A 57,671-nucleotide genomic window follows, 5' to 3' on the forward strand; every position below is an offset into this window, starting at 1 on the left:
CCGAGAATATTGACTGTCTCTTGATTAAAAAAACTCTCAACAACCTCTACTCCTAAACCTCTTGCATGCTCGCACGCCTGCGCTGACGGCTCGATTCCCAATGCAGTCCATCCATGCCGTCGACCATAATTAACAAAATGCCCTGGGCCAGATCCCACGTCCAAAATACGTCGTGATGTATCCGTTAAGAAATACTCTAATGTTTCATAACGATCAGCATAAACCTGATCCCACCAAGAATTATCCTCACCACTTTCCTTAATAAACATAGGCTTATTCGTAGTGTAATATTCGTGCCTATATATGTTTTCAAGTTCATCTAGAGTAGGAAGAGGGTGCACGTGCTTGAAACCGCAACTTTGACATTCAATCACTTGGAAACCATTAACATCATCGACAAGATGTCCGATGTGTTGTTCAGAAGTCTTTTGATGCATCTCTATTCCTCAAATGGACGGCGTCACTAATTTGGCTTTTCCAAGAATCAGCAAATTTCAAGCCAATTAATATGAAGTTGTAACAAACTCCCTGTAGCTGCTAAGATTTTAGCATCTGATTACTCACTAGCGGTACATATATTGCTTCTGAAATTTTTTAAACTCAATTATCATTATTAGCTAAATAATTAAAGGGTAAGTGAAAAAATGCCAAAGGATCAATCCATTGCCCTGTATACGGTTTTCCACTTAAACCTTGCCTTCTCATCCATTGAAAATGAGAAGCATGGCGAGGTAGTTAAACGTTGTTACTGGCCCTTACTGGAATTAGCCCAAGATGACGTAGCCCTTGGCTTAGAAATGACAGCAAATACCCTCGAAGCAATTAAGGCTGTAGATCCTGAATGGATCAATGCGTTCAAGTCATTATTATTATTAGGCAAGTGCGAATTAGTAGCCAGTGGCGATAGTCAGATCATTGGTCCGCTTATTCCTGCCAAGGTAAACCAAATCAACTTAAGACTTGGCCAAGACTACTACCAGCAGGAGCTAGGAATTAAACCCAATATTGCCTATCTCAATGAGCAGGCGGTCTCAGCAGGTCTCTTAGATATATATATTGATGAAGGTTTCGAAGCAGTGGTTGTAGAGTGGGACAATCCTTTCTCCCACAATCCTGACTGGCACACTGAGTTACTTGAGCGCCCTCAGTCACTAGTAAGCGCGAGCGGCCGAAAAATTAAAGTTATCTGGAACCACGCTATAGCCTTTCAAAAATTTCAGCGTTATGTTCATGGAGAACTAACACAGGAAGATTACCTCAATTATCTGCTCAAAGTACTTAAACCCGGCACAATCGCTTTTCCCGTGTATGGCAGCGATGCTGAGGTATTTGATTTTCGTCCAGGGCGCTACCTAACAGAAGCCAATGAAGTAACAGGTGAATGGCAGCGAGTTAAAACATTATTTAATGCTATTAAAGAAATGAAAAAGTATCGATGGGTATGCCCATCCAGCCTTTTGTCGCTTTGGCAGCAGAGCAAACCACTGAAATTGACTAATGCCCATCATCCCGTCTCGGTAAAAAAACAAGCCAAATATAATCTGTGCCGTTGGGGATTAAGCGGGCGCAACGATCTGTTGCTGAATACCCAATGTTATAAACACCTCGCCTCACTCCAAATTAAGCCTAATGCAGATGATAATGAATGGCGAAACCTTTGCCGTCTTTGGGCCAGCGATCTTAGAACCCATCTAACAAAAAATCGCTATAACGCGCTAAAGCTAACGACACCATCCTCAAAGTCACCAACTTTCGCTCCATGGATTCCCAGAGCAGATGTAATACTAGATTACGATGCGGAACGACGCAGACTGCATATCCGAACACCCTATCTATACCTAACTCTCAATGGTAATAGAGGTCTTGCTATTGATACTCTAGCCTTTTCCAGTCAAGGGTTTGAACCCATTATAGGCACTCTTTCACATGGCTATTTCGATCATATCAGCTATGGAGCTGATTTTTATAGCAACCATTTATTACTCGAGCGCTTTCGTGATAGAGACAGGGTGACCGATCTCAACCTAGTTGAATATCAACTAGGTGAACTGGATAGCTGCCTTATTATCTTTTGTAAACAATCGCTAAACAGTGGCGGTCTAATTAAATGGTATAAACTGGATAGCGAAAGCTTATACACTGGGTTTTGTTTTGAGGACAGCCATAGGCCCGAAGCCTCGGTACGTCTTGGTTTTATGACTTTATTAGACTGCGAACAACGCGCATGGTACCAAACACGTTTAGGTGGAAACCAAGATGAGTTTTTCCAAATTACTGATGACATGGATCAAGGAGCCGCAGTATCTTCCATCGTATCCTCCTCAAGTGCACTAGGCGCTACAAATGGTACCATCAGCTTTGGCAGTAAGACTCGGGGAATACACATCAGTTGGAACCCTGCCAACTGTGCAGCACTGCCAATGATCTCAAGTAAAAAAATTAACAATCAATATTTGAACCGTCTGTGGTTTTCCCTTGCTGAAGCTGATGAAACCCTAAAATCTGGGGGGCATTTACTCAACTTTGCCATCTGTATCACCCCAACCATGAGACCTTGTCATGTCTAAAGCCCTTGCAATTGTTGGTGCTCGCCTTAACTCTAGTCGTCTCGCAGGCAAACACTTATTAGAGCTCGCAGGGAAGCCGCTAATTGAACAGTTATGGCGCCGCCTAGCATTGTGCCAAGAGGTTAATAGTTTTGAACTGGCTACCACTGCTGATGATTTTAATAAACCTCTCATAAATTGGGCACATACCCACCAAATTTGTTGCCATCCTTTTGAAGGAGATGTTAACGATCTAATGGCACGACTCGATAACATAATCCAAAGACAAGCACCTGACTTTATTATCTATATTTGCGGTGACTGCCCACTCATTGCTCCTGATTTTATCGATCATGCCCTGACAAGGCTTAAGGCTTCGGGCAAAGACAGCATCAAACTCCATGATGGAGTCATCTCTATTCACGAAGGCATGGCATTTTACAGTCGCAAAGGATGGGAAAAACTGATGTCTGTAAGCCAATGTGCCATGTCGAGGGAGCACGTGGGTTACGCGGACAGAATCACCCCAGTGCTTGACTGCTTAAGTATTACCGATAGCGCAAATTATTCGCAGATAAAACACCGAATATCAGTAGATACTCAAGCCGACTATCGCTTTATGGAAGAAGTATATCGCCGTTGGTACAAGATCCATACTGTAGACACCATCGTCAGCCTAGCATGGGTGCAACAACAGTTATTAGAAGATCCAATGCTAGCGGCTATCAACAATCATGTGAAACAGAAAGCGGCAGATAAACTGTACGCAAAGGCCAGTATCTATTGTCATCTAGGACCCTCTATTGGCTTGGGACATTACAAGCGGTCCAAATCGATTGCCGATGCATTGCAAGAGTATCTTGGAATTGGGGCCATAGTACACGTCCAATATGAAGGACCACAACTTGAAAAAACATCACCTCGACTTCACTGGTATAAGAATGAAAATGAGTTGCTAACAGCCATGATTTTGGATCCAAATCCACTCATTCTACTTGATCTACATCCAGACTTTATTTCACTTCCAGCACTTAGAAAGACACTCCAGCCACTCAGAGATAAAAATACTAAAATTGTAGGGATAGATAAACTCATATCAATTATAAATGAGCTTGATTGGTTATTTATCCCTAGCTTCAATAAATCATTTCAGCATCCTAAGGTCTCTGTCGGCTGGCAAAACTATCTATTTTCTTCAATGCCCCAACAAACAAAGAAACACCAAATTCTTGTATTAACAGGTGGCAGTGATGCACTTGCTTACGGCACCATTTTACCCACGCTACTATCAACACTTTGTACTGATTGGCCTATTATTTGGGTACAAGGACCACTGGCCTCCCCCCCCTTATTGCCATTAAGTTCAACAATAAGCGTACTGACAGATCCCGATGATCTTCATGAGTTAATCGCAGAGTCAGAAATTATTTTAACTTGCTATGGCTTGTCACTATTCGAATCCATCTTCTCAAGTGCTGCTAGCATATTACTCCCGACACAACATTTGTGTGATAGCGTAGAACTCGAATTGCTTATCAAAGAGCACTGCTGCCTTACGAGTAGTTCCCTTCCTGATGCAATCTCAAAACTTGAAGCTTTATTGAGTGATTGCAACGCAAGACAAAAACTACAAAAAGAAGCAAGCAGAGTATTTAACGACCACGCAGGTATGATAAATCTGATGGAAGATATTCAACGGCTATTGGAACAATAGTGTCTAGAACCATACAAAATTTAAGTTGATATATGCTACTCGCAGCCAGAGGCTGCCGAAATGGTACTTGGCTAGCATAGATTAACTTATGCAAGTAAAAAGCGTAGCTACGATATATTGCAATTCAGACCGGTCCAATGTGGGATATAAAGGAAGTGTGAGAATTTCTTCATAAAAACGTTCAGCATTAGGAAAGTCGCCAGTCTGAAAACCAAGAGCAATATAAAATGGCTGCAAATGTACAGGAAAATAATGCACATGCACTTGAATATCATTACGACGCATTGTATCGAAAACTATACGACGTTGATCCGCATGTTGCAGCCGTACCATATAGAGATGTCTAGCGCTGATAGAATCTGGTATAGGGTCAACAGCATTCAGTCGTAAACCTGCTAGTTCTTGCTCATAGATATCAGCCAATTGATTTCGCTTAGTCACAAAATTATCTAGACGACTCATTTGTGATAGTCCCAGAGCAGCATGTAAATCCGTCATTCGATAATTAAACCCAAGTAAATGCTGCTCGTAATACCAGTCCCCTTCATCAGGCCTAAGCATCATTTCAGGTACTTTGGTTATTCCATGACTCCGATAGAGAGCCATTTTTGCTGCCAACTCTGCGCAGTTAGTCATTGCCATGCCACCTTCGGCGCTGGTAATAATCTTCACCGGATGGAAACTAAAAACTGTAATGTCCGAATATTCGCAGCTGCCAAGTTTATGACCCTGATAGCTACCGCCTATTCCATGTGAAGCATCCTCAATAACCTTAAATCCGTATTCATCAGCGAGTGCCGAAATGGCCTGCATATCGCAACTGTGACCGCATAGATGAACAGGAATAACCACCTTTGGTAAATTTCCTACCTCTGCAGCAAGAAGCAGTTTTGTTGCCAGAGCCTTAGGACACATATTACCGGTATAGGGAGCCACATCAACAAAGTCTACTTCAGCGCCACAATAAAGCGCACTATTTGCTGATGCGACAAACGTAATAGGAGATGTCCAGACTAAATCCCCCCTTTCTACACCTAATGCAAGACAGGCTATATGTAATGCTGAGGTAGCACTATTTACTGCTACTGAATATTTTGCACCAACAGCCAGTGCCACAGCCTGTTCGAACACAGGAACGACTGGACCTTGTGTCAAGTAATCTGATTTCAATACCGCAAGCACAGCATCGATATCATCCTGATTAATATCATGCCTTCCATATGGAATCATGAACATGACTCCTCATCTAGTTTTAATATTTCTTCGACTGTTAAAAAATGAACATTACTACCAGAGTTATATTCGAAGCCAGAATTAACTAAAGTGCCAACTTCATTTAAAGCATTAACTGTAAAATCACTTTCACGACCAAAAAATTTAATTGATGGTGTGATAACAAAATGATCATAGAATTCTATCGTATGATGAGAATCATCACCTGGACACATAACTTCATGCATTTTTTCACCAGGACGAATACCTACGATCTCATGTGGTAATCCATTACCATAAGCATCCGCTAAATCGGAAATTCGTATTGAAGGGATCTTAGGTACAAAAATTTCTCCACCTTGCATTCTAGAGAAATTTTTAAGAACAAAATCAACACCATCTTGGAGTGTAATCCAAAAGCGTGTCATATCGGGATGGGTAATAGGAAGAGATGAAGCACCATTAGCAATCAACTGCTTAAAATAAGGAACGACGGAACCACGAGAACCTACGACATTTCCATATCTGACGGCAGCAAAGCGTGTTTTCCCAGGACCTACGATGTTATTGGCTGCAACAAATAACTTATCAGAAGCCAACTTTGTCGCACCATAAAGATTAATTGGACTCGCAGCTTTATCTGTCGATAAGGCGATCACCTTTTTTACTTTATTGGCAATAGCTGCCTTAATAACATTCTCTGCACCATAAATGTTTGTCTTGATACATTCCATAGGATTATACTCTGCAGCAGGTACCTGTTTTAATGCTGCTGCATGGATAACATAATCGACATCTTGCAATGCTTGCATTAAGCGGTCGGCATCACGCACATCTCCAATGAAATAACGCATACAGGGAGCATTAAATATCTGCTGCATTTCAAACTGCTTCAATTCATCTCTGGAAAAAATGATCAACCGTTTGGGCTTATACCTTTCTAAAATTGTTTTTGTGTATTTCTGCCCAAATGACCCAGTGCCACCTGTAATTAAAATTGTTTTGTTATCAAACATAGGGCCTCCCCAGTGGCTCAATTTAGCTTTCCATCTTGATAATGTAACCGTAGCAACCTATACAATTGACGATTTACTGCTAAAGCAATTAAATCAAAGCAAAAAACAAGCCAACATGGCATAAAATCATTACTAGAACGTAGTTTACTCACCTATAAAGCTCTATTAGTATAGGTAGTTACTCGTAAAAATTATATGATTTTATAGGCTAATTTCGACTTTATTGCATCAAGTCAGCCCTTTCTAACTAGTCAATCAACACCTGAGGACTAAATGTCAATATAAACTGTCAAAAAAATAACATGGCGTATTTATTGCTGTTTTCTACCTGAGCAATTTTTTGCCTTGGCATATAAGATAAGAGCTCGTATTGACTTACTTGCCGACCAATAGGAATGTATAACTAATGAACAAAATATTGAATAGTTTCGCAATAAGTCGATTTAATGAATACTATTTACCTAGCATAAATCGCCATACTTTTGAAAATCTTGACTCAAAAACAATTTATAACAATAAGTTTAAAAAGGCATTTTCGATTAAAGATAAGCTTAATATTATTATTGGAATGGACTCAGGACTGCTAGCAAGTTATGCATTAGAACAGGAAATCGCTTTAGGGTCTAAATTTATATTTATCGAATTGGATGAAGTGCTACCATTATTAATTATAGATATCCCGTCAGCTAAGCAAAAAAACTTTAAGATAGTAAATGAAACTGATTTTCTAGAGCAGTTAGAACAAGAGGATATAAAAATATATCTCGCTAAAGGAGAGTATGAGATTTATGCTTCTCTTGGTGTCACATCCCAACACCTAGAAGCCTATAACTCACTATTTAGCAGAATAGAAAACAAAGTCCAAGATGAATATTTTAATCATAGAGTTTTATTCACCCAAAAAATATTCTTTCAGACTCAACTAGAAAATATCCCAGACAATCACACACCTGCAAAGCTTCTTAGAAACAAATTTGAAGGGAAGACTTGCTTGGTCGTTGCTGGCGGTCCCTCACTTGATGAGCATATTGATTGGATAATAAAGAACAGTGACAATCTTTTCATTATTGCAGTGTCGCGTATTGCAGGTAAGCTAGCTAAACACTCTATTTCAGTTGATATTATCACTTGCGTTGATCCACAAGAGTTTAGCTTTGATGTTAGTCGAGAAATTTTTGCATTAAGTGAAAACACACTTCTAGTAAACTCTTACCACGTTAGTCCAAAAGTACTTTCACAATGGCAAGGACAAAGTATATATCTAGGTCAACGATATCCATGGAGTGGCAAAAAGGATCACGACAACATCATTACTGTCGGGCCGACAGTTACTAATAGTTCGATTCGCCTAGCTGTTGAGATGGGGTTCAAAAAAATACTATTAAGTGGTGTTGATTATTGTTACTCAAGATCTGGATACACTCATGCAAACGGAACAGTTGAAGCTAATCTAGGCCCTAATTTAGGACATAATAATAAATGGGTCGAAACCTATGCAGGCTACCAAGCTGAAACTCCAATACAGCTTGTCCATGCGATGGAGTCACTAGCATCTGAGGCTAAAAAATATCCTAATGTTGACTTTATAAATTTGTCAAAAAATGCTGCAAAAATCGAAGGCATTTCTCATATTTCTACTAAAAATATTATTCTGGATGAACTTGGTAGTAAAATAATTTCTTGCCTAGAAAAGTGCGACACCCAAAATAAAAAAATTGACTTAGAACAAACATTAGATGAATGTAAAAAAGCTAAAGACGATCTCACCAAGCTACTAAAGCTAACAAAGAAAGCGTTAGCGCTATCTAAAAAACTCAATTTAAACTCATTGAACTCTGATGTCATACTTGATGAAGTCAATAAGATTGAAAAAAGTATAAACTCAAAGTACCCAGAGCTAACAAGATTAATTAAAACCTATGGATATCTTGAGTTTTCAAAGTTTCTAACTACAAGAGAAACAGAAAATTGGACTCAATCACACATTAATAAAATGACTATAAATTACTATGATGCATTTAATACTACCTGCCATAACATTCTTAAACTAGTAATAAAATCTTACAAAAAAATAGTTTTTAGAATATTAGAAATTGATTCTAGCTCATTAGCTCCACTCGCCCCTGTCTGGCTAGAAAATCATCAACCTGGTAGAGTTTTCTTATGGTGCAAAAACCATAAAGTTGCATTATCTGACTCGCATGAAAATTTTATTTTTTCACAATTAAAAGATAAATTTGAAGAAGATATCACTCAAGTACGAAAAGCTTATATCGATACGCTAAATAAAGCCTCTGGAATGGAACGCGTCTATAAAAAAATTATGGGACTAAACTCGAATGAAAATAGTTATGGATTATCACTTACAGTCCAAAACTTATTCCCCTTAATTGAATCTGACAATGAAGCTAAAAGGCTGTACCACCTCGCCTTATCATTCCAACTCAGCCTTGAACAGCAGCCGCAGCAGGCATTAGATGCTTTACTTGCTCTGCCTGAAGAACTTTGTACTGAGATGGAGTTAAAGCATATTATTTTACTGGCGCTCAAACTAAGTAACCTTGAGCTTGCAACAGCAACTCTAGTCAAAATTTTGGCTTATAGTGATGAGTACATGCCTCAGTATGCGCATATTTTAAAACTCCAAGGCAAGATTCAAGACTCAGTTAATGTCTACCTAGATTACCTAGAGAAGTATCCATCGGATACACAAACATGGATAAAACTTGGATTATTCATGTTTGAAATCAATCAAGTAGAAGCTTCGCACACTGCATTTTCTAATGCAATTAATGCCGATCCCGATAATCAAGTGGCACGTGATTACTTATCTGAACTCACAAGACTAATGAACGTCTCACAATAACAGGCTCAAGATCACCGAACTCGCATATTCGTGTTCGGTGATTTCACTATTACCTCGCTAGACCGTATAATTAGCCTCGTTTCAGCATTGCTCATCTGCATATCCTAGGAGATTTTGTTTGGCTCATACCTATATACCTTTAGAAACTTACCGCCGTAAGTGGATTTTCAACCACAAAGACTTGCCTGTCACCGACGAGGACAAGGCGCATATCCTGCCGTTAACAGATAAAAGTGCGATGGAAATCTGGAATCAATGGATCAGCAACAAGAGTAGTCGTGCGGAGCAATTTTCTAAGGGAGATTGGGCGGCGAAGGCTGATGCTTGGGTGGAAACAGATCATTGGCAGAGCGCTTGGGATAGTGAAGATAGCAGTTTACCCATCATGTTAGCTGAGTTTATACAATGGCCCGATGAGACGCCGGTGTATTTTTGCTATGAAAAATATCAGATTATTGAAACTCGTTGGGATGTGTTCGTCCGCAATTGGAAGTGTTTTCTTTTCTTTGACGACGGTCCCATTTTGATCTCGCCAAAACAGAAACAAGCGGTGATGTTCGAACAGAGTGGTCAATACAAGCTAGGCACTCGCGGATAATTTATACAGGGCGCTTAACGCTGATGATTTCCCATCGATAGCTTTACGCCAACACTTTTACGCAATAGTTTAGCGCGAGGAGTCATCTTGTTGGCATGCTCATACTTAATGATGAGTATGCCATATTAGCCATTTTCGAATAATGCGTAAACACAATTAGCCTATCTCTCTCCTCTTCTTTAGATTAACATCCGTTTTCGGTGTCGAGTATTTGAGAAGTTTGGGTCAACTTTTTGCTGTAAATACTCATAAAAATCTGCTTAAAACCCAATAATTAAAATAGAAAAATGAGGTGTATTATGAAGTTACTCTCCACTCTTACCCTAGCAAGCGCGCTGTTATTACCCCACACATTAATGGCCAAAGAAGTCTCAGGAGTGCAAGTCGCCGAGACAGTGACATTAGATAGTCAAACATTACAGCTCAATGGCGCGGGCGTTCGCAGTAAGTTCTTTATGGATTTATATGTAGGCAGTTTGTATTTGCCAGCAGCATTGAGTAGCACTACAGCGGTTATTGATGCACCAGTTGCAGCGATACGCCTTAACATTACCTCAGGCATGATCACCTCAGAAAAAATGCGCGATGCGATCACTGAAGGTTTTGAGCAAGCGACTGCAGAAAACACCGCCGATATTCAACCGCAGATAGATACCTTTATGGCGCTGTTTAAGGAAGAAATTAAAGAAGGTGACCAATTTACCTTAGTCGCCAATAAAGCCCGTGGCGTGACAGCCTATAAAAATGGTCAGGAACAAGCCACCATCGAAGGTGAAATGTTCCGTCAAGCATTGTTAAAAATTTGGCTAGGTGATAAGCCAGCCCAGAAAAGCCTCAAAGAGGCCATGCTGGGCAAATAACTGACATTAACGTTAGAATTTGAATTCGATATCCAAGGCCGCTGCGCCTTGGTTATCCATTTCAAGCGCGGCTTGATTTGTCACTTCTAACTCACCATCAAAGTAATAACCAGCATAGAGATTTACGGTTAAAGCAGGCGTTGCTCGCCAACCGCCACGCAGATAGCTCACCCATTCGTTCGTTTCCACAGCAATATCATCATCCTCAATAAGGAATCGCTCAGTACGACGTGAACTCCCCAAACCAATATTCCAATCAGGATTGAATTGATAACTGAGCTCTAGTCCTGCTGGACCACTAAAACCGGCTTGGAATGGATTAGCCAGTGTCCAATGTTCATCTATCTGCCAACGCATGGCAAGATAAGGCACTGTGCGAACTTCATCGATATCATTAAGATACGCGACCCCAAAGCCAATCATGTTTCCCGAATCAAATGCATACATGGCCGATGCCACAATACCGTAACTCTGAGCTTGGCTAGCCGATGCAGTATCGGCGTAGGCATATTGGATCTGCGGCGCTAAAAAGAAGGCCCAATGTTTATCCATGCGATAATTTAACGACACTCCGGCACGGTAACGATTAATATGATCCCAATTCTGTCCGTCGGTGCCAAACAGCGGTGCGACATTGTTTGCGCCAGTAAGCGTGATGTTACGCCAGTCATAATCAAGTCTGTCATAGCCCACACGAAAGCCTAGCGACCATTGCTTATCCAGCGATACATTCATCCCAGCATTCAGTAATAAGCTGTCCCTTTGTAGCTCAGTATTGCCATTGGCCACCTCGGCGCTTTGGGTGCTGATCTGCGTGACACTTAATCTAAAAGGTTTGTATTCCTGCGAAGGTTTATCCGCTGCAATAGCGGCACAGCTCATTAACGGTAACAATAACAAACTGCCTTTCAGCAACCGCTGTTTTACGCTTAATGGTGCGAGTTTTCGATTAGCCACGCTAGCTCCTTGCATTTAAAATAATGAATAAATTTTTGTGCATAATACGCGCTATTGAATAAAAAGGTTCACACTTTCAAAATGAAGATACAAACTAATACCTCTGAAACAAACAAGCCTTCACTCTACCCGATGCGCCCTCAAGAACATGTCAGCACAACCCAATATATAATGATTCCTGTCGTCAAAAAGTTCATCGGCCACTAATCCCAATTCTAATTTAAGCTTTAACTCACCAAACAACATTAAACATAAACGCACTGCACTATGGTGAGCATTACCAAATCGATATTGCCCTAACGCCTCTACAGCGACTAAATAATCCGCCAATAATCCCACTATATGTTTAGGGCCTGCATCAAAGAACAATCGCGACACTTCAGGATGACTTTCGGATTGCGCCACACAGGCTTTGAATACAGTAATAGCTTCAGGACTGACAATCATCTCCCCAAATTGCAAGGCAAATTGGGTTAATGCCGATTCCGGTTTAGTGGGATCACTTAACAAATCATCATTAAGATTATGGCCAACACACTTAGATTCAATTGCCGCAACAAATAATTCATCTTTGCTACCGTAATGGGAATATACGGTTTGTTTCGACACGCCCGCAAGCTTTGCAACCTCATCCATACTGGTATGAGGGAAACCTTGACGACAAAACAAATCAATTGCAGCCATAAGGACTTGCTGACGTTTTTGTTCACTACGGCTCAAAGGTAATTGCGTCTCAGAGGAATGCGTCATATCAACTCTCAAATAGATAGACATAATTAATTGGCATTAGTTAAGCACAAAATAGACTAGACAGTCTAGTTTTGTGCAACTAGACTAGCAAGTCTAGTTACATAGTATTAACGTTTAACTTACAGCGGAAGCCTTTAAAATGGATCGAACTGCCCGACTTTCTTGGCGTACTCTTAGCGTCTGCGTGTTTGCTTTAGCCACATTATCCGCCTGTCAAAAGGAAGTCACCGAACACGCTACGACAGCCACGCTACCCACAGTCACAAGCCAAGCGTTGATCCAGACCCCAAGTTATGAACACTTTCAGACCTTCACTGGCACCATCCGTGCAGGTAATACCACAGGTGTAGGCTTTGAACTAGCGGGAAAGTTAAACAATTTACAGGTCGATTCTGGGAGTAAAGTTAAGCAAGGACAAATACTTGCCGTTCTCGATACCCGGCTACTCGAAGCCGAGCGTCAAGAGATCCAAGCAAGTCTGGCACAAACCCAAGCCGATGTTGATCTGGCCACCAGCACTCTAAAACGTAATCAAGAATTGAAAAAATCGGGCTATGTCTCTGAGCAGCTATTAGATGAAAACCGCTCACAATTAAATAGCTTAGCCGCAGCGAAAAACCGTCTACTTGCCTCGCAGCATGCCAACCAACTTAAGCTCGACAAATCCATTTTAATGGCTCCCTTTGACGGTACCATAAGCCAAAGGCTACATAATCTTGGCGAAGTGATTGCCGCGGGCAGTCCTATCTTCACCTTAGTGGGTAACATCAATCCTGAAGCTTATATTGGTGTTCCTGTTGCGCTAGCGGAGCAATTTAACACCAAACAGCAAGTGCAAGTTAGTGTACGAGATCAAACCTTTACTGCTGAAATTGCCGGTATTAGCGCTGAAGTCAATCCCATCAGTCGTACCCTACAACTAAGAATAAGCCTGCCAAATGATGCCCATGTAATCAATGGCGAAATTGCGTATCTGCATCAACAACAGCAAATCCCGCAACCGGGCTATTGGGTACCCATTTCCGCATTGACGGATGGTATTCGCGGATTATGGAATCTCTATGTCATCGCAAACTATGAACAGCAATCCATCATAGAGCGCCGCGATGTGGAAATCCTCTACACCACCCAAGACATGGCCTACATTCAAGGCGCGATTCAGCCTAATGAAATCTATGTCAGCCAAGGGCTGCATAAGCTGGTCGTAGGCCAAACTGTATCTCCCATTGCTGCAGCCACGAGGTAATTATGATTAAAGCCTTTGTTGAAAACGGCCGCTTAGTCAGCCTCGTTATTGCGCTATTACTTGTCGCAGGCTTTGGTGCAATATCGAGCCTACCGCGTACTGAAGATCCCCACATAACTAACCGTTTCGCCTCTGTGATCACCCCTTATCCTGGCGCCTCAGCCGAGCGGGTAGAAGCCTTAGTGACTGAAGTCATTGAGAACCAGCTCAGACGTTTGGAAGAAATTAAGTTGATCCAATCAACCTCTCGACCAGGGATTTCAGTTATACAGTTAGAATTGAAAGACACAGTTAAAGAAACGGCTCCCGTATGGTCTCGAGCACGGGATTTATTGGCCGATGCGAAAATTAATTTACCTGAGGGCATACAATCTCCCACACTCGATGATCAAATTGGTTATGCCTACACCGCCATCTTAAGTTTAGTGTGGAATAGTAATACGCCCGTACAAGTCGACATGCTAAACCGCTACGCAAAAGAATTACAGAGTCGGCTCAGGCTGTTATCAGGCACGGATTTTATCAAACTTTACGGCGCACCGACCGAAGAAATGCTAGTGCAGCTTGATGGTAACAAGATGAGCCAGTTACAGCTCTCTCCTGCGTCCATCGCCCATATTCTCAGCGGCGCCGACAGTAAAATTGCTGCCGGTGAAATCAACAACCGTGAATTTCGTGCCTTAGTTGAAGCCTCCGGCGAGCTTGATTCTTTAACCCGTATTCGCCAAGTGCCGCTTAAAATTGATAGCCAAGGGCAAATTATTCGCCTCGGCGACATAGCCACTGTGACTCGCCAAGCTCAAACCCCAGCGGATAGCATAGCGTTAGTCGATGGTGAACAAGGCGTAATGGTTGCAGTGCGAATGATCGATAATACCCGTGTTGATCTTTGGCAAGCGCAAGTCAATAACGTCGTTGACGAACTCAATCGCGAAGTCCCCGCTAATATCCAGATCCAATGGCTATTCGAGCAAAACAGTTACACAAGCGAACGACTTGGCGGGCTAGTGGTTAACCTGCTGCAAGGATTTGTCATCATCTTGCTGGTATTACTCCTCACCCTAGGCTTAAGAAACGCCATCATAGTGGCGATTTCATTGCCGCTCACAGCGCTGTTTACCTTGGCCTGCATGAAATATATCGGCCTGCCGATACATCAAATGTCGGTGACAGGACTCGTCGTCGCCCTTGGGATCATGGTGGACAATGCGATAGTGATTGTCGATGCCATATCGCAAAGGCGTCAGCAAGGAATGAGCCGTTTAGCCGCAGTGAGCGAAACCTTACACCACCTTTGGCTGCCCTTAGCGGGATCGACTATCACCACTATTTTGGCTTTTGCGCCCATAGTACTCATGCCCGGTGCTGCGGGGGAATTTGTCGGTGGCATTGCCATGTCAGTGATGTTTGCGCTGCTGGGCTCTTACGTGATTTCCCATACGTTAATTGCAGGGCTCGCGGGACGTTTTAGTCATGAAGGTAAACAGGATGTCTGGTATCAACACGGGATCAACCTCCCGCTAGTGAGCCAATATTTTCAAGCGAGCCTGAGAATTGCCCTTAAACGCCCTATCGTCAGCGCGCTGCTTATCGGCATTACACCAGTATTAGGGTTTTTCGCCTCGGGTAAGATGACGGAGCAATTCTTTCCGCCATCGGACAGGGACATGTTCCAAATTGAAATCTATCTTGCGCCCCATGTGAGTTTAGAAAACACCTTGAACCAAGTGCAGTTGATGGATAAAAAACTCCACGCAGTCACAGGGATCACTCAAGTCGATTGGGTGGTGGGCGGTAATACGCCCTCATTTTATTACAACCTGACGCAGCGCCAACAAGGGGCGACTAACTATGCACAGGCCATGGTAAAAGTGACTGACTTTGAGCGTGCCAATGAGTTAATCCCCGAATTACAACAGCAATTTGATAGCGCTTTTCCCGAAGCGCAAGTACTAGTTCGAAAACTCGAGCAAGGCCCGCCCTTTAATGCGCCAGTGGAGTTAATGATCTTCGGCCCGAATCTAGATACTTTGCGATCATTGGGCGACGAAGTTCGTAATATTCTCGCGCAAACGCCGGACGTACTTCACACACGTGCAACCTTAAGTGCCGGTGCACCTAAGCTGTGGCTACAGGTAAATGAAGATGCCAGTCTAATGAGTGGGTTAAGCCTGACGGACATTGCCAAACAGATCCAAATGTCAACCACAGGCGTTATCGGTGGTAGCGTGCTTGAGCAAACAGAATCCTTACCCGTACGAGTTCGCCTTGCTGATGACAGTCGCGAGCAGGTGAGCCGCCTTTCTGAAATTCAATTAATGACACCTTCGGGTGAGTCTGTTGCATTATCCGCCCTCGCCCACAACGAAGTGCAAGTGAGCCGAGGTGCCATTCCAAGGCGCAACGGCCAAAGGGTTAATACTATAGAAGCCTACATCGTCAGTGGGGTATTACCTGCTCAAGTGCTTAATGATGTTAAAGATAAAGTGGCTCAATTACCGTTGCCATCGGGTTATCGCATTGAAATCGGTGGTGAAAGCGCTAAGCGTAACGAAGCGGTCGGTAATTTACTGTCCAATATGATGTTGGTCGTCACCTTGTTATTAGCCACTGTGGTGTTGTCGTTCAACTCCTTTAGGCTCACGGCGATTATTCTATTGAGCGCGATACAATCGGCAGGACTTGGCCTATTAGCCGTGTTTGTATTTGGTTATCCCTTTGGATTCCCGGTCATCATAGGACTACTTGGATTAATGGGACTTGCCATTAACGCTGCGATTGTGATCTTGGCCGAACTAGAAGATATGCCGAGCGCTCGGCTCGGCGATATGGAAACCATAGTCTCTACCGTCAGCAGCTGTGGTCGTCATATCAGCTCAACGACCATTACCACCGTGGGCGGTTTTATTCCGCTCATCATTGCTGGCGGCGGGTTTTGGCCTCCCTTTGCCATTGCTATCGCGGGCGGCACGCTGCTAACGACTTTACTTTCTCTGGTGTGGGTTCCAACAATGTATTTGCTGCTAATGAGAATCCGTACAGCGAACACCCCATCCGCAATACAAGCTCAAATCGCATCATGAACTAGATATTGATACAGTTTATCTTTAAGGTTTAATCGCTCTAATTTTAACGCTAAAAAGTGCTCATCGGCGGTGGGCACTTTTGTTAACTCCAGCGCCCTAATTTTATTATCGAGTTCATGGTAACGACTAGCCATGGTCGCGAAGACGGTATTATTCACTTTTAAATGCTTAATTTGATCGACAAAATCAGGAAACTCATAAACCAACGCATGATTCTCACCTAGCATATACACTTCTCCTATAATGTGGTTCTAACACTATGAACTCCATTCACCTTAAGCAGCTTAGTCTATACCCTCAGAATACAGCCAGTACTTGGGCATGTTATTTGCTAACATTTCTGCAAAATAAGCCGATGAGTCCAAGTCTAAAACTGCAAAAATATCAACGAAATGAGTTTAAAATTGCAGAAGTTTTAGACCCACATCAAGACTACAGAGTAAAACTTAGGCTACATTGATGTAACCGTTACCTATAGGATCTTACGATGAATTATAAAAATTGGCCTATTGCAAAACAAATTGGCGCCCTCGCGTTTATTCTTACTCTTCTCATCTTTGGCGTACTGAGTACCGTCTCCTATAAAGCCGCTTCAAATGTATTAGAAGATAAAGGTATCAGTGCCATGAAATCTGAAATGCGTGCAGTTTCAGACATGTTAGAGCTGCAGTACGATAGTCTTCTGCAACTTGCGAGACGCAACGCCGATGTTTTTAAGGAAATGTATCCTGGACAATTTAGTCTGCAAAATAAAACTGTCAATGTGATGGGAGTTGGCTCTCCAACCCTAATGCACGAACAAGAACAAGTGAACTCATCAAAAAGTAAAGTCGATCGTTTTGCTAATCTAACTGGCGGTACCGCTACGGTATTCGTGCGTGATGGCGATGACTTTATGCGAGTTTCGACTTCGCTCAAAAAAGCCGATGGCAGCCGTGCACTAGGTACTTCCCTTGGCAAAACACATCCAGGCTATCAAGTGCTGATCAGCGGTAATGAATACGAAGGTTATGCCAAACTTTTCGGCAAAGACTACATGACAGTCTATCGTCCAGTGAAAGACACACAGGGCAAAGTCATTGGCATCTTATATATTGGTTTCGACATCACCAGTTCCTTAAAACAATTACAAGAAGCAGTTAACAGAATCACCTTAGAAGAAAGTGGCCATTTTCTATTAGTACGCAAAGCAGACAATGTGTTGGTCGCCCATCCTAAGTTCAATGCAGGTGACATCATCACCGAAAGTATGCTTGATGGCTTAAGTGTTGCAAATGCCACCCAAAATGATGCGGAATCCCATTACAGCAATAGTAAAAATGAGCCTATGTTTGCCTATAGCCAAACCGTGACGGGCTGGAATTGGGTGCTAGTGGGTCAAGTCAAGGCAAGTGAGCTTAATGAAGAAAGTATGCAATTGCTCACCATCAACGCCATCGTTGCTATCACAGGGATCGCGCTGATCACAGCGCTATTATCAGTTGTCTTAATTCGCGCACTCAAACCTTTGCATGCCCTCCAAGTGCATATGGAAAATTTAGGCAGTGGCGATTTTAGCCATCACTTAGCGCCATCAGAACCACAGAGTCAAAACGAAGTGGATCGAATTACGACCAGCGTATCGACTATGTCCTCAGAGCTCAGGCAATTGATTATTGCATTGCAGGATTCAGTCATGAGTCTAGAGCAACAAGCCTCCAAGGCACAGAGTATCGCGAAGCAAAATGGTGAAGAAGCTCAAGCCCTAATGCTACAAACGGATCAAATCGCAACTGCCATCGAAGAAATGTCGACCTCGATACGTGATGTGGCTAATCATGCCCAAGATGGCGCAGTTCAAAGCCAGCAAGTGGATGCCGCAGCCAAAGAAGGTCAAAACCAACAGACTAAAGTGGTGCAGGATTTACTCAAACTCAGTCAGCAACTCAGCAACAGTCATCAATCGGTTGAAAAAGTCAGCCATGAAAGTGAAGCGATCAGCAAAGTGACCGAAGTCATTAACAGCATTGCCGAGCAAACTAATTTACTCGCATTAAATGCAGCGATTGAAGCGGCGCGCGCAGGCGATCAAGGTCGAGGCTTTGCCGTCGTTGCCGATGAGGTGAGAACTCTCGCCCAGCGGACCCAGTCATCCATTGTAGAAATTGGCCAAACGATTGAAAAGCTGCAAACTCAAGTGAAAAGCACCACAGAACAAATGAGCCAAAGTCATCAATTAGGAATGGAATCTGCAGCACAGGGTGAAGCAACGGGTGAACAACTGAAGGAAATCACCCGTAGGATTGGCGAACTCGCGATTAGCTCACGCAATATTGCCTCGGCTACTGAGCAGCAAAGCAGTGTTGCACAAGAGATAACCCACAATTTGCATCAGATCAGCGAACTCGCTAACGAAGGCGAGCACCGTGCCACTGAAACAGTGCATTCTGCCAATGAACTGTCTTCCTTAGCCGCCGCCTTAAAACGCCAAATAAGCCAGTTTAAGGCATAACTCAAATACGGACTTAGATAACCTGAGCTCGGGATAAGCAGAGCCGCTGAATAGGCATCTTTTCGGGCCTCTCTGCGTTGCTCTGTCTAACCATAGCTCGCTATGGCGTACGACAGAGCGCCTTGATATGCGCAAAAATCTGCGCATTCAGTCAGGAAATAGATTTTTCGCTTTAAACGAATAATTTTATGTAATTGATTTAATTTGTTAAATTTAGATTTTTCGACACTCGTTATCCCGAGTTCAGGTTAGATACAGAGTTAGTGCTTTATCAAACGTTAAATGCCGCCCTAACTGGGCGGCATTTTTTATAACAGCACTAGGAGCCACATTTAAGAAATGGATTTGGGACTTTGATTTAGGAGCCTGACGTAAAGGAGTAATGGAGAAAATATCTTTAACCATGCGAGCAAGCATCTGCAGAGAGCACAATCAAAAAGCGATGATATCAGGCCTATTCGCTGCAGTTACATCACCACTCTGCAGCGAAGTTAACTGCTTGGCCTAATACGATAACGCCGCTCTACTTCAAACTAAAATAACCTCAGCCATCAAAAAATCCCAATAAAAAACCCCGCTGATGCGAGGTTTTTAAATCGAGTTTAGACGTTACTCGGCATCTTCTGCCGATCTGTCCATGTTCTCTGTATTCTCAAGCCACAGGGCATTGATAATCCCAAAAGAACAGGCCAACAAAACCCCTAATATCCACGTAAAATACCACATAGCAGATGCTCCTTAATGCCTAATAGAGTGAGGCTTTGTTATCTTCAATATGCTTACGGCCGATACGACCAAACATCTTGTAGTAAGTCCAGACAGTGTAGCTCAACACTATAGGTACGAAAATCGCTGCAGCAGCAGTCATAACACCTAAGGTCATTTTACTGGCTGTTGCATCCCACATAGTCAAACTGACGTTAGGGTTAAGTGATGATGGCATGACGAATGGGAACATTGCTGCACCGCAGGTCAAAATCACCATAGCCACAGTGAGTGAGCTGAATAGGAACGCAAAACCTGAACGGTTAAAGCGGCTAACCAAAATCACTAGTAGAGGCAATGCCACACCTAAGATAGGAAACAGCATAGTGATGGGGTATTTGTCATAGTTGGCAAGCCAAGCACCCGCTTCAATTGCGACGGTTTTCATGGCTGGGTTAGAAACCGCATTATGGTCCAGTACTGAAGTCACTACATAACCATCAATACCATTGGCTAACCACACACCCGCAGCAGCAAACAACACTGCCACTAACAGTGCGAAGAATTGCGTGGCTTTCGCAGCACGAACACGCAGCTCACTGTCAGTCTTCATTTGTAGCCAAGAAGCGCCTTGCATCATAAACATGCTCACGCTCACAAGACCTGCCAGCAAACCGAAAGGATTCAACAGGCCGAACAGACCACCGTGATAAGTCGCACGTAGGAACTCGTCGAATTCAAAAGGCACACCTTGCAACAAGTTACCAAAGGCCACGCCTATGATCAGCGGTGGCACAAAACCACCGGCAAACAAGGCCCAATCCCATGACTTACGCCACTTTGGATTTTCGATTTTAGAACGATAATCGAATCCGACTGGACGCATGTAGAGGGCAAACAGCACTAACATCATGGCGACATAGAAGCCAGAGAAAGACACTGCATACACCATAGGCCAAGCGGCAAATAACGCACCGCCTGCTGTGATTAACCACACTTGGTTGCCGTCCCAATGGGGAGCAATAGTGTTAACCATGATACGGCGTTCAGTATCGTCTTTGCCTATAATTGGCAGTAACGCACCGACACCCATGTCAAAACCATCAGTAACCGCAAATCCGATGAACAGTACGCCGATCAGAGCCCACCAGATAACTCTTAATATTTCATAATCAAACATAATGAAATCCTCTGCTTAGGCTTCTAGGTTCTCGAAATGATAACGACCAGTTTTCAAACTGCTCGGACCAATGCGGGCAAACTTAAACATCAAGAACATCTCAATCACCAGCAGTACAGTGTAGAACAAGGTGATAGAAAGGATACTGAACCATAAGTCGCCAGTCGTTAAGCTTGACGCAGACATAAAGGTCGGTAGTACCTCAGAAATCGTCCAAGGTTGACGACCATACTCAGCCACAAACCAACCACACTCAATCGCGATCCAAGGCAATGGCAAGCTATAAAGTGCAGCTTTAAGTACCCATTTTTTCTCGGCGATTTGATGACGTGTGCTTTGCCAGAATGCCGCAGCAAATACGAACAGCATGATAAAGCCTAGACCTACCATCACACGGAAGCTCCAGAAAATCGGTGCTACGTTCGGGATAGAATCTTTAGCAGCTGCTTTAATTTGCTCTTCAGTCGCATCGACCACTTTGTCTGTGTAGCGTTTCAGTAAGAAACCGTAGCCTAAGTCGACTTTCGCTTCTTCAAAAGCAGCACGTAGTTCAGGCGTTTCTTCACCCGCACGCAGTTTCACTAGCATGGCATAGGCTTTCATACCGTTACGGATACGCACTTCATGCTCAGCAATCAAGTCATGAATACCAGTCACTTCTTCATCCAACGAGCGTGTTGCCACTATACCCATCGCATAAGGAATTTTGACTGCAAAATCTGTTTTCATGGTTTCTTGATTCGGAAAACCGACAGCAGTAAAGGCCGCTGGAGCAGGCTCTGTATGCCACTCAGCTTCAATCGCTGCTAACTTAACGCGCTGTGCTTCACCCACTTTATAGCCAGATTCGTCACCTAACACGATAACCGACAGAATCGCCGCCATACCAAAGCTTGCCGCAATCGCGAATGAGCGACGGGCAAAAGGTAAGTCACGTTTCTTGAGGATGTAATAAGCACTGATCGCCAGTACAAACATGGCACCCGCCACATAACCCGAAGCGACGGTGTGAACAAACTTCACCTGCGCGACAGGGTTAAACACAACCTCAGCGAAGCTGGTCATTTCCATACGCATGGTTTCGTAGTTGAACACTGAACCCACAGGGTTTTGCATCCAACCGTTTGCCACTAGGATCCACAATGCCGACATGTTAGAACCAAAGGCCACTAACCAAGTCACGACTAAATGCTGACGCTTAGTGAAACGATCCCAACCGAAGAAGAACATACCCACGAAGGTAGATTCAAGGAAGAAGGCCATTAAACCTTCAATAGCCAGAGGCGCACCAAAGATGTCCCCTACGTAATGCGAATAGTAAGACCAGTTAGTACCAAACTGGAATTCCATTGCCAAACCTGTGGTAACCCCCAAGGCAAAGTTAATACCAAATAACTTACCCCAGAACTTAGTCATATCTTTATAAATTTGTTTATCTGTCATCACATACAGTGATTCCATGATAGCCAGCAAAAATGCCAACCCCAAAGTCAAGGGAACAAATAGGAAGTGATACATGGCTGTCAGCGCAAACTGCAACCGCGATAGCTCAACAACCTCTTCAACAATCATCGGTGACTCCTTACTTGGTGCGTCCAATTGCTATGACAAAACCCGCGTCAATCACAGCAAGTGCCTTTGTAGGATAGTGAGTTTTCATTTTGTGTTTATATCTGCGACAACAGTATAAACCGTTAAATTTAATCTTTTGCATTAGTTCGAAGCAGCAAGGGCTAAAAAGTACCAATATCTGTTGCATATTGAGACGCGAGTCACACTATCGCAAGTAACTGAGACCGACGCCCTACCACTCACTCAATCAAATGATTTCATCGATATAAATATCAGATAGTTAAGATATTTATTCATTTTCATTTGTGGCTATTTTATACCACCTCGCTTTGATGCAAATCAATCAAACTCAGGGGTTTAGGTGGGTTTTGCGGTGAGGAACACACTTCCCCACCAGAGAGGATTGACAATCGAGAAAAACAAGAGTAGTGAGCAGCCATTAATTAATATAAAGTCATACTTTTACCAACTAGGCAGTAAAAATCAGCTCTAATCATCAAAAAACCAATAAATAAATAATGTTGCAACAAATTAACTAAAAAATATTGTCACAAATTTAAGTGAGCCATAATTTAAAACCTTTAAAATCAAATATAAATACATATAAATATAAAAAATCACAATCGAACAGGCTAAAATGCATTAGTTTTAATAATGAATATTTGTATTTTTTCTCGTTTGAGAAGCTAACCTAAGTTGTTTAATATATGTCCTGTGTTAAGGAGACAATTTGGTAGAACTGGTGTCGTAGCCCAGCCAAGACCAACTTCGCGCACATAGGTACTAACTTTTGGTGTGGAGATATCGATATGACTAAATTATTTGAACGTCTGGTTAACAGCTACAAGCGTGTTTTTGTTGAACTTTATACAGCTAATGAGCTGAAATAATCCCCAGAATTACTCGTGAAATTTATTGCATTTATGTGAAGTTTTGTTAGCGCAAAACGGGCCCCCATCTCCCTGAGATTGGGGGCTTTTTCTATATTAAGACCCTAGCATCCCCCAACAACTCCAAAACCCCATAAAACACCACGCCCCGTATCAAATGCGCAACATACCTATTAATAGGTATTTACCGATTAAAGTGGCTATTTTGCCACTTTAGTCCATTAGATTATTTGCAACAAGCGTTAATAATTTGAAATACAATCACTTCCATAAAATGCATTTTATATATAAAAAAAGGAGCGAAATTATCGCTCCTTTTTTACGCTTTCATTAACCTGCTTTTACCACTCAACAAAGGCAAAAGCCGTTGACTTTAAACGCTTAACCTAAGGTCACTCGTGCATTACGGAACATACGCATCCAAGGGCTATCTTCACCCCAAGCATCTGGATGCCAAGAGTTCGCCACAGTTCTGAACACACGTTCGGGGTGCGGCATCATCAAGGTTACGCGGCCATCGGTGGTACAAATCCCAGTCAAGCCATTTGGCGAGCCGTTCGGGTTTTGTGGATACTGAGTCGCGATATTCCCCTTACCATTGACAAAACGCAGCGCAATCGTGCCTGACGCTTCGGCAATCGCCAGCGCTTCAGGGCTAGCAAACTCAGCCAAACCTTCACCGTGGGATACAGCAATGGGCATACGTGAACCTGCCATACCTTGGAAGAATAACGACGGGCTCTGTTGCACTTCAACTAAGCTAAAACGCGCTTCAAAACGCTCCGAGCGGTTACGCACAAAACGTGGCCAGTGCTCGCTGCCTGGGATAATTTCTTTCAGGTTTGACAGCATTTGACAACCATTACACACGCCAAGGGCGAAACTTGAGTCACGTTCAAAGAAACGAGAAAACTCATCGCGAGCACGCTCATTAAACAAAATCGACTTAGCCCAACCTTCACCCGCACCTAATACGTCACCGTAGGAGAAGCCACCACAGGCCACTAGGCCTTGAAACTCACCTAGGCTGATACGGCCAGATAAAATATCCGACATGTGTACGTCGCGGCTTTCAAATCCGGCACGATCAAAAGCAGCGGCCATTTCTACGTGGGAGTTAACGCCCTGCTCACGCAAAATCGCCATCTTAGGCGCAGCGCCCTTAAGAATATAAGGCGCGGCAACATCAGTGCTTGGATCAAAACTTAAGTTAACGGTTAAGCCTAAATCGGTTTCGTCTTGCTTAAGTTTGAACTCTTCAAGCGCGCACGCTGGGTTATCACGCAGAGCTTGCATACGATACGTGGTTTCTGACCACACAGTACGCAGCGCTACACGGGTATCACTGAAGATTTCACGCGCGCCATCTTTAATGGTGATGCGTTGATCGTCGGCTAGAGTTCCGATCACATGGCAAGGCACGCCAGCGATAGCGAACTGAGCGGCAATTTTCGCAGCATTGTCACGGCTCACTTGCAGCACAGCGCCGAGCTCCTCATTAAAGAGTCGTTCTAAATCAGTGCCCTGCAAGTCTTCTACATCTATGTCTAAACCTGTATTACCGGCAAAAGCCATTTCCACTAAGGTAGTGAATAAACCACCGTCGCTACGGTCGTGGTAAGCGATAACCGACTTCTTAGCCACCAGATTTTGCATCGTTTCGAAGAAACCGCGCAGCAGTGCAGCATCGTCAAGATCCGGCGCAATATCACCCAGCTCACCAAACACTTGGGCTAAACAAGAACCGCCTAAACGATTTTTGCCCGCACCTAAATCCACTAACAGTAAAGACGTTTCGCCTTTATCGGTGCGTAGCTCTGGCGTCACTGTATTGCGAATATCTTGCACCACACCAAAGGCGGTAATGACCAATGACATAGGCGACGTCACGGTTTTATCCGCGCCATCTTGCTGCCATGCAGTCTTCATCGACATAGAGTCTTTACCGACCGGAATGGTCAGGCTCAGCTCTGGACACAATTCTTCACCTACGGCTTTCACCGCTTCATAAAGACCCGCATCTTCACCAGGGTGACCCGCGGCAGACATCCAGTTGGCAGAAAGCTTAATACGCTTAAATGCACCGATATCGGCACCAGCGATATTCATGATTGACTCAGCCACAGCCATACGGGCAGAGGCGCCAAAGTCTAGTAGCGCTAGCGGTGTACGTTCACCCAGTGACATAGCTTCACCGGCGTAGGTATCAAAGCTTGCCGCTGTGACCGCGCAATCGGCCACAGGCACTTGCCATGGGCCCACCATTTGGTCACGGTTCACTAAACCCGTAACTGTGCGGTCGCCAATAGTGATAAGGAAGGTTTTATCCGCAACTGTAGGCAAGCTCAGTACGCGTTTAACCGCTTCTTTAACTTCAATATTATCTTGCGCTAACGCGGGTGATACCGCTTTAGCCGATACCACATCGCGGCTCATCTTAGGCGCTTTGCCTAATAAGACTTCGAGCGGTAAATCGATAGGATTATTATCGAAATGGCTGTCGCTAAGCGTTAAATGTTTCTCAGCTGTTGCTTCCCCCACAACCGCAAACGGGGCACGCTCACGCTCACAAATTGCAGTAAATAGTGCGAGGTTTTCAGGGGCAACGGACATCACATAACGTTCTTGTGATTCGTTACACCAGATTTCCAGCGGGCTCATGCCAGGCTCATCTGAAGGCACGTTACGCAGATTGAATAAACCGCCGCGCTCGCCGTCATTCACAAGTTCAGGGAAAGCGTTCGACAAACCGCCCGCGCCCACATCGTGGATAAATTGGATAGGGTTTTTATCGCCAAGCTGCCAACATCGGTCAATCACTTCCTGACAACGACGTTCCATTTCGGGGTTTTCACGTTGCACAGAAGCAAAATCTAAGTCTTCACTCGATTGACCCGATGCCATAGATGAAGCAGCGCCGCCGCCCAAACCAATGTTCATCGCAGGGCCACCCAGCACAATCAGCTTAGCGCCGACGGTGATTTCGCCCTTCTGTACATGCTCTTCGCGAATGTTACCCAAACCACCGGCTAACATAATCGGCTTATGGTAACCACGGACTTCTACGCCGTTATGGCTGCTGACTTCCTGCTCGTAGGTACGGAAATAACCGACCAATGCCGGACGACCAAACTCGTTGTTAAATGCCGCGCCGCCCAGTGGGCCTTCGGTCATGATGTCCAGCGCACTGACGATGCGCTCTGGCTTGCCATAGTTACCTTCCCATGGCTGAACAAAACCCGGGATTTTTAAATTGGATACGCTAAAGCCCGTTAAACCGGCTTTAGGTTTAGAACCACGACCTGTCGCGCCTTCATCACGGATTTCACCACCTGAACCGGTTGCAGCGCCAGGATAGGGGCTGATGGCGGTTGGATGGTTGTGGGTTTCCACTTTCATCAGGATGTGCATAGGTTCAGTATGGTAGTTGTACACCCCATCTGGATCGGGGAAGAAACGACCGGCAACCGAGCCTTCCATCACAGCAGCGTTATCTTTGTAGGCAGATAACACGTGATCAGGCGTGGTTTCAAAGGTGTTCTTAATCATTTTGAACAATGACTTAGGCTGAACTTCACCGTCAATGGTCCAATCTGCGTTAAAAATCTTATGACGACAATGCTCAGAGTTCGCCTGAGCAAACATCATCAATTCGATGTCATGGGGATTACGGCCTAAACGGACGAAGTTCTCGACTAAATAGTCGATTTCATCTTCGGCTAAGGCAAGCCCCAATTCAGTGTTAGCCACTTCAAGTGCGCGGCGACCTTCCCCAAGAATATTGACGCTCTTAAACGGCGCAGGCTCAGTGCGTTTGAACAGCACATCGGCTTTGGTAAAATCATCGAGGATAATTTCAACCATGCGATCGTGCAGCAACGCATTTAAAGCTTGTTGCTGAGGCGCTGTCAGTGCATCTGACTCGACATAATACGCAACGCCTCGCTCCAAACGCTTCACTTTACCAAGGCCACAATTGTGCGCGATGTCAGTGGCTTTTGAAGACCAAGGAGAAATAGTACCGGGGCGAGGAGTGACAAACAGGAGTGAACCTTGGGGGATATGAGCTTCTATCGCAGGTCCATAGGTGAGAATTTTTTCAAGTTGCTGGCGTTCATTTGTATCGAGCAACTCGCTCAAATCCGCTAAATGGACATACTCAGCATAGATTTGGCGTACCGGAAGCGCCGCGTTTTCGCAGGCCTCCATCAGCTTTTGCACCCTAAACGTCGAGAGTGCAGGGGCTCCGCGGATGATCTCCATCACGTCTATTCACCTTATTATTTATTATTGCAGGGGTCAGAGGTGGCGCTATTATAAGGAAATGTCTGTCACAAATCACCTGCGACCTTACGCAAAACAGTGTTTCCTGTGATATAAAAAGCCCAGTATTGTGTCGGCTGTACTTTCCCCCAGAATGATTTTTTTTCGAAATCGCAGACAAACGGATATAATCCCACCAATGTCAGCCAGTTCACCACTAATGCCCCACTGTTAACTCGCTATCTATAATATTGATTTTATTTACTATAAGTACATTTAATGACTCGATTTCTGTTCGCTCTTATCTTAGGTTTCCTACTGACTGCCTGTCAGCAGGTGACCGTGGACGAAACAGAATTCGTGCCAAAAAAGTTAACTGAGCTAAGAGTCGGTACACTTTACGGCCCACAGATTTATATGACCTCGGGCCAAGGTGATAGCGGTTTCGATTACGATATGGCGGTATTGTTTGCCGAATACTTAAATGTGCCCTTAAAAATGGTGCCCTACACAAACCGTATCGAGTTGTACGAAGCCCTCAAAAAGAATGAAATCGATATTATTGCTGCAGGCATGACAGAAACGCCCACAAGGCGAGAACAGTTCCGCTTAGGTCCACCGCTATACCGGGTGAATCAAGTGTTGGTGTATCGCGAAGGCATGCCAACCCCAAAAGACATCAGCGACTTAAAAGGCAAGATCACCGTTATCGCCGACTCTTCCTTCGTCGAGACCTTGACCCAGTTGCAAAAGCATTATCCAACGCTGGTGTGGGATCAAATTACCGACAAAGACAGTGAAGAGTTGTTGGCTATGATTGCCAACAAAGAAATTGACTACACTATCGCCGACTCCAGCAGCGTACAGATCAACCGTCGCTACCTGCCCGACCTACGCTCAGGCCCTGTGCTAGAAGAAAAACTCGATGTGATCTGGCTATTACCTCCCACTCACAGTGATGAACTTATGAGTAAATTGCTGGCCTTTTGGCACCAAGAGAAGCTTGCCGGTACGCTGGATCATCTCAACGAGAAATACTTTGGTCATGTAAAACGCTTCGATTATATCGATACTCGCGCATTTATCCGTGCCATTGAGACAGTATTGCCGCGTTATCGACAATTATTTGAAACCCATGCAGGCAATTTAGATTGGCGTAAACTGGCAGCAACCAGCTATCAAGAATCACATTGGAATCCTAATGCCCGCTCGGCCACAGGAGTGCGTGGCATGATGATGTTGACTCAACCAACCGCCAAAGAGATTGGGATCACCAACCGACTCGATGCCGAAGAAAGTATTCGCGGCGGCGCGGCGTATTTGAACGATATGATCAATCGCCTGCCAGAATCGATCCCCGAGAGTCAACGCATGTGGTTTGCGCTGGCCTCTTACAACATAGGATATGCCCATATTGAAGATGCACGTAAGCTTGCGGAATCGATGGAGTTAAATCCCAATGCTTGGCGAGATTTAAAAAAGGTACTACCGCTACTGCAAAAGCGTAAATATTATCAAAAAACACGTTATGGTTACGCCCGAGGCAGTGAAGCCGTTCATTACGTCGACAGCATCCGTCGCTACTATGACACGCTAGTCTGGGTGGATAATCAGTCGAAACAACCCGACCCCGATGATGACTCGAGCGACCTTACTGCGGAAGAACCCGTACTTCCAGCAGGAACGTTAAGTCCTGATCAACCTAAATAGCTTAACTCGTTAGCGCTCAGGTGCATGGGCCAAACGACAATCCAACAACTCACTTCTTATATATCAAGTACAGAGTTTTACGTAACAAGAACACCAACATAAAAACTCAAGATGTACGTAGATGTCTTCAACAAGGTCAGATACTAAGCAACAGGCAAGCTGAATTAAGGTTTATCAACCTAACTCAAATTTGCGATGAAAAACATCGCTTAGTTCAGCTTATCTGACCAGTGCTATTGCTGCACTCCTGTGCAACTGCTACTGTCTTGGGTTATGACCTAAGATAAATCTCTGTAGGGCATCGATAATAACAATTAATGGGGTCAATATGAGAAGAAAAACCATCAACAATACCGTTGCGCGTCGTCGTACTTTGCTAAAAATTCGTCATCGCCGTATTTTAAATCGTCAAAAACTCTTCTTTACTTTTATTCAGTCTCAGGATTAATTCTGTCACGTTAATCGTCACTTACCAATAGCTTGCTGCGCCTTTTGAGCCTGTTTCAGGGCTTTTTTCTCTTCCCTGCGACGTTTAAAAAAACGACTCAATTGCGCGCTACAAGCATCGGCCAGCACCCCTGATGTGACTTCAACTTGGTGATTAAACGCCGGATGTTGCAATAAATTCACCACAGTACCCGCTGCACCCGTTTTTTCATCCCGTGCGCCAAATACCACACGAGCAATTCTGCTATGCACCATAGCGCCCGCACACATAGCGCAAGGCTCGAGGGTGACATATAAAGTCGCATCTAAAAGACGATAGTTTTCGACCAAACGCCCCGCTTCCCGCAAACATAAAATTTCCGCATGGGCGCTAGGATCGTGCTGGCTAATGGATAAATTGTAACCCGTCGCAATCTGCTGACCGTCTTTGACCAATACCGCACCCACAGGTACTTCGCCCTCAGCTTCAGCTTTCTCGGCCATCAGCATCGCGACTTGCATCCAATGTTCATCTTGCTGAGATTGTTCGTCTTGTTGCGTTTGCACCACTTACACCTTATCTCTTTTAGCAAAAAATAAAGCCGGATTATATCAGTCAAGCACAGATATTTCACGGCTGAGCCATTCAACCTAAGTTAATCCATCAAACAACAAAAAAGGCGCACTCGGCGCCTTTTATTCGTTAATTCAAATAATTAACTTATTCCCATTCGATAGTCGCTGGCGGCTTGCCAGAGATATCGTAAACTACGCGGGAAATGCCATCGACTTCGTTGATGATGCGGTTTGATACGCGGCCTAAGAAATCATAGGGTAGATGTGCCCAATGGGCCGTCATAAAATCGATTGTTTCGACGGCGCGCAATGACACCACCCAATCGTATTTACGGCCATCACCCATCACGCCAACAGAGCGTACTGGTAAGAACACAGTAAAGGCTTGACTGACTTTATTGTATAAGTCGGCTTTATGCAGTTCTTCGATGAAGATAGCATCGGCGCGGCGCAGCAAGTCACAGTATTCTTTTTTCACTTCACCTAATACGCGCACACCAAGACCTGGTCCTGGGAACGGGTGACGATATAGCATGTTGTATGGTAGGCCTAACTCAAGACCAATTTTACGCACTTCATCTTTGAACAGTTCACGCAGAGGCTCGACTAAACCGAGCGCCATATCGGCTGGCAAACCGCCAACGTTATGGTGAGATTTAATCACATGGGCTTTGCCTGTGGCACTGCCGGCAGATTCAATCACGTCTGGATAAATCGTGCCTTGCGCTAACCATTTGGCATTGGCGCATTTTTTCGATTCTTCATCGAAAATTTCCACGAATACACGGCCGATGATCTTACGCTTAGCCTCTGGATCGGCTTCGCCTTTCATCGCATCGAGGAAACGGTTTTCCGCATCAACGTGGATGATATTCAGGCCGAAATGATCGCCAAACATTTCCATCACTTGCTCGGCTTCGTTCAAACGTAATAAACCGTTATCAACGAATACGCAGGTCAGTTTTTTGCCGATAGCGCGGTGTAGCAGCATAGCCACAACCGAAGAATCAACACCGCCCGATAATCCTAAAATCACTTCATCATCACCGATTTGCTTCTTCAAGCGCTCAATCGCATCTTCGATGATAGAGGAAGGTTTCCAGTTGGCTGCACAGCCACAAATGTCTAAGGCAAAGTGCGATAACATGCGCATACCTTGGCGAGTGTGGGTCACTTCTGGGTGGAACTGTACGCCGAAGAATTGCTTCTCTTCGTTTGCCATAGCGGCAAATGGGCAAGTGTCCGTTTTAGCGACCGCCACAAACCCTTCAGGAATAGCCGACACTTTATCGCCGTGGCTCATCCATACGTCGAGTAAGGGTTTGCCGTCACTGCTAACCGCATCTTCGATGCCTTTGAATAGCAATGAATCTGTCAGCATTTCAATTTGAGCGTAGCCGAATTCACCTTCGCCCACACCTTGGATCACTTTACCGCCCAGCTGCTCAGACATAGTCTGCATGCCGTAACAAATGCCCAGTACCGGCACTCCTGCGGTAAAGACGTATTCAGGCGCACGCGGCGAGTTTTCAGCCGTGACACTTTCTGGTCCGCCCGCAAGAATAATGCCGTTCGGAGCAAATTCGCGGATTTGGGCTTCGGTGACATCCCAAGCCCATAATTCGCAGTAAACGCCGATTTCACGGATACGACGGGCAATCAGTTGAGTGTACTGGGATCCAAAATCGAGGATCAGTATCTTGTGCTCATGAATATCGCTCATGGGTAACCTTTATCTCATCTATTGTTTTAACATTGCTCAACGCGGCGAGAGCCAGCCTTGAGTATTGGATCACACGCTTTACAAAGGGGCGGCTTATTGCCGCCCCTCTTATCAAACGATTAAGAACCTGAACGGTAGTTCGGCGCTTCTTTAGTGATAGTCACATCGTGTACGTGGGACTCGCCCATGCCTGCTGAAGTCACTTTCACAAATTGGGCTTTTTCATTCAGCTCTAGAATGGTGGCACACCCTGTTAAGCCCATGCATGAACGCAGACCGCCCATATGTTGATGGATGATTTCCTTCAACTTGCCTTTATAAGGCACGCGCGCCTCTACACCTTCTGGGACTAACTTATCGGCAGCATTATCTGATTGGAAATAACGGTCAGATGAGCCTTGAGACATAGCGCCTAATGACCCCATACCACGGTAGGATTTATACGCACGGCCTTGATATAACTCAGTTTCGCCCGGTGCTTCCTCAGTTCCCGCAAACATTGAGCCCGCCATGATGCAAGATGCACCCGCGGCTAATGCTTTGGCTAAATCACCAGAGAAACGAATGCCGCCATCGGCAATCACAGGAATACCTAAGCTTTTCATGGCTTCAGCAGCATCGGAAACGGCCGTAATTTGTGGTACGCCAACACCTGTCACGATACGAGTCGTACAGATAGAACCAGGGCCAATACCCACTTTAACTGCGTTAACACCCGCTTCGACTAAGGCTAATGCACCTTCAGCCGTGGCAACGTTACCACCGATAATTTGCAAATCAGGATGTTTAGCGCGAGTTTCACGAATGCGTTGTAAAACGCCTTCGGAATGACCGTGGGAAGAATCGATAAGTAAAACGTCAACACCGGCTTTAACCAGAGCCTCAACACGCTCTTCATTACCAGCGCCCGCACCTACGGCGGCGCCAACACGTAAACGGCCTAATTCATCTTTACAGGCGTTAGGTTTACGTTCGGCTTTCTCGAAGTCTTTAACAGTGATGAGGCCTTTCAGCTTATAGTTATCATCAACCACAAGCACTTTTTCGATACGGTGTGAGTGCATCAACTTTTGCACTTCATCTAATTTAGTGCCTTCGGCAACTGTGACTAAACGCGCTTTAGGCGTCATCACTTCTTCTACCGTCTTGCTCCAATCCGTCACGAAACGTACGTCACGGCCAGTAATGATACCGACCAGCTCGTTGGCTTCGTTGACCACGGGATAACCCGCAAAACCATTCTTCAGTGTTAACACTTTCAGATCGGCTAAAGTCGTTGATGGGGTCACAGTTACAGGTTGTTGAACCACGCCCGCTTCGTAAATTTTTACTTTACGAACTTCTTCGGCTTGTTTTTCAATGCTCATGTTTTTATGAATAAAGCCTAAGCCGCCTTCCTGCGCCATAGCGATCGCAAGACGAGCTTCGGTAACTGTGTCCATAGCGGCAGACACAAGTGGGATATTCAATTCAATGGTATTGGTCAGGCGAGTTTTAAGAATGGCGGTATTTGGGAGTACAGTCGAATGCGCAGGAACAAGCAACACATCGTCAAAAGTAAGCGCTTCTTTAATTAAACGTAGCATATGCAACATCTCCCCAGTTGAGTAGGATTTAGAGGTGAAATATTGCGGCGGGATTATACCTTGCATATCTCCACTGGTAAATGGAAAATAGTAAATATCCCCATTTTATTGAGTTATTCGATGCAAGGCACCAAAAACAACATTTATACTGTCTCGCGGCTCAATGGTGAAGTCAGACAAATTCTCGAGGGGCAACTGGGTAAAATTTGGCTCAATGGCGAAATATCCAACTTTTCCTCCCCCAGCTCAGGGCATTGGTATCTCACTTTAAAAGACCACTCTTCGCAGATCCGTTGCGCCATGTTTAAAGGCCGTAACCAAACGGTCAGCTTTAAGCCCATCAATGGTCAGCAAGTGCTGGTCAAAGGCGCGATCAGCGTTTATGAACCCAGAGGCGACTATCAATTATTAATTGAGTCCATGTTACCCGCAGGAGATGGATTACTCGCCCAGCAGTTCGATGCACTCAAGATGAAGCTCGCCGCCGAAGGCTTATTTGCCGCCGATACCAAAAGATTGCTACCCAAAAATATTCAACGGATTGGCGTTATTACATCACCTACGGGTGCAGCGATCCGCGACGTTTTACATGTATTGGCAAGGCGCGATCCTTCGATTGAAGTCATTATCTATCCGACTCAAGTTCAGGGCGAAACCGCGGCGCAGAGTATTTGTCAGGCAATCAATATAGCCAACCAGCGTTTAGAAGTAGATGTATTACTGCTCACCCGTGGCGGCGGTTCGCTTGAGGATTTGTGGTGTTTTAACAGCGAAGCCCTCGCCCACACAATTTATAACAGCGCCCTACCCATTGTCAGCGCCGTCGGCCACGAGGTCGATACAACCATCAGTGATTATGTTGCCGATATCCGCGCCCCAACACCGTCTGCGGGCGCGGAGCTATTATCACAAGACAGTGATAATAAGGCGCAAAAACTCGCCACAGCCTTATCGCGCCTGCAACAAAGCGCGAAACATTATCAGCTTAAACAAGAAAGACGACTTAGTTTGCTAGAGCACAGACTGCAACGCCAAGACCCTAAACGGACTTTGCAGCAGTTCGAACAAAGATTCGATGAGATGCAATTACGACTAGAGTCCGCGCTGTCGAATCGCTTGCATCTACTCAGCCGCCGTCAGCAGTTGCTCGCAAGCCGCCTTGAACAGCAATCTCCCAAGCATAAACTCGCCATTGAGGGTAACCGCTTAAGTTATCTTGCGAGCCGCTTACAGGATGCATTGCAGGACAAACTCAGCCAAAGTGAACAGCGGATAAAATACGCGGCCCATCAACTCGAAACCGTCAGTCCGCTTGCCACTTTAAGCCGTGGTTACAGCATTACCACTGACATCCACAATCAAGTGGTCGACTCTGCTGATAAACTGGCCATAGGTGATAGTTTGCAGACCCGCTTGCGCCATGGACAAGTGATATCAACCGTCACTCAAATAAAACCGCTCGAATAAATCTACATGACGCTGAAATAGTCTTAAAACACAAAAGGAACCCTAAGGTTCCTTTTGTTTCAAATGTGTCTGGTAAAAAACACTATTTGGTTTTTCTGTCTTTAATATGGCTTTGTGCGCGCTTGCGGCGGCGCTCTTGGCTCATAGTCAATTTTTCAGTCTTGTTTTCAAATGGGTTATCACCCTCTTGGAAACGCAGCTGGATTGGCGTACCTACGACTTTCAATGAACGACGGAAGTAGTTCATCATGTAGCGTTTGTACGAGTCAGGCAGTCTACTCACTTGGTTACCGTGAATGACCACTATTGGCGGATTGTAACCACCGGCGTGAGCGTATTTAAGCTTCACACGGCGGCCATTCACTAATGGTGGCTGGTGATCGTCCTGCGACATTTGCATAATACGGGTCAGCATAGAAGTGCTGACGCGGCGTGTGGCACTGTCGTAAGCTTCTTCAATCGATTCAAATAAATGGCCAACACCGGTACCGTGCAGCGCCGAAATAAAGTGAATACGGGCAAAGTCGATAAAACCAAGACGACGGTCAAGCTCACTCTTCACGCGATCTTTAATGCCTTGGTCGATACCATCCCACTTGTTGACAGCAATAACCAAAGCGCGACCCGCATTGAGTGCGAAACCTAACAGACCTAAATCTTGTTCGGCGATACCTTCACGGGCATCGATGATAAGCAACACCACGTTAGCATCTTCAACCGCTTTCAAGGTCTTGATCACTGAGAATTTCTCAATGACTTGATGTACTTTACTGCGGCGACGAACACCCGCGGTATCGATAATCACGTACTCGCGACCTTCACGTTCCATTGGAATGTAAATACTGTCACGGGTCGTGCCGGGCTCATCAAATACCACAACGCGCTCTTCACCTAGAATACGGTTAGTCAGGGTTGACTTACCTACGTTAGGTTTACCTATGATCGCCAGCTTGATAGGCAAATCTTGCAGACGCTTTTGCTCAGCTTCCGCTTCTTCTTCGGTATATTCACGCTCTTCAGTAACTTCGTCTTCACCTTGACGCACAATGCCCATCGCTTCGGCATAAGGGGTCAGCGCGTATTCGATCATATTGGTCACGCCACGTCCTTGGGACGCCGCCATTTGGTAAACTTCACCTAGACCTAAAGACCAAAACTCGGCACAAGCTGAATCGGCATCAATACCGTCAACTTTGTTAGCAACCACAAAGGTGGTTTTTTGACGGCTACGTAAGTGCTGTGCAATCGACAGATCCGCAGCGGTTAAACCCGCGCGCGCATCGGTCATAAATAGAACGACATCGGCTTCTTCAATGGCGGCAAGGGATTGCTCAGCCATTTTCGTCTCGATCCCTTCTTCAGTGCCATCGATACCACCGGTATCGACCACAATGAACTCATAGCCGGATAAGAATGCTCGACCATATTTACGGTCACGTGTTAGGCCAGGAAAGTCAGCAACCAGCGCATCACGCGTGCGCGTAAGACGATTAAATAGGGTGGATTTACCGACGTTCGGCCGACCAACAAGGGCCACTACAGGGATCATGATTTTGCCTCTAAAAAACTTTTCAATAAAAAGCCCCCGGAACACACTTCCAGGGGCTCAGCAAGGATAACACTTTTAACTATTGAAGTGTTACAACAGCCAACTTTCCGCTGCGACCTTGAACATAGATTTTATCATCCACCACTAACGGCTGGCTGTATAATCCTGAGCTGTCCACTTGGACACGACCCACAATCGTCCCTGTACTGCGATCGATGAAGTGCAAATAACCTTCGAAATCACCCACAACTAAATAGTCTTTATATACAGCCGGAGATGTCAGAGTGCGGTTAGCTAACTCAGAATTACTCCACAGTTCCAAACCGTTACGTTTATCAACTGAGTAGATACGGCTGTGATCGTCAACTAAGTACAAGCTTAGGCCCGCTGATGCTAACTCGTTAAAGCTAGAATACTTACGTGTCCACACAACTCGACCCGTGCGCAGTTCCATCGACACTAAGTTACCGTTGTAGCTCACTGCATATAAGTTGTCGCCAAGGATCAAGGGGGTCATATCCACGTCGGCCATACGCGTAAACTCGTTACCGCCCGTTGGATTGTAAATCGCCTGTTCCCACGCAGCTTGACCATTGTTTTTAATCACAACAGCCACTTTGCCATCGGCGGTACCTATGAAGAAACCACCCGCTTCGTAAGCTGCAGAACCTGTACCGCGCAGGGTCAGATTCGGCAATTGCATTTCATACACCCACAGCTTAGCGCCAGTATCGACGTTAAACGCTTCGAGTGAACCAGAGCTGGTACTGACCACCACGACGTCATCGGCCACTGTGGGAGCTGACAGTAATTCACCGCCCGCAACGACATGCCATAACACTTGACCATCTTCAGCGTTCAGTGCAGCAAGCAGCCCACTTTCACCACCTAAAAAGACTTTATTACGCGCAGCAGTCACACCAGCAGCAATACGCGCACCTTTATTTTTAGCTAAAGCGTTATCACGAAACTCTTCGCTGAAATCTTTAGTCCAAACGCGCTCGCCAGTGGCCTCATCGAAGGCAACCACTTCACCATAACGGTCGGCGGCAAAAATTTTTCCATAACTAACGGCGGGGGCGAGGCGAGAATAATAATCACCAACACCATTGCCGACAGAGGCGCTCCAACTCACTTCAGGAAACACTGTCGCCTGAATGGCAGTTAACTCACTTACCGGTTCTTCTTCGACATCGCTCGACGAACAGGCGGATAACATGGCCAGACTTAATCCAGCGGCTAGCAGGTTTTTGCACCAAGACTTCATCAAGGGATCCCTTATGCCTGATTTAGGCTATCAAGTTTGATTTTAAGCGCAGGGCTTGTCACCACACCACCATTGTCCATGGCAGCTTGATAAGCTGTTTTTGCCTTCTCAACTTCACCTTGACGTACTAAGAAATCACCTTTCAACTCATCGCGCTGAGCGAAGAAAGCTTTATCTGTTACTTGATCTAAGGTCGCTAGAGCTGCATCAATTTGACCTTGCTCTGCTTGTACACGTGCTAAACGCAAAGTCGCAATCACATCTAAACCAGCACCGGGTTTAGCCGCAATCACCTTGTTCAAAGCATCAATCGCTTTTGGATAATCCTTCGCTTCTACCGCAGTTTTGGCCACGATCAGTTCTAACAAGGCTTGATAGCCCTTTTGATCGTGATTTTTAGAAAACTCGGCGACACCCGCAAGCATAGCGGCTTCATCGGCAGATTTAGTGGTCAAATTTTGGAACGCTTTTGAAGCTTCTTCCGCTTGCGCCACTTTAACGTCAGAATAATAATTCCACGCATATAGGCCGCCTAAACCCACTACGGCACCGATTAAAATTGAATTTCCGTAATCTTTCCAGAACTGCTTGATAGCATCAACTTGTTGTTCTTCTGTGCTATAAATTTCCACGCGCACGTCCCCTTTATTTGATCAGTTCAGCCAAAAATGCGCCTAAGGCACTTCGAGCTACCCGTTGTTGTTCGATGTCATTGCGTAAATGTTTAACCGTAACCATACCTTCGGCAAGTTCATCTTCACCTATCAGTAGTGCCACACTCGCACCGCTTTTGTCGGCACGCTTCATTTGTTTCTTCACGTTACCGCCGCCACAGTGACTCATCACTTTAAGGTTTGGCAGTGCGTTACGTAATTCCTGCGCGACCTTGATGGCTTCGACCAGACAGCTATCACCCATGGCCGTGACATACACATCCACTTCTGGCGGAATATCTTTGGTCAGCTCTAAGGTTTCAAGCAGCAAGACAATGCGCTCTAAGCCCATAGCAAAACCGACCGCTGGAGTATCTTTACCACCTAACTGGGCGACTAAACCATCGTAGCGACCACCCGCAAGTACAGTACCTTGTGAGCCTAAACTAGATGTAACCCATTCAAATACAGTACGATTATAGTAATCTAAACCACGTACTAGACGCGGATTAATGGTGTATTTGATACCCACAGCATCAAGTAGTTCACGCAATTGTGAAAAATGTGTCTTTGATTCTTCACCGAGAAAATCCATTAACTCAGGTGCATCAACCAATATGGCTTGGACATTTTGATCTTTTGAATCCAATACTCGCAGCGGATTGCTGTACATGCGACGCTTACTGTCTTCATCGAGCGCATCTTTATGCAGCTCTAAAAACGCTATTAAGGCATCACGATAAACAGCGCGCTCAGCAGGATCACCTAAGGTATTTAGCTCTAACGAGACGTGCTCGCTAATACCGAGTTTTTCCCACAGACGTGCCGATAGCATCAAGACTTCAGCATCAATATCAGCCGAGCCAATGCCATACACTTCAACGCCAAATTGGTTAAACTGACGATAACGGCCTTTTTGTGGACGTTCGTGGCGGAACATAGGACCCATATACCAAAGACGTTGCTCTTGGTTATATAGCAGACCGTTTTCGTTACCTGCACGCACTGTCGACGCGGTACCTTCAGGGCGTAGCGTTAAGCTGTCACCGTTATTATCTGCGAAGGTATACATTTCTTTTTCAACAATATCAGTCACTTCACCGATAGAGCGTTTAAAAAGATCGGTATTTTCCACTATTGGAGTGCGGATTTCGCTGTAACCGTAAGCACTGACGCTCGAACGTAGTACCGCTTCCACTTTTTGCCATAGAGGACTTTGAGTTGGCAGAATGTCATTCATTCCGCGAATCGCTTGGATCTGTTTTGCCACTGTATCGACTCGTCCGATTTCGCTAAATTAATAAAAATGTCACGCATTATAGGCTTTTGAGCGTAAAACGTAAAACGACCCCGTCGGTTTCGGGGCCTAGCTCAACATCATTAGGCGTAATCTATGCCCAAATGCGGGTACATATTACTCAGTTGTGTCTTTGATTTGAATACGGTTCGCCATTTGAGTGGCTTTTGCGCGAATTTTCGCTTCGAGGGAATCGACAATGTTGTCGTTGTCAAAACGTTCTTTTTGACGTTCACCCTCATCATAGTAACCGCTCTTATTGTGCCCACCAGTTAAACCGATGTGCGACACTAAGGCTTCACCTGGGCCGTTAACTACGCAGCCGATAATAGACACATCCATGGCGGTAGTCACGTCTTCGAGGCGACGCTCTAACTCATTGACTGTACTGATCACATCGAACTCTTGACGAGAACAAGATGGACAGGCAATGAAATTAATGCCACGGCTACGAATACGCAGCGACTTTAAAATGTCAAAACCGACTTTGATTTCTTCGACCGGATCAGCGGCCAAGGAAATACGTAGTGTATCACCTATGCCTTCGGCCAATAACATACCTAAGCCTACGGCCGATTTCACTGAACCCGCGCGCGCGCCACCGGCTTCTGTAATGCCTAAATGCAGGGGTTGACGAATTTGTTTTGCTAATAAACGGTAAGATTCGACCGCTAAAAATACATCGGAGGCTTTAACGCTGACCTTAAACTGGTCAAAGTTCAATCTGTCCAGAATATCCACATGGCGCATAGCTGATTCAAGCAAGGCTTCAGGTGTGGGTTCTTTGTACTTGTCCATTAGATCTTTTTCTAATGACCCACCATTCACACCAATACGGATGGGAATATTATGGTCACGGGCACATTCCACCACGCTACGAATACGCTCTTCATTGCCTATATTGCCCGGATTGATTCGAAGGCAATCGACACCGTACTCGGCAACTTTTAGAGCAATGCGATAATCAAAATGAATGTCGGCCACTAAAGGAACATTGACCGCTTGCTTAATGAGCTTAAAGGCTTCAGCCGCATCCATAGTGGGTACAGAGATACGCACTATATCGGCACCGACTTTCTCTAAGGCACGAATTTGAGCAATTGTCGCTTCAACATCTGTGGTCTTAGTATTGGTCATTGACTGAACAGCAATCGGCGCCCCATCACCAATCGGTACATTACCCACATAAATGCGGGTGGAAGGACGTCTTTTTATGGGAGTTTCATTATACATGCTTAATACGCTCTATTTCGGTACGTGCTGCAGATCATTACGCGGTCGTTAGGCTTTAGGCAAGGTTAAACGCGCGACTCGTCCCTTGGGGAAATCCGCTAGGCTAACAATTTGACCATCTAAGCTTAAGGTCGCTACATGGGGTGCACCTAAAATGACTTTAAACGGTGGCACACCGCTCACTTGCACTGTTGCGCCAGCGCCTTTAACACCATCGACTAACGCTTTACCTTTAGCATCAACAATGTTTATCCAGCAATCACCCGTCAACTGGACATCTATAATCGATTGTCCTGCAACAGCAACCAAAGTACTTGCTGCAGTGGCAGTGGTCGTTGATGTTGTGGTCGGTGAAGGCGTTGCACTAACAGGCTGTTGGACTACAGGAGCTGTCGTTTGCGGAACCGATGGCGTTGTGGCTGCGATTGCTGAACCGCCATCTTCATTACTCGTATCAACGGTCTGAGGATAATTATTGTCCGTTGGTCCTGTGCTGACATCAATAGTGCTTGCATCAGTATCTTTAATTGGACCATCGATAGACATTGAGCCGTTTGCGGCAATCTCAGTCAAACGAGGACTGGCATCCGTTTCGGTCAATAACACATCACCTGGCAGCGTCTGATTCGCTGCTGCGACCTCTTCAGCCGTGGGTTGCGACACATCAATAGTGCTTAGCAAGGTCGTTTTTTGCATCCACCAGACGACTAACGAACCGAGTAACACTATGACGATAAAAATACTCAGCCAAGTTAAACGTGTATCGCGAGCTTGATATGTGGTTTTGCGTGAAAAACTTTGCATTGCAGGCTCAGTCACGACTGGCACTTGCTGCACAAGACAAGCTTCAATCAAAGCCGCATCGGCACTAACCATACGCGCGTAGTTTTTCACATAGCCACGTACATAAGTCGATGAGGCAATATTTGTAAAATTGTCAGCTTCAATATCTTCAATAATACGAGGACGTAGATGCAGCTTTACAGCAGCATCTTGAATACTAAGGCCCATTTTTTCGCGGGCGGCTTTTAATAAAGTACCAAGCGTGACATCTAGCGCGACTGATTGCGGTGCTACCGACTCAACTGGCGCATTGGTTTCATGATCTTTCATTGATGCAAATTAACTCTGTATTGCTTGGCCTGAGGTGATGCTGGGAATTTGGCAAGCAATAAAATACCAAATCTCTTCACAGCGGCATCATCATTCACTGCCTGCTCTATTTTGATCCCGAGCGCTAAACTTTCTGGAGTTTGCTCAGCCACTTGGTGATAGCGCGCTAATTGGTTTCGCGCCTGAATAAAATCACCTTGATCGACTTCTAACTCTGCCAACTCCAGTAATGACACCGAGCGTCTCGGGTCATACTTTAACGCCATCTGAAAATACTGTCGTGCCTTTTCTGCTTGTCCTGCTTCGCGACTACAAAGACCTAAGTTCTCATAGCTTGAGGCAGTGCGCGTATATTTGGGCATTTCAATTGCGGCCAAAAACATTTTTTCAGCTTTGTTGTATTGCTTTTGTTGGCACAAAAACACCCCGAAATTATTCATGGAATCGCCAGAGGCGTCCTTAGTACTAATGGCATTCATGTACGACTCTTCGGTACGCACTAAATCGCCCACGGTTTGATAGTAATAAGCCAGAGCGGTATGCACATCTTCGAGCTCTGGAGCATATTCTAATGCTTTATCAAGATTGTATTTGGCTTGTTCCGTGCTACCTCGATTTAAATAGGTTAAACCGAGCTGCATCCGCTCCCTTGCGGCGGCGACTTTGTCTAACTTTCGTTCCGAAACAGGAATATCTGTCCCAGTATAAGTACGCTCAGTGACGCATCCTGTCATCAATAATGACAGGCTTAAAATCAATGAAAACCTTGGCAATCCATGCTTCATGGGCAAGCCTATAAATCTGTGCAAACAAAGAGTTAATTCATTGTGACTGAAATCTGGTTTTCTTGCATGCGTTTTTTCGCTAAACGTTTCGTTCTGTCGCGAATATCACCAGCTAACTGACCGCAAGCGGCATCAATGTCATCTCCACGGGTTTTACGTACGATGACAGTAAAACCGTATTCCATAAGAACCTTAGAAAAACGGTCGATACGTGAATTAGATGAGCGGCCATAAGGCGAGCCAGGATACGGATTAAATGGGATCAGATTCACCTTACAAGGTGTATCTTTCATTAACTTAGCTAACTCATGGGCTTGATCTGTGCTGTCGTTGATATGATCTAGCATCACATATTCAACTGTCACGCGGCCGCGGTTAGCATTTGATTTAGCAATATAGCGACGAATACCCGCTAAAAACTCATCCAGCGGATACTTTTTATTGATCGGGACCAGAATGTCACGCAACTCATCATTGGGTGCATGAATACTGACAGCAAGTGCCACATCGATGGCATCGCCCAGTTTATCTAACGCTGGCACTACGCCTGAGGTTGATAAAGTCACGCGGCGCTTTGATAAACTAAAACCAAAATCATCGAGCATGATGTCCATCGCAGGGATCACATTGGCTAAATTGAGTAATGGCTCACCCATGCCCATCATCACGACGTTAGTGATCGGACGCTCGCCCGTGTCTTTTGCAAATCCTAAAAAGTGCGACACGCGCCAGATTTGGCCGACGATTTCAGAAACCGTTAAGTTACGGTTAAAACCTTGCTGACCCGTCGAGCAGAAAGTACATTCCAGCGCACAGCCAACCTGTGAAGATACACACAAGGTCGCACGATCATCCTCAGGAATATAAACCGTTTCCACTTCTTGGCCTTGGCCAACATTAATTGCAAATTTTATCGTACCATCGGTCGATTTTTGGAAACTCGAAATTTCTGGTGCAACGATCTCGCAGCGGGCCGCCAACTTTTGACGTAACACTTTGTTGATGTTGGTCATCTCTTCGAAGTCACTGACACCGAAATGATATAGCCATTTCATGAGCTGATCGGCACGAAAGGGTTTTTCACCCATTTCCGCAAATAATGCGCGCATCGCCTTACGATCAAGGTCTAATAAATTGATCTTCTTTTCACTCATATAGCTAACCTCAACACCAAAAACCGGATCCTGCAACAGGGCGGCGAATTATACAGACGCAAATAAATTTTAGCCAGTAACTCAATTCACCTATGATAGAATCTCCACGGGCTAATATTGGCCTAAAATACGGAGTTGTAATTCCACCTATATGTTAACCCTCATCATTATAGTGCTTGTCGCTGTCGCTGTTTCTTTTCTGTGCAGTGTGTTCGAAGCTGTTCTGTTATCGGTTACCCCAAGTTATATCGCATCACTCGAACAAACTGACAGTGCCGCAGCCGCGCGCTTACGTAGATTGAAAGAGAATGTCGAAGCCCCTTTGGTGTCAATCCTTACCCTAAATACTATCGCTCATACCGTCGGTGCCGCCGTTGCAGGTGCGCAAGCGGCTAAAGTATTTGGTGACGATATGTTAGGTGTTTTCTCGGGCGTATTAACCTTTATTATCCTGTTTTTCTCAGAAATCATTCCTAAATCATTGGGTGCAAACCATTGGCGTCGCCTCGCACCGAGTGTTTCTGTTGCCGTGCTGTGGATGAAACGTACCACTAAACCGCTGATCTGGATGTCACAGCAAGTCACTCGCCTAATGGGCAAAGGTGATGAAGGCCACTACATACGCCAAGAGATGAGTGCTATGGCCAAAATTGGCCATGAATCCGGTGAGCTTGATGAGCAAGAGTCAAAAATTTTGACGCAAATGCTGAAGGTGCGAGATATGCCAGTCACGGCGATTATGACGCCGCGCACTGTGATGTTTTCTTTGCCCATAGATCTCACCCAAAATGAGTTTGTGCGCCAATACCGCGACAAGCCTTTTACCCGAATTCCAGTTTACGACCAAGATCATGATGATGTGATTGGTTACATTACCCGCACCGATGTATTGCTAGCAGAGCGTTACACGCCAGAAGCACCGATTGGTGAACTTAAACGGAGTTTATTTGTGGTGCCTGAAACCGCAAAAATTCTGCCACTTTTTGAGCGTATGATTAAACGTAACACCCAAATTGCGATGGTGGTCGACGAGTACGGCAGTAGCCAAGGTATCGTAACTCAAGAAGATATCATCGAATCTATGTTAGGATTAGAGATTGTCGATCTAAACGACCCCGCGACCGATATGCAGCAATTGGCACGTAAACTTTGGACTAAGCGCATGAAGCAAAAAGGCATTCGCCTATCCGATGACGGTGATTTTGAAGCCGCATCCGATGATGACGAAGCCAAATCCGGCTGAAGGCTAACCAAGTTTAGTGCTTGTTAATATAAAGGGAGCCTAGCTCCCTTTATTCTTTTAGAATGCAGATAACTCAGAACCCTCTGAAACTCGCATTTTCAGGTTGCTTGGGTATATACTCACCCGCCGTAATAGAGGTAAGTTATGACACAGAGCTACACACTCTCACTCGCGCACATTAATGACACCCATTCGAATTTTGAACCCTGCCGCGTCCAATTTAGCCTTAACATAGGCCAACATAAGCTAGATGTGACCAGCCATAGCGGTGGTTATGCCCGCATCGGCCATCACATCACAAAAGCGCGTCACACCGCTGCACAAACTAATACGCCTTTTATTTTCCTGCATGGTGGTGACAGCTTCCAGGGCACGCTGTATTTCAGCCATTTTAAAGGTAAGGCCAACGCCCACTTACTCAATCTGTTGGCACCTGATGCTATGGTCATTGGCAACCACGATATTGATGAAGGTAACGCCAGACTTGCCGAGTTTGCCAAGCAAATTGATTTCCCATTGCTTGCGGGCAATATGGATTTAAGCCAAGAAGATCTCAACAAACCCGGTTGTCTGCGAGGTTTGCCTAATATCTTGGATTATGATCATGAGCAAAAACACGCGAAATACCTGCTTAAGCCCTTCCACAATAAGACATTAGCCATTGTCGGTATTACCTTAGATCAGATGAAAGAGATCGCTCGTCCCGATCCCGACACCCATTTTGTCGATGCTATCGCCACTACTGCGCGCACGGTTGAGCACCTTAAAAATCAAGGTATTAAGCATATTATCGTGCTCAGTCACTTAGGCTTAGATCAGGATAAACGCCTCGCGGCCGAAGTCGATGGTATTAGCCTTATCGTCGGCGGTCACACGCATACGCTACAGGGGGATTTTCGCGCCTTAGGTTTGAGCAACCTGCCCTACGGTGAAGTTATTAATAACACACCCATAGTGCATGCGGGTAAATATGCCGAAGTCGTCGGCTTAGCCGAGATAACGTTTGACGCTGATGGGAAAGTGCTGAATTTAAAGGGCGGCAACTATTTCATGCTGGATCAACACTTTATCTTAAGTGCTAACACGGCAGTCGATAACCAAGATTACCAAGCTGTGCGCCAGCAGCTTAATCAGCATCCGAATATCTTTTGGGATGATGCCGATGCCGATATCGATGGCGTGATCCGAGACATCTACAAACCCGCTATCGCAGAGATGGAAAACAAAGTGTTAGCACTGGTGCCGAAGAACTTAGTCCATACCCGCTTACCCTCTAAAGCCCTGCCCCACGGCAGTGAAATAGCACCTTGGGTGAGTCGCAGCATGTTCCAAGAAGCCAAACTGGTCGACCCAAGAGTGAACTTTGCTCTGCATAATGCTGGCGGTGTGCGCCAATCGGTGGCCCAAGGACAATTGACACTAGCCGATGTAATGGGGCAATTACTCCCCTTCGAATTACCATTAGTTAAGTATGAAATTCAAGGTCAGTTTCTCTATCAAGCGCTCGAATCGGCGATTAACGCGGCAACCAACAACAGTGTCCGTGGCACAGGTGCGGGTAGCTTCCCCTACACTTACGGCCTACGGTATTACTACGATGGCCGCCGTCCACTGGGCGAGCGTTTATTTAGATTGGAGATGATGCAGCAAGACAGCCAATCACTATGGTATCCCGTTGAACCTGAGTCACTTTACGTAGGGGTTTCAACATCTTACACCGCTGCAGGTAAAGAAGGTTATTCTCCATTGCTGCAAGCCCGCTGGCAGGAGTCGATGGAGTCACTGACTTTGCCACAGGCCTTTATTCGATTCTTGAATCGCTCACCGAATTTGTCTGATTTATTGTCACAGCATGTGCATTACACCAGCCACAGCCAACGTATAGGTTAGGCGCTATGCTCCTCATGGCGTAAACATTAATGCTGTGAGGAGCAAAGTGAGTGGCAACTTACAAAGCACTAAACAAACCTGAGCTTAAAATTGCCAATCACATTGCGGTAAACGCGCAGTAAACCAATCCTGCGCCTTGCCTTCAGCATATTTACGCCATGCCATAAACACAGCTTGCGTTGGGCGCGGCATTTCCACATGACAAGCCACTAGGCTTCCCGCCGCCAACGCATCTAAGATCAAGTGCTTTGGAATGTAACCCACACCTAATCCCAATTGCTGCGCCTTAATTTTGGTCTGCATATTCGGCACACGGATCACTTGGCGACTATCAAATAAACCACTTGATCGCTGTGCTAGGGCAGTCGAACTATCTGCTACCACAATAGAAGGAAATTGCAGCAATGCCTCGGTCGGAATTGGACCTGCATGTTGCGCCAATGGGTGCGCGGGATTTAAAGCAAATACAAACTCCAACTCCCCAATTTCAACCACATGATATTGGCCTTTGGGCAACTCCCCTGTTACGCCGATAGCGATATCGGCACGGCCAGAATAGAGCGCATCCCAGCCACCACCTAAGGACTCTTCGCTGATATTCACAGTCACTTGCTTACCCAGCTCAGTAAACTCACCAATCAACTGCAGCAGGGGTAAATCCGGCACCACTGTATCTATAGCTAAGGTCAATGAAGACTCCCAGCCTGTCTCGAGTTGACGCACCGCCTCTTCGAGCCTTGATGTTGCCGCAAGGATTTCTCGGCCTTGGCGCAGCACAAGTTGACCGACTAAGGTCAGCTCGGCGCGCTGGCCCTTACGTTCAAATAATTTTGTGCCTAAATCGCTTTCCAGTTTCTGCACTGTGTAGGTCAGTGCCGACGGCACCCGAAACAAGGACTCGGCCGCTGCGGAAAAACTGCCTTTCTTATCAATGGCATCGAGCACGATTAATCCATCGAGACTAATAGATGGCAACATATAAACCTTATATTCAAATTATTTGAAATAGACATTGAAAATGTTCCGATTTTCTTTGCCAAAGGTCAAGTCTACACTGCTTAGCAATGGAGAAGTTCTTCGGAACTGCAGCCAAACTGACTTAAGACTGAGTGAACAATACCCTTAACTATTCGTTAAATAATTTGAAATGAGGAATATCCCATGAAAGCACTGATCACAAAAACACTGAAATCAGCCCCGAGTTTTGCCCCACTGGCACTGCGCATTCCTATCGGGATCATCTTAATCGCCCATGGTTCACAAAAACTGTTTGGCTGGTTTGGCGGTTACGGCTTAGAAGGCACCGGACAATGGATGGCATCCATTGGTTTGACACCAGGTTACTTAATGGCATTGATGGCAGGTTCAAGTGAATTCTTCGGCGGCCTGTTCCTATTGCTCGGCCTGCTGACTCGCCCAACGGCCCTCGTATTGTCATTCACTATGGTTGTGGCGATTTTCTCGGTACATATAGGCAACGGTCTGTTCCTTGCCAATAACGGTTACGAATTTGGTCTCGCCCTATTAGCAGCCACAGTCTCATTGACGGTATCTGGTGCTGGCAAATTCGCTGTAGATAACCTATTCGCTAACCGCATCAAATAAAGGGGAAAGCAAGATGATCACATTAAGAAAAGCACAAGATCGCGGTCAAGCAGACTTAGGCTGGCTAAAGAGTCAACATACCTTCTCTTTCTCTAGCTATTATGACCCAGAGCACATGGGGATATCATCCCTAAGAGTCATCAACGATGACAGAGTGGCACACGGCGCAGGTTTTGATACCCATGGTCATAAAGACATGGAGATCATCAGTTACGTGATATCCGGCACTATCGCTCACAAGGATAGCTTCGGCAATATCAAAACCTTACCCGCAGGAGAGTTTCAATTGATGTCCGCAGGTAAAGGCATTTACCACAGCGAGTTTAATGCCTCTAAAACTGAGCCGCTGCACTTTTTACAGATTTGGATCCGCCCAGATACTTTAGGCATAGATGCGGGTTATCAGCAAAAGGCATTCGAGCAAAGCTCACCACTGACGGCCGTGGTGACACCAAACGGTGAAAATGGCACGCTCAAAGTGCAACAGGATGCGACCCTATATCGTTTAGTGTTGAGTGAAGGCGAAAAAGTAACGATGGACAGAAGCGCCGCTCAAGCAAATCGTCATCTGTATGTTCAATTGATTGAAGGTACGTTGGATATCAATGGCACAACACTCACGGCTGGGGACGGCGCACATCTGACACAACTCGCGAGTGTCGACTTTACTGCAACAAGCGGCCCAGTTACCGCATTAGTGTTCGACTTGTCGCCTAACGCGTAATACAAATGATTTAACAAAGCGATTAAATAATGCGGCTTCACTATTTATTAGTGATTAGCAAACTACCAAGCAAACGATTGAGTAAGTGATTAGATGCCAGCTTAATAAGCACTCACCTAGAAGCACTGCCACAAGTCATCTTTGGCAGTGTTTTTTATTGGCGCTTCTATGGCGATGCGATAAGGCGATGTGATAAAGCCGTGCTAACGGCTTCGTTTAGCTAACCAGATCAGCACCTTGATAAGCTGAGTTAGAGGGCGAGCGTCATGCTGAAGTTAACCAACACTTGAGCTTGGTCCTGTGCTTTATCCGTCGCATTCAAAAAACGCTTATGTTCATTACGACGAATACTGCGAAATCCCTGTTTCTCAAAAAAAGGTCGCGCGAGATAGGATGCTTCAACCGTTAATCGTTTCAGCGCTAAGATTTTAACTTCTTCAAACAACGCAAAATACAAAGAGGTAGCCACCCCAGAACGGGCATATTCTGGATGAACAAACAAGCATTCCACTTCGGCAGCGGCTTCAACATCACTGTCGGCGCCTATCTTAAGATTGATAAAACCCACCAGCATATTATCGGTTTCGGCAACCCAAATAGTGGTTCCCTGTAAGCGTTCAAGCCAATAACTCTCGCTGCGGGTCTCACCTTCGATATAAGCCCATGCGGAGCGTTCGGCGAAGGAGTAAAACTCGCCAGAGCCTTGCATTACACTCGCCTCAAAGATTGCCGCCAACTGCGAGACATCCGATGGCGTAAATAGTCGAATCTTCATTCTCTGCCCTCCATCTTGAATCATTAATTGACTTAGATTAACCGAATTCTAATTTAAGCTAAACAGTGCTGATTAAGTTAAATAGTGTCACTAAACGGCGTTAAGCTAATGTTTTACTGTGGAATACCTTACATCACTTTCTAGCTGAAACCATAATAAACGCGCGTTAAATATTCTTTCCTATATTCTTTTCCATATAGAAACTGGGGATCACTTGCCCAAGTTTTTGCTGATAACTGCGCTGTATTTGAATAAATCCCATCCGAGTAAACAACCCTTTAGAGAGATAAGATGCGTCCAAGCTCAAGCGCACATAGCCTTGTGCCTTAGCCCAAGCTTCTAAAACAAGATAAGCGCGCTCACCTAATCCCTGCCCTTGATAATCTGGATGTATATATAAACTATCTAAGTAACCTTGGCGGGGGAAATGGGTTTCGACATTGATAAAACCGCAACAAACTGAAGAAGCAGTCGCTTCATCTATGGCTAAAACCACCCACGCCTTCGAGCGGCTTAACCGTAAATGCCAATGTTTAGCCGATCTTGGCGCCGCAGACCAAGCCATAAGCTGCGCCTGCGAATAACGAACATGGGTAATGCTGTGCACGCAAAGGTGAAATAACTCACTCACTTCACGTGCATAACATGATTGATAAGGCTGGATCTCGAACTGTTCAAACGCCATCACTTGAGTGATCCCCTACTGAGTAATAACGGCTAGAAAAATAGCCGCTATTTTGCCGCCTTTGTCCCCATCGAGATAGTCACAAACTCAGATTTAGCGGCATTGAACGCTAAAAACAAAAACGGCCTCGAAAGTATCGAAGCCGTTGAATTACAGAGGCGCTCAGGTTAGCGCACTCAATACTGCTGACTATTTCTTATCGATTTGACCAACAAATAACAGTTTATCAAAGGTGCGGTTCAAGGTTTTGCTGGTGAATTCGTTCATCCACATTTGCTCAACCACAGCCACTTTATCGCCTTTGCTCACTTCAGTTTGAGGACCCGCGGCCCAAAAAGTGGTATCAGCTTCTTTAATCTGTACGTAGGTGTAACCACCACCGTTCATCGTATCAACAACAGTACCTTCGTGGGTGACACCCTGAGCCCAAGCACTTGACATGCCTAACGCTAAAGTCGCTACTGCCGCTAATTTTACCCATTTTGCCATCATGCCTGCGTTCCTTTTGTTTTGCTAATATGCTGCATTAAAGCACGCTAAAAACAATAAATCGCTAATCTCTATCACGAAATACAACACTTATCGCAAAAGCAGTATTTTTCTTAAAAGAAGGGAACTCATTTCAACAGCGGTTTTAGCATGCCTTCTAAGCCATTAAGTTTGATTTCGTACATTAGCGCTAATTGCTCACCAAGTTTCCCTTGAGGAAAACCTTGCTTATGGAACCACACCAGATAAGGTTCGGGTAATTCGAGCAACTTACGTCCAGCGTACTTACCAAAGGGCATTTTTTGATTAACAGCATCAATAAGGAGTTGCTGATCCATAGGTTGTTATCTCATGCAGAACGTCACGATAATCCTACGGATGCTACAACATAAGCGAACGAATGTCGCCGTTAACTACACAAAAGTAACTATATACCCAAGGGCTTAAATACGCGCTAGCTAACACCTAAAAGGCATTCTCACACGAATATTAAGCGATAATTTTTAACAGATTAGGCCCTAAATTAGCGCAGGGAGCATACTGAAAACCATATTCACTACATAAGCGCTCATGCTCACCATGGGCGGTCATACTGACACAAGTTCCCGCACTCGCATGGTCATCAACAAAGGCCATCACCCGCTCAAGTATTATCTTTGCTAGCCCGTAGGATTGGTATTCGGGTAAGACAATAAAATCTTCAATCATCAAATGCCCGGGCTTGTTGCCATAAACACACGCCGTTGCCAATAGATTAGACTTAGCGGCCCCAGCGCCTGCATGTTCCAATTCAGTCTTGTCACTTAATCGAATAGAGACCCAGAACAATGCCTGTACATCCGCAAGTTCAACGCCAATAGAAGGGAGGCCAACTGTGGCCCGCAGATTAAGTAGTTCATGAAATAACGGTGCAGTTTCAACGAGTTCAAACTTAATAGGCATAATAGTTTTGATATCCATTTGGCATCCCTTCTCCATGGTTGAAATTTCAAGCGATTTAGACGTCAGTCTATAGAGATGATAAAGCCAGCATTTGGCAGTTTGATGACAAGTGCCTCACCAAACAAGACCACTTTCGACTGAGAAGCTGATAATTTACTCAGATCAGCCAATAACATTTAGAAATATAAAATTAACATTTATACCAAGAAAGAAATAAAAAACTACACCCTAAGTCCTATGCACAGTTACCGATCACCACAAACAACCCTTTTAACTGACGGATAACAGATAAAACAATGTAAAACCAATAAGATAAAAACATTTTTATAAATCCCTCGTCTCATCTTTTTTGTCAAATTAACGGCATATGACCAGATACTGACAGAAAAACGCCTACGACAATTTAATTTAAAAGCGTCAAAAATCAGCCAATTGACCGAGATTAACATTAGGTTTACATTCGATTTCGGACATCAATGCGGATAGCTCCAAACTCATCAACTCGCTGCACAAGGGTCATCAAAAGAATTAAGGAATGCGTCATGATAGTCTTAATCGGTGGAGAAAAAGGCGGCAGCGGTAAAAGTTGCTTGGCCCAAAATATAGCTGTATTTCTAACCACAGAATGTAGCGCCTCGGTCATTATGGTGGACTGCGATCCCCAGCGCACTACCTCTGATTGGATCCATGCAAGAAACAACAATCCGCAACTTGCCAGCATCAATTGCGTGCAGCTTTACGGTAAGATCCGTAATGACTTACTCAGTCTTGAGCAACACTATGATGTAGTCATAGTCGACTGCGGTGGGCAAGATAACCTAGCGCTACGAGCAACCATGTCTGTCGCCTCTTACATTTTAATGCCCTTAAGACCTAAGCGCCGCGATTTAAAAACCGTATGTCATATGGACGATATCGTCGCGACGTGTAAGATGATTAATCCCAAGTTACGGGCTTCTTTTGTGATCACCCAATGTCCAAGTCTACCCAATCAAGCTAACCGAATTTTGGAGGCCAAAGAAGTCTGTAAAACCTATGATATCCATGTCCTTGACGCGATAACTTACTGTCGCAATGTTTATGATGACAGTGAAGAATCAGGATTATCGGTAATTGAAATCGAGCCCACAGGAAAAGCAGCCGAAGAAATTCGCACTATCGCCTGCGAACTATTCCAAGTCGATTGTGCTGCCAGCTTAGCCAATCTCCTACATCCCGCGATACACGCTCAGGGGGTGAGTCAAATGCATCATCATTTGACCAATCAAACTCAATCCACTCACACGACCACTCAACGAAGGGGGCAAAATGGGACTCAGCGATCTCAAGAAAAACGCTATGTCATCTAGCAACTTACAGCACTCGCTTTCGTTAGATGAGTTTATTGAGGCGGCAAACTTGTACGCAATGGGACAAAGTCTGAATAAGATAAAAAGCAATCTAGATCATAAAGCAGATGCAACTGTCACAAAAACACAGGCTCACAGGCAAATCACATCACAACTGACATGGCCCAGAGCCATTCCAATATGTTGAGCTTACACAACCAAAGCCTAGAAACAGACGTATTATTCCCGGCAAAAGTAGAAACTAAAACACACTATCGCAAAGCAACATTTTCCCTCAGTGAAGCGGCTATAACCCATCTTGCTACACTGGCAGAAGAAAGCACTATATCCAAATCAAAGCTGCTCCGACTCTTGATTGAACAACACTTCGACCTACCTATTGCCTTGAGGCAATTACGAGAACAACAACGCCAAAACCGTTAACGATTCACACTACTCCCACCCTTTTCCGGTAACTTAGCTAAGATCGAGTTACCGGCTTTTTGCTCAAAAAGTAAAAAACACAATAAAAACCATCATAAAATTGCGGCATAAGTTCTGATCCCACCTATCCTTAAATATACATAATGCTGAATTAATGATATTAACTCAGAGTCAATACGTAACATTAAGGTGTTATTTTTGTTAAACCGTATCAGATTTATTTTTCTTTGTTTAACCGCAGCGATAATGATGCCCTGTTACGCAGAATTTTCATTGGCACAAATCCCGCCGCTAACAAACAAAACACCTATCACTTTGGTCGCTGAAAAAGGATTTTGGACCGACTATTTAACCCAAGAAATGTTGCCTAAATTCACCGCAAAAACCGGCGTAAAAGTGCAGGTGGTCAGTACTGAATTAGAGGATATGTTTAACTTACAGACCCAGAATTTACTTCAAGGTTCAGGCAAATACGATTTACTTACAATGGAAGCGGGCTGGGCTAAAGAATGGGCTGCCAATGGTTATACAGTGCCCTTAATTGAACTCGCTAAACTTTACGATCCCGATGGCGAAAAGGCCATGGAGAAATACCTAGAACCCTATTACCCATCGCTACTTAACATCTTGTCCTATCAAGGTGAAATCCATGCTATTCCCTATAACAATTATGTTATGGGAAATCATTATCGAGCAGATCTCTTTGATAATAAAACTGAAAAAGCTCACTTTCTGCGTCAGTTTGGCTATCCACTCGCACCAGCAAAAACCTTAACAGAGTTACGAAATCAAGCTCAGTTCTTCACTCGTAAAGCAGGCACTATATTGGCGGATAAAATACTGACTCATGACTTTTACGGTCTAGCGCTAATGTCGGGTGATAAGCCCCATATTAACGATGAATTCTCTAGCATGATTTGGAGCTTAGGTGGCACTTGGATGCAGCCCGTCTATAACAGCCAGAAACAGATCTCCCATTTTGAAGTGCCTACCATCAACCATGAAGCCATTGAAGCGGCCAAACAATATCGCGAATTAATGCCCTATGCAGTTCCCGCTAACGAGCAGTTTGCTTTCAATGAAGCAGCTAATGCTATTGCGACAGGTCAAGCGGCAATGTGGCCTTTTGCCTACAATAATCTGTGGTATAAATCCTTTAAAGTTGAACAGAACATTCTCGGCGCGCGTCTAGCCGTAAGCCAAGTGCCTGGCGGTTATCCCTACAATGGCGCTTATGCCTTTGCCGTTAGCTACGACAGCAAAAACCCTCAAGCTGCCTATTGGCTGCTCAAATATATGGGCACCTATGAGGCACAACATGCCTATGCTATGGGGGGGGGTAATCCCTGTCGTATGGATGTAGTAACAGCCCCAGAATTTAAAGATGAATCTTTAAGAGGCATAGCTGGCGCATTTGAGGCAAGCCACATAGCCAATATGTTTTGGTCTACTAAGGTCTTATCCTTTGGGCATTTCACCAGTACTGCCATGGGACAAATTTACCCTGAACTCAGCCACGCCTGTTTTAGCGCAAGCCGCAGACCCGCTAACAGTGAAGATATTTTCATTAAATTAAGTGCAGAGATAAAACACCTCCAAAATACCTATGGAGAGGTACCTGCTATTGACAAAGAAAATAATGCCAAGCACTAAACCACTGAAAAGTTTGAAACAAAAAATAACCTCAGCCTTCTATATCATAGTGGGCATGGCGCTATTAAATGGTGTTGTCGCCATACTACTGTCACAGCAACTAAAATCAGAAATTGAACACTTAGTCGGGGTAGATGTGGTAAAAGTCACCACTGCGCTGCAACTGGCAAAAAACAGTGAAAAACTACAAATCATTACTGCACGCTTGAATAATTATTATGATGAAAAACAAAGAACTAGCCTGTTAGGCGAACTTTCCGCACAATGGGAATTACTCATCAATGACTCACGACTACTGGCCTCGATAGAAACTTCTACAGTCAATAAGCAAGAATTAAATTACGCCTTAGATACTCAACTGTATTACTTACAACAACTGCCATTACTCAACACGTTAACCGATACTGCCTTACAAGCCAATTCACAGGCAGCCAATATTCAAGCCAACTTAACGTCAATGGCGTCGGGATTTAGCGATGAAATGCAAACCCAATTTCAGCGTATCAATACGGACTCTGAACGTCAGCTTAAGCTGAAAAACGTTGACCAGATTGCTTTAAATATCAATACCAATCAGCAGCTATCTTTATTTAGTCATCTAGGAGAACACTTATTTACCCAGTTAACTCAAGTGAATATCATCGACAATCTGGTTGAACTAAACCAAACCCAAAGAGATGCTATGCGACTGCTGTTAAGCATGGAGGCTATGCTTGATAGTATCGGTGGCGATAAAAACTTATATTTGAATTTGTTATCACAAATAAAACAGACCATGGTCGGTGAAGACAATCTCTTTGAACTTTCTCGCAAAGCGATTAGAAGCACTCATATCGCCAATGCGCATTTAGAATACCAAGCTGATGCCGCACAAATCGTTGCGACCTATACGCAGGATCTCGTTAACCAAGTTGAAAATGAAATTCAGCAAACAGGCCGCGAACTTAAAAACGATAGCACCGCATTTATCGTATTGATTTTCTGCAGTGGCATCTTATATTGCTTCTTCATCTGGCTCACCAGTTGGCACTTTATCACTAAGGGAATCATCAAGCCTGTCATGGCGACTCGAGATGCAATGAATGCCATTGCCAATGAAAAACTCGACGCCAGAATGCCTGTCACTGATAACCTAGAGCTCCAGCAAATGGTGAGCTCCTTAGAGACATTAAAAAGCTACGCAGCTCAGGTTAAAGGCATGGCCGAAACCGACGGATTAACTGGCTGCTATAATCGCCGCTATTTAGATTTACAACTCCAAAAAGAATTAGAGTATGCAAGAGACCACAACATGCCCCTAGGTATAATTCTGTTTGATATTGATAATTTTAAACAATTTAACGACAGGTATGGTCATGTCGCAGGCGATCAATGTCTTAAGACAATCGTTAATGCCACCAAA

44 protein-coding genes and 1 pseudogene (2 of these 45 only partly in view) are annotated in these 57,671 nt (G+C 44.9%); 18 read left to right on the top strand and 27 right to left on the bottom strand.

Annotated elements, in window-relative coordinates; translation table 11 throughout:
• A protein-coding gene (locus HGO26_RS08330; protein WP_168824496.1) for a class I SAM-dependent methyltransferase crosses the window boundary here: on the bottom strand, window positions 1–437 show its start. The gene continues 475 nt to the left of window position 1, outside the view; 437 of the gene's 912 nt are visible here — the first part of the coding sequence; the start codon lies at window positions 435–437; its stop codon lies beyond the left edge, outside the window.
• Between the two features lie 207 nt (window positions 438–644).
• Between HGO26_RS08330 and HGO26_RS08335 the strand changes: the two genes are divergently transcribed.
• Together HGO26_RS08335 and HGO26_RS08340 are read left to right on the top strand one after the other, a co-directional pair.
• Window positions 645–2,567 (top strand): glycoside hydrolase, encoded by a 1,923-nt coding sequence (locus HGO26_RS08335; protein ID WP_168824498.1) that lies wholly within the window; start codon window positions 645–647, stop codon window positions 2,565–2,567.
• Window positions 2,560–4,260: a cytidylyltransferase domain-containing protein gene (locus HGO26_RS08340; RefSeq protein WP_131523688.1), complete on the top strand. Its 1,701-nt coding sequence runs from the start codon at window positions 2,560–2,562 to the stop codon at window positions 4,258–4,260. The genes HGO26_RS08335 and HGO26_RS08340 overlap by 8 nt, the downstream gene beginning before the upstream one ends.
• A gap of 81 nt (window positions 4,261–4,341) precedes the next feature.
• Here HGO26_RS08340 and pseC read toward each other — a convergent pair whose 3' ends face one another.
• Both pseC and pseB read right to left on the bottom strand, forming a co-directional pair.
• Window positions 4,342–5,490: a UDP-4-amino-4,6-dideoxy-N-acetyl-beta-L-altrosamine transaminase gene (gene pseC / locus HGO26_RS08345; RefSeq protein WP_168824500.1), complete on the bottom strand. Its 1,149-nt coding sequence runs from the start codon at window positions 5,488–5,490 to the stop codon at window positions 4,342–4,344.
• Entirely contained in the window at window positions 5,487–6,488 is a 1,002-nt protein-coding gene (gene pseB, locus HGO26_RS08350; RefSeq protein WP_105251911.1) for a UDP-N-acetylglucosamine 4,6-dehydratase (inverting), read from the bottom strand. The genes pseC and pseB overlap by 4 nt, the downstream gene beginning before the upstream one ends.
• A gap of 406 nt (window positions 6,489–6,894) precedes the next feature.
• Between pseB and HGO26_RS08355 the strand changes: the two genes are divergently transcribed.
• From HGO26_RS08355 to HGO26_RS08365, 3 genes are all read left to right on the top strand, one after another.
• Window positions 6,895–9,354: a 6-hydroxymethylpterin diphosphokinase MptE-like protein gene (locus tag HGO26_RS08355; protein ID WP_168824502.1), complete on the top strand. Its 2,460-nt coding sequence runs from the start codon at window positions 6,895–6,897 to the stop codon at window positions 9,352–9,354.
• Between the two features lie 118 nt (window positions 9,355–9,472).
• On the top strand, window positions 9,473–9,952 hold the full coding sequence (locus HGO26_RS08360; RefSeq protein WP_168824504.1) for a DUF2947 domain-containing protein: 480 nt from the start codon (window positions 9,473–9,475) through the stop codon (window positions 9,950–9,952).
• 299 nt (window positions 9,953–10,251) lie between these two features.
• Window positions 10,252–10,812, top strand: coding sequence for a chalcone isomerase family protein (locus HGO26_RS08365; protein ID WP_168824506.1), 561 nt, complete (start codon window positions 10,252–10,254; stop codon window positions 10,810–10,812).
• Between the two features lie 12 nt (window positions 10,813–10,824).
• Here HGO26_RS08365 and HGO26_RS08370 read toward each other — a convergent pair whose 3' ends face one another.
• Entirely contained in the window at window positions 10,825–11,769 is a 945-nt protein-coding gene (locus HGO26_RS08370; RefSeq protein WP_168824508.1) for a DUF6268 family outer membrane beta-barrel protein, read from the bottom strand.
• Between the two features lie 120 nt (window positions 11,770–11,889).
• A complete protein-coding gene (locus HGO26_RS08375) occupies window positions 11,890–12,519 on the bottom strand; it encodes a TetR/AcrR family transcriptional regulator (protein ID WP_168824510.1) in 630 nt (209 codons plus the stop codon).
• A 139-nt stretch (window positions 12,520–12,658) separates the two neighbouring features.
• Here HGO26_RS08375 and HGO26_RS08380 point away from each other — a divergent pair, with 139 nt between their 5' ends.
• Together HGO26_RS08380 and HGO26_RS08385 are read left to right on the top strand one after the other, a co-directional pair.
• The gene (locus HGO26_RS08380) at window positions 12,659–13,765 is read left to right on the top strand and encodes an efflux RND transporter periplasmic adaptor subunit (protein ID WP_168824512.1); all 1,107 of its coding nucleotides are present in this window, start codon (window positions 12,659–12,661) and stop codon (window positions 13,763–13,765) included.
• A 2-nt stretch (window positions 13,766–13,767) separates the two neighbouring features.
• Window positions 13,768–16,848, top strand: a complete 3,081-nt coding sequence (locus tag HGO26_RS08385) for an efflux RND transporter permease subunit (RefSeq protein WP_168824514.1) — start codon at window positions 13,768–13,770, stop codon at window positions 16,846–16,848.
• On the opposite strand, the gene HGO26_RS08390 is transcribed toward HGO26_RS08385, so the two are convergent.
• Window positions 16,833–17,078, bottom strand: a complete 246-nt coding sequence (locus tag HGO26_RS08390; RefSeq protein WP_113939445.1) for an HP1242/YdcH family protein — start codon at window positions 17,076–17,078, stop codon at window positions 16,833–16,835. The two genes, HGO26_RS08385 and HGO26_RS08390, sit on opposite strands and share 16 nt — an antisense overlap.
• A gap of 260 nt (window positions 17,079–17,338) precedes the next feature.
• Here HGO26_RS08390 and HGO26_RS08395 point away from each other — a divergent pair, with 260 nt between their 5' ends.
• On the top strand, window positions 17,339–19,342 hold the full coding sequence (locus HGO26_RS08395; RefSeq protein WP_168824516.1) for a methyl-accepting chemotaxis protein: 2,004 nt from the start codon (window positions 17,339–17,341) through the stop codon (window positions 19,340–19,342).
• Between the two features lie 609 nt (window positions 19,343–19,951).
• Here HGO26_RS08395 and cydX read toward each other — a convergent pair.
• The 4 genes from cydX to purL form a co-directional block, all read right to left on the bottom strand.
• Window positions 19,952–20,068 carry a cytochrome bd-I oxidase subunit CydX gene (gene cydX / locus HGO26_RS08400; RefSeq protein WP_011788717.1) on the bottom strand — a complete coding sequence of 39 codons (117 nt, stop codon included), beginning with the start codon at window positions 20,066–20,068 and terminating at the stop codon, window positions 19,952–19,954.
• Window positions 20,069–20,087: 19 nt separating this feature from the next.
• On the bottom strand, window positions 20,088–21,227 hold the full coding sequence (cydB, locus tag HGO26_RS08405; RefSeq protein WP_028761243.1) for a cytochrome d ubiquinol oxidase subunit II: 1,140 nt from the start codon (window positions 21,225–21,227) through the stop codon (window positions 20,088–20,090).
• Between the two features lie 15 nt (window positions 21,228–21,242).
• On the bottom strand, window positions 21,243–22,799 hold the full coding sequence (locus HGO26_RS08410) for a cytochrome ubiquinol oxidase subunit I (protein WP_028761244.1): 1,557 nt from the start codon (window positions 22,797–22,799) through the stop codon (window positions 21,243–21,245).
• Window positions 22,800–24,070: 1,271 nt separating this feature from the next.
• A complete protein-coding gene (gene purL, locus HGO26_RS08415; RefSeq protein ID WP_168824618.1) occupies window positions 24,071–27,952 on the bottom strand; it encodes a phosphoribosylformylglycinamidine synthase in 3,882 nt (1,293 codons plus the stop codon).
• Between the two features lie 279 nt (window positions 27,953–28,231).
• On the opposite strand from purL, the gene mltF reads away from it, so the two are divergent.
• A complete protein-coding gene (gene mltF / locus HGO26_RS08420) occupies window positions 28,232–29,662 on the top strand; it encodes a membrane-bound lytic murein transglycosylase MltF (protein WP_168824519.1) in 1,431 nt (476 codons plus the stop codon).
• Between the two features lie 465 nt (window positions 29,663–30,127).
• On the opposite strand, the gene tadA is transcribed toward mltF, so the two are convergent.
• From tadA to guaB, 3 genes are all read right to left on the bottom strand, one after another.
• On the bottom strand, window positions 30,128–30,655 hold the full coding sequence (gene tadA / locus HGO26_RS08425; RefSeq protein WP_411569072.1) for a tRNA adenosine(34) deaminase TadA: 528 nt from the start codon (window positions 30,653–30,655) through the stop codon (window positions 30,128–30,130).
• A gap of 154 nt (window positions 30,656–30,809) precedes the next feature.
• Window positions 30,810–32,387: a glutamine-hydrolyzing GMP synthase gene (gene guaA / locus HGO26_RS08430; protein WP_028761248.1), complete on the bottom strand. Its 1,578-nt coding sequence runs from the start codon at window positions 32,385–32,387 to the stop codon at window positions 30,810–30,812.
• Between the two features lie 119 nt (window positions 32,388–32,506).
• Window positions 32,507–33,973, bottom strand: a complete 1,467-nt coding sequence (gene guaB / locus HGO26_RS08435) for an IMP dehydrogenase (RefSeq protein ID WP_168824620.1) — start codon at window positions 33,971–33,973, stop codon at window positions 32,507–32,509.
• Between the two features lie 120 nt (window positions 33,974–34,093).
• On the opposite strand from guaB, the gene xseA reads away from it, so the two are divergent.
• Window positions 34,094–35,440 (top strand): exodeoxyribonuclease VII large subunit, encoded by a 1,347-nt coding sequence (gene xseA, locus HGO26_RS08440; protein ID WP_168824523.1) that lies wholly within the window; start codon window positions 34,094–34,096, stop codon window positions 35,438–35,440.
• Between the two features lie 82 nt (window positions 35,441–35,522).
• Here xseA and der read toward each other — a convergent pair whose 3' ends face one another.
• The 8 genes from der to rlmN all read right to left on the bottom strand — a co-directional run bounded on the left by der (window position 35,523) and on the right by rlmN (window position 44,491).
• Window positions 35,523–36,989: a ribosome biogenesis GTPase Der gene (gene der, locus HGO26_RS08445; RefSeq protein WP_105251897.1), complete on the bottom strand. Its 1,467-nt coding sequence runs from the start codon at window positions 36,987–36,989 to the stop codon at window positions 35,523–35,525.
• A gap of 79 nt (window positions 36,990–37,068) precedes the next feature.
• Window positions 37,069–38,256 (bottom strand): outer membrane protein assembly factor BamB, encoded by a 1,188-nt coding sequence (bamB, locus tag HGO26_RS08450; RefSeq protein ID WP_168824525.1) that lies wholly within the window; start codon window positions 38,254–38,256, stop codon window positions 37,069–37,071.
• 11 nt (window positions 38,257–38,267) lie between these two features.
• Window positions 38,268–38,888, bottom strand: a complete 621-nt coding sequence (locus HGO26_RS08455; protein WP_168824527.1) for a tetratricopeptide repeat protein — start codon at window positions 38,886–38,888, stop codon at window positions 38,268–38,270.
• 13 nt (window positions 38,889–38,901) lie between these two features.
• Entirely contained in the window at window positions 38,902–40,179 is a 1,278-nt protein-coding gene (hisS, locus tag HGO26_RS08460; RefSeq protein ID WP_028761252.1) for a histidine--tRNA ligase, read from the bottom strand.
• A 144-nt stretch (window positions 40,180–40,323) separates the two neighbouring features.
• Window positions 40,324–41,439, bottom strand: a complete 1,116-nt coding sequence (gene ispG, locus HGO26_RS08465) for a flavodoxin-dependent (E)-4-hydroxy-3-methylbut-2-enyl-diphosphate synthase (protein ID WP_168824529.1) — start codon at window positions 41,437–41,439, stop codon at window positions 40,324–40,326.
• A 48-nt stretch (window positions 41,440–41,487) separates the two neighbouring features.
• Entirely contained in the window at window positions 41,488–42,552 is a 1,065-nt protein-coding gene (locus tag HGO26_RS08470; protein ID WP_168824531.1) for a RodZ domain-containing protein, read from the bottom strand.
• On the bottom strand, window positions 42,549–43,337 hold the full coding sequence (gene pilW, locus HGO26_RS08475) for a type IV pilus biogenesis/stability protein PilW (RefSeq protein WP_028761255.1): 789 nt from the start codon (window positions 43,335–43,337) through the stop codon (window positions 42,549–42,551). The genes HGO26_RS08470 and pilW overlap by 4 nt, the downstream gene beginning before the upstream one ends.
• 32 nt (window positions 43,338–43,369) lie before the next feature.
• Window positions 43,370–44,491 (bottom strand): dual-specificity RNA methyltransferase RlmN, encoded by a 1,122-nt coding sequence (rlmN, locus tag HGO26_RS08480; protein ID WP_028761256.1) that lies wholly within the window; start codon window positions 44,489–44,491, stop codon window positions 43,370–43,372.
• A 151-nt stretch (window positions 44,492–44,642) separates the two neighbouring features.
• On the opposite strand from rlmN, the gene HGO26_RS08485 reads away from it, so the two are divergent.
• Both HGO26_RS08485 and HGO26_RS08490 read left to right on the top strand, forming a co-directional pair.
• Window positions 44,643–45,734 carry a CNNM domain-containing protein gene (locus HGO26_RS08485; protein ID WP_028761257.1) on the top strand — a complete coding sequence of 364 codons (1,092 nt, stop codon included), beginning with the start codon at window positions 44,643–44,645 and terminating at the stop codon, window positions 45,732–45,734.
• A gap of 144 nt (window positions 45,735–45,878) precedes the next feature.
• Window positions 45,879–47,624 (top strand): bifunctional metallophosphatase/5'-nucleotidase, encoded by a 1,746-nt coding sequence (locus tag HGO26_RS08490; protein ID WP_168824533.1) that lies wholly within the window; start codon window positions 45,879–45,881, stop codon window positions 47,622–47,624.
• A gap of 84 nt (window positions 47,625–47,708) precedes the next feature.
• Here the strand turns inward: HGO26_RS08490 and HGO26_RS08495 are convergent, their stop codons facing one another.
• The gene (locus HGO26_RS08495) at window positions 47,709–48,602 is read right to left on the bottom strand and encodes a LysR family transcriptional regulator (RefSeq protein ID WP_168824535.1); all 894 of its coding nucleotides are present in this window, start codon (window positions 48,600–48,602) and stop codon (window positions 47,709–47,711) included.
• A gap of 183 nt (window positions 48,603–48,785) precedes the next feature.
• Here HGO26_RS08495 and HGO26_RS08500 point away from each other — a divergent pair, with 183 nt between their 5' ends.
• Complete coding sequence (locus HGO26_RS08500; protein WP_028761260.1) at window positions 48,786–49,229, top strand: DoxX family protein; 444 nt, start codon at window positions 48,786–48,788, stop codon at window positions 49,227–49,229.
• Window positions 49,230–49,242: 13 nt separating this feature from the next.
• Window positions 49,243–49,953, top strand: coding sequence for a pirin family protein (locus HGO26_RS08505; RefSeq protein ID WP_168824537.1), 711 nt, complete (start codon window positions 49,243–49,245; stop codon window positions 49,951–49,953).
• 250 nt (window positions 49,954–50,203) lie between these two features.
• Here HGO26_RS08505 and HGO26_RS08510 read toward each other — a convergent pair whose 3' ends face one another.
• From HGO26_RS08510 to HGO26_RS08530, 5 genes are all read right to left on the bottom strand, one after another.
• Window positions 50,204–50,728: a GNAT family N-acetyltransferase gene (locus HGO26_RS08510; protein WP_168824539.1), complete on the bottom strand. Its 525-nt coding sequence runs from the start codon at window positions 50,726–50,728 to the stop codon at window positions 50,204–50,206.
• A gap of 166 nt (window positions 50,729–50,894) precedes the next feature.
• Complete coding sequence (locus HGO26_RS08515; RefSeq protein ID WP_168824541.1) at window positions 50,895–51,416, bottom strand: GNAT family N-acetyltransferase; 522 nt, start codon at window positions 51,414–51,416, stop codon at window positions 50,895–50,897.
• Between the two features lie 186 nt (window positions 51,417–51,602).
• Window positions 51,603–51,905 carry a hypothetical protein gene (locus HGO26_RS08520; protein ID WP_006082493.1) on the bottom strand — a complete coding sequence of 101 codons (303 nt, stop codon included), beginning with the start codon at window positions 51,903–51,905 and terminating at the stop codon, window positions 51,603–51,605.
• A 125-nt stretch (window positions 51,906–52,030) separates the two neighbouring features.
• The gene (locus HGO26_RS08525) at window positions 52,031–52,240 is read right to left on the bottom strand and encodes a DUF3820 family protein (RefSeq protein ID WP_006082494.1); all 210 of its coding nucleotides are present in this window, start codon (window positions 52,238–52,240) and stop codon (window positions 52,031–52,033) included.
• Between the two features lie 151 nt (window positions 52,241–52,391).
• Window positions 52,392–52,862: a GNAT family N-acetyltransferase gene (locus HGO26_RS08530; RefSeq protein WP_105251887.1), complete on the bottom strand. Its 471-nt coding sequence runs from the start codon at window positions 52,860–52,862 to the stop codon at window positions 52,392–52,394.
• A 524-nt stretch (window positions 52,863–53,386) separates the two neighbouring features.
• On the opposite strand from HGO26_RS08530, the gene HGO26_RS08535 reads away from it, so the two are divergent.
• The 4 genes and pseudogenes from HGO26_RS08535 to HGO26_RS08550 all read left to right on the top strand — a co-directional run.
• A complete protein-coding gene (locus HGO26_RS08535; RefSeq protein ID WP_168824543.1) occupies window positions 53,387–54,193 on the top strand; it encodes a division plane positioning ATPase MipZ in 807 nt (268 codons plus the stop codon).
• Window positions 54,153–54,616, top strand: a pseudogene (locus HGO26_RS08540) (CopG family transcriptional regulator). The gene HGO26_RS08535 and the pseudogene HGO26_RS08540 overlap by 41 nt, the downstream one beginning before the upstream one ends.
• A 249-nt stretch (window positions 54,617–54,865) precedes the next feature.
• Complete coding sequence (locus tag HGO26_RS08545; RefSeq protein ID WP_168824622.1) at window positions 54,866–56,269, top strand: ABC transporter substrate-binding protein; 1,404 nt, start codon at window positions 54,866–54,868, stop codon at window positions 56,267–56,269.
• Window positions 56,256–57,671 carry the 5' portion of a GGDEF domain-containing protein gene (locus HGO26_RS08550; protein WP_168824554.1) on the top strand. It continues 324 nt past the right edge of the window, so the window shows 1,416 of its 1,740 coding nt (coding positions 1–1,416); its start codon is at window positions 56,256–56,258; the stop codon falls past the right edge of the window. The genes HGO26_RS08545 and HGO26_RS08550 overlap by 14 nt, the downstream gene beginning before the upstream one ends.

It is taken from the genome of Shewanella oncorhynchi, assembly GCF_012584455.1.
Lineage (GTDB): Bacteria > Pseudomonadota > Gammaproteobacteria > Enterobacterales > Shewanellaceae > Shewanella > Shewanella oncorhynchi.

Bases quoted from the DNA above. Each gene is read 5' to 3' on its own strand.
- HGO26_RS08335 (WP_168824498.1), top strand. From the start codon at position 645: ATGCCAAAGGATCAATCCATTGCCCTGTATACGGTTTTCCACTTAAAC.
- HGO26_RS08340 (WP_131523688.1), top strand. From the start codon at position 2,560: ATGTCTAAAGCCCTTGCAATTGTTGGTGCTCGCCTTAACTCTAGTCGT.
- pseC (WP_168824500.1), bottom strand. From the start codon at position 5,490: ATGATTCCATATGGAAGGCATGATATTAATCAGGATGATATCGATGCT.
- pseB (WP_105251911.1), bottom strand. From the start codon at position 6,488: ATGTTTGATAACAAAACAATTTTAATTACAGGTGGCACTGGGTCATTT.
- HGO26_RS08355 (WP_168824502.1), top strand. From the start codon at position 6,895: ATGAACAAAATATTGAATAGTTTCGCAATAAGTCGATTTAATGAATAC.
- HGO26_RS08365 (WP_168824506.1), top strand. From the start codon at position 10,252: ATGAAGTTACTCTCCACTCTTACCCTAGCAAGCGCGCTGTTATTACCC.
- HGO26_RS08375 (WP_168824510.1), bottom strand. From the start codon at position 12,519: ATGACGCATTCCTCTGAGACGCAATTACCTTTGAGCCGTAGTGAACAA.
- HGO26_RS08380 (WP_168824512.1), top strand. From the start codon at position 12,659: ATGGATCGAACTGCCCGACTTTCTTGGCGTACTCTTAGCGTCTGCGTG.
- HGO26_RS08385 (WP_168824514.1), top strand. From the start codon at position 13,768: ATGATTAAAGCCTTTGTTGAAAACGGCCGCTTAGTCAGCCTCGTTATT.
- HGO26_RS08390 (WP_113939445.1), bottom strand. From the start codon at position 17,078: ATGCTAGGTGAGAATCATGCGTTGGTTTATGAGTTTCCTGATTTTGTC.
- HGO26_RS08395 (WP_168824516.1), top strand. From the start codon at position 17,339: ATGAATTATAAAAATTGGCCTATTGCAAAACAAATTGGCGCCCTCGCG.
- cydX (WP_011788717.1), bottom strand. From the start codon at position 20,068: ATGTGGTATTTTACGTGGATATTAGGGGTTTTGTTGGCCTGTTCTTTT.
- cydB (WP_028761243.1), bottom strand. From the start codon at position 21,227: ATGTTTGATTATGAAATATTAAGAGTTATCTGGTGGGCTCTGATCGGC.
- HGO26_RS08410 (WP_028761244.1), bottom strand. From the start codon at position 22,799: ATGATTGTTGAAGAGGTTGTTGAGCTATCGCGGTTGCAGTTTGCGCTG.
- purL (WP_168824618.1), bottom strand. From the start codon at position 27,952: ATGGAGATCATCCGCGGAGCCCCTGCACTCTCGACGTTTAGGGTGCAA.
- mltF (WP_168824519.1), top strand. From the start codon at position 28,232: ATGACTCGATTTCTGTTCGCTCTTATCTTAGGTTTCCTACTGACTGCC.
- guaA (WP_028761248.1), bottom strand. From the start codon at position 32,387: ATGAGCGATATTCATGAGCACAAGATACTGATCCTCGATTTTGGATCC.
- guaB (WP_168824620.1), bottom strand. From the start codon at position 33,973: ATGCTACGTTTAATTAAAGAAGCGCTTACTTTTGACGATGTGTTGCTT.
- xseA (WP_168824523.1), top strand. From the start codon at position 34,094: ATGCAAGGCACCAAAAACAACATTTATACTGTCTCGCGGCTCAATGGT.
- der (WP_105251897.1), bottom strand. From the start codon at position 36,989: ATGATCCCTGTAGTGGCCCTTGTTGGTCGGCCGAACGTCGGTAAATCC.
- bamB (WP_168824525.1), bottom strand. From the start codon at position 38,256: ATGAAGTCTTGGTGCAAAAACCTGCTAGCCGCTGGATTAAGTCTGGCC.
- ispG (WP_168824529.1), bottom strand. From the start codon at position 41,439: ATGTATAATGAAACTCCCATAAAAAGACGTCCTTCCACCCGCATTTAT.
- HGO26_RS08470 (WP_168824531.1), bottom strand. From the start codon at position 42,552: ATGAAAGATCATGAAACCAATGCGCCAGTTGAGTCGGTAGCACCGCAA.
- pilW (WP_028761255.1), bottom strand. From the start codon at position 43,337: ATGAAGCATGGATTGCCAAGGTTTTCATTGATTTTAAGCCTGTCATTA.
- rlmN (WP_028761256.1), bottom strand. From the start codon at position 44,491: ATGAGTGAAAAGAAGATCAATTTATTAGACCTTGATCGTAAGGCGATG.
- HGO26_RS08485 (WP_028761257.1), top strand. From the start codon at position 44,643: ATGTTAACCCTCATCATTATAGTGCTTGTCGCTGTCGCTGTTTCTTTT.
- HGO26_RS08490 (WP_168824533.1), top strand. From the start codon at position 45,879: ATGACACAGAGCTACACACTCTCACTCGCGCACATTAATGACACCCAT.
- HGO26_RS08495 (WP_168824535.1), bottom strand. From the start codon at position 48,602: ATGTTGCCATCTATTAGTCTCGATGGATTAATCGTGCTCGATGCCATT.
- HGO26_RS08500 (WP_028761260.1), top strand. From the start codon at position 48,786: ATGAAAGCACTGATCACAAAAACACTGAAATCAGCCCCGAGTTTTGCC.
- HGO26_RS08505 (WP_168824537.1), top strand. From the start codon at position 49,243: ATGATCACATTAAGAAAAGCACAAGATCGCGGTCAAGCAGACTTAGGC.
- HGO26_RS08510 (WP_168824539.1), bottom strand. From the start codon at position 50,728: ATGAAGATTCGACTATTTACGCCATCGGATGTCTCGCAGTTGGCGGCA.
- HGO26_RS08520 (WP_006082493.1), bottom strand. From the start codon at position 51,905: ATGATGGCAAAATGGGTAAAATTAGCGGCAGTAGCGACTTTAGCGTTA.
- HGO26_RS08525 (WP_006082494.1), bottom strand. From the start codon at position 52,240: ATGGATCAGCAACTCCTTATTGATGCTGTTAATCAAAAAATGCCCTTT.
- HGO26_RS08530 (WP_105251887.1), bottom strand. From the start codon at position 52,862: ATGGATATCAAAACTATTATGCCTATTAAGTTTGAACTCGTTGAAACT.
- HGO26_RS08535 (WP_168824543.1), top strand. From the start codon at position 53,387: ATGATAGTCTTAATCGGTGGAGAAAAAGGCGGCAGCGGTAAAAGTTGC.
- HGO26_RS08545 (WP_168824622.1), top strand. From the start codon at position 54,866: ATGCCCTGTTACGCAGAATTTTCATTGGCACAAATCCCGCCGCTAACA.